Source organism: Enterococcus sp. AZ089, from assembly GCF_050547225.1.
Classification (GTDB): Bacteria; Bacillota; Bacilli; order Lactobacillales; family Enterococcaceae; genus Enterococcus_D; species Enterococcus_D entomosocium.
The window spans coordinates 2,390,544-2,448,214 of record NZ_CP172954.1 but is presented as its reverse complement, the minus strand read 5'-3'; the positions used below and the strand labels follow the sequence as shown (position 1 = coordinate 2,448,214).

Genomic DNA, 57,671 nt, shown 5'->3' with positions numbered 1-57,671 from the left:
CATCAAGTCGTCCCTTTTATCCATAAGGATAAAAGGGCGGCTTTTTTTGTTTTTCACAGCCGAAACTGTTCGCTTTCTCTTCAACAAGAAATTTATCTGTAAGGGGTTGAAGCAATGCCAATCATTATTCCCAAAGAATTACCCGCTGCAGCGGTCCTGCAAAAAGAAAATGTCTTTGCCTTACTGCAGCATAAAGCGGCGAAGCAAGAGATCCGTCCCTTGAAAATCGCGATCGTCAATTTGATGCCGAAAAAGATCGCTACAGAAAATCAGTTGTTGCGTTTACTTTCCCAAAGTCCACTGCAAATTGAGGTGACTTTACTAAAAATGAAATACCACGAAAGCAGAAACACCTCTGTCGATCACATGGAAAAGTTTTATCAAGAATTTTCAGTGATCCAGCCGCAACGATTCGATGGCTTGATCATCACCGGAGCCCCAGTTGAAAAAATGGCATTCGAAGCCATTGACTATTGGCAAGAACTACAAGAAATCATGGATTGGAGTCAGACGAATTGCACTTCAGTCCTACATATTTGCTGGGGGGCACAAGCGGGGCTTTATTACCATTACGGTATCGACAAAGTATTGTACCAAAGCAAATTGTTCGGTGTCTTCGAACAAACAGTCACGCATTTTCATCCACTGGTTCGGGGCTTTGACGACGTCTTTTATACACCGCATTCGCGCTATACTGGCATCGATGATGTCCAGCTGGCCCAAGCGCCTTTAGAAATATTGGCAGCGGGCGTTGAAACAGGGCCTTCCATCTTCGTATCAGAAGATCATAAAAATGCCTTCTTGCTAGGACATTTTGAATACCATTCAACGACCTTGAATGAAGAGTACTTGCGAGACATGGAACGGGGCTTAGATACCGCATTGCCCAAAAATTACTTTGCCTATGACCGCTTAGGCGGAAAAATCACCAACCGTTGGCGAGGACATGCCTCTTTGTTTTTCAGCAATTGGATCAATGAAACCTATTTGCGAACGCCGTATGACCTGTCCGTCACGCCCACGAAAGAAGGCTATCGGATCGGTAGTGAGCCAGAAGGTCGGGTGAGTATCAATGACGATTGAGCATTTTCTCTCCCACTATGCCAGGCAGCGAAAAGGCACCAATTCTTTAAAATGGGATCTTGTGGATCAACGGTTCCAAGGAGAAAAGCTTTTGCCTTTATGGGTAGCTGATATGGATTTTGCGGCGCCAAAGGCAGTGGAAGAAGCCTTGCAGCAACTGGTTGCTCAAGGAACCTTTGGCTATGCGATTCCCCCCTCAGGCTATTTTTTAGCCTATCAAGCTTGGCAAGATCGCCACTGGGGGACGAAATTCGAAGAAAAATGGCTCTCGTTTTCCACAGGGGTCGTCCAATCTTTGGTTGATTTGCTTCATTGTTTCACAGAACGAGACGATGGCATCTTGATCCAGCCGCCCGTCTATTATCCCTTTTTTGACAGCATCAAAGAGACGAAAAGGCGCTTGATAGAAGCACCCTTGCAAAAGGTGAAGAATTCCTATCAAATCGATTTTGCTGCTTTTGAAGCCAAAATTATTGAAGAAAAAGTGAAACTATTTATTCTCTGCTCCCCCCACAATCCAGTAGGACGGGTCTGGCAAGAGAAAGAACTGCATCAGTTATTGGCCATTTGCCAAAAACATGAGGTTGTCGTGATCGCCGACGAGATCCATCGTGAACTGATACTCGGTGAGCAGCAATTTGTTTCAGCCGTGACAGTGGCACAGGGGTTCGGCTTTGAGAAGCTGATCGTTCTGGATTCGCCCTCAAAAACCTTCAACTTAGCAGGATTATTACTCTCTCATGTTTGGATTCCTGATTTAGAGATGCGCAGAGCCTATCAGGCTTGGTGCCGACAATACAAGCAGACGGAAGTCAATCGTTTGGGATTGGTGGCTGCGAAAGCCGCGTATGAATCGGGGGATCAATGGCTAGATGACCTGCTTTTGGTGGTTGCTGCCAATGAACAAATGGTCCGCCAGCAACTGCAAGAAGCATTTCCCAAAATTGAGCTCCTGCCATTAGAAGGAACCTATCTTCTCTGGGTCGATCTGCGGCAAGTCATCGCCAAAGAACGAACCAAGCACGTGATCCAAGATACTGCCGGTCTGGCAGTCGACTATGGGGAATGGTTTTCACAAGACGGTCAGGGCTTGATTCGTCTGAATCTTGCGACAACACCAACGATCATTCAAAAAGCCCTTGATCGTTTGATTGAGGCAATCAAAAAGGAGGAACGACATGAACATTGATACAGCAACTTTTCTCGCCCAATTAGGCAATCATTCGGATCAGCAAACCGGGGCGATCAGTCCGCCAATTTATCTTTCCACGACCTTTGCACATCCTGAATTGGGGCAAAGTACCGGCTATGATTATACTAGGACCAAAAATCCGACCCGGGATATTTTAGAAGCAGGCCTTGCCGAATTAGAAAAAGGGGCTCGGGCAGTAGTGACCAGCTCTGGCATGAGTGCGATCGCTTTGATTTTTGATTTATTTGCCAGCGGCAGCCGCTTTTTGGTTTCTCGTGACTTGTACGGCGGTAGCTTTCGCTATTTTGCGGAACTGGAAAATAGCCAGCGGGCCTTTTTCGATACCTTCAGTACTTTAGCCGAATTAAGTGAAAAATTAACTGACGAGGTAACGGCTGTCTTCTTAGAGACCCCGACGAATCCTTTGATGACCGTGACGGATATTGCTGAAACCGCCAAGCTTGCTCACGAACAGGGGGCGCTATTGATCGTAGATAATACCTTTTTGACGCCCTTACGGCAGTTGCCCTTAGAAGATGGCGCGGATCTAGTGATCCATTCAGGCACCAAATTCTTATCTGGCCACAATGATATTTTGGCTGGTGTCGTGATCGCAAAAGATGCGCAGCTGGGGGAGCGTTTGAACTATTTAGCCAATACTTCTGGCCCTACCTTGAGCAGCTTTGATACGTGGTTATTTATTCGTAGTTTAAAGACGCTGCCATTGCGCTTTGAACGGCAGGAAGCCAACGCCAAGGAAGTCGGCCGCTTTTTACGAGCCCATCCGGCGATCAAAGAGGTGCTTTATCCGAACGCCGGCGCGATGATCAGTATTCGGGTGCTTGATGAAACCAAAATCAGCGGCTTTTTAGCAGCATTACAGGTCTTTACCTTTGCGGAAAGCCTAGGTGGTGTGGAAAGTCTCATCACGTATCCAACGACACAGACCCACGCGGATATTCCTCAAGAGGTACGAGAATCTTATGGGTTGACGCCGGATATTTTACGGATCTCCATTGGGATCGAAAGTAGTAAAGATTTGATCGATGACTTAGAAAATGCACTGAAGATATTCAAATAACCCGACCACAGATCAGCTAGTTAAAAACTTACTTTTGTAGAGTAATTTTATTGACAGTTTTAGTTGTATAGGATAAAGTTACACTACATATGAATAGTGAGTCCGATGTTTTCGGTTGACGGCAACAGGCATTTGCCATTTCTCCTTTGAAAAAACAATTTGTTTTGAGAAACAGAGGTGAAATTGGTCTAGTTGAGCAATACGTCAAGAAAACGGGACGACTGATCTGAGGAGGGAACAAAAGGGGAAAAAGGGATGAAAAGAAACGTAGTAAAGGGATTGGCAACAGGGGCTCTTGGATTGCTGGCATTGTTCAGCTTCGCCGCTTGCGGCAGCAGTCAAGCAGATGAGGAAGCCACCGTTGTCAAATTGGGTGTCGTGGGTGAGCAAAACGAAGCCTGGGAACATGTGCAGGAAGAATTGAAGGAAAACGAAAATATCGACTTGCAATTGGTGAAATTCACCGATTATCGTCAGCCAATCGTGGCGCTTGAGGATGGCTCAATTGACCTTCACGCAGCATTGACGGAGATTTTTATGGACAATGTCAACGAAGAAAGTGGTTATTCCAACACGACGATTGCCTATACGACATTAAACCCACTTGGTATTTATTCCGATAAAATCACCGATGTCAACGAATTGGCAGATGGTGCTACGGTGGCTTTACCCAATGATGTCTCAAATGAGAGCCGTGCACTATTACTCTTACAGACCGCCGGTTTGATCACTTTGGATGAATCAAAAGGTTTACTGCCAACAACCAGTGATGTCATTGACAATCCCAAAGCCCTGAAATTTGAGCTACTTGACTCCAATCAAACTGCTCGGGCAATGACCGATGTCGACATTTCTTTGATCAATAATGGCATGGCCGTCGATGCTGGTTTGGTTCCTACAGAAGATGCGATTTTCTTAGAACCTGTGGCTGATTCCTCCAAGCCTTATTATAATGTGATCGCTGCGCGAGCAGACGAAGCAGACAATGACGTTTACCAAACGGTCGTTCGATATTATCAGACCGATGAAGTAAAAGCAATCATCGAGGAAGTAACAAAGAAATCTAGTATACCTGTATGGGAATAGAAAGTTAAAAACGACTATTACTATATAGGAACAGGAAGTAGGATGGAAAAATGATAAATTGGAAAAAAGGTTTAGCAAGTGTTGCCGTCGTTGGACTAGGATTTGTTCTAGCAGCCTGCGGTGGATCAAATACAGAAGAAACGTCAACCAGTAGTGCAGCTGGAGCTGGGGATGATTCAACATTCACTTATGCGATCAGCGGGGACCCATCGTCCACTAACCCGATCAACACCAGTGATCGTTGGGGATTGACAGTGACAAACATGATCTATTCTCCACTAGTTACAGTGGAAGCAGACGGAACAACACAAAATGCGTTGGCAGAATCAGTGGAACCAGCTGAAGACGGCCTTTCATTGACAGTACATTTGAAACAAGATGTGAAATGGTCAGATGGCGAAGACTTTACCGCCGATGACGTTGTTTTCACATATGAACAAAAAGTCAAAAAAGAAAATGGCAATGCCGATTCCCTTTGGGTCGACGACCAACCAATCTCGATCGAAAAAGTGGATGAATACACCGTCAAATTCGTGTTGCCGACACCGAGTGCGGCAGCGATCAGCAATATTGCAACCGAAACATACATCATTCCTGAGCATATCTTTAAAGATGTTACCGACTTCTCTGTCAGTGAACTGCCTGAAAAACCAGTCGGCACTGGTCCGTATCAACTGAAAGAATACAAACGTGGTGAGTACTTTACTTTTGAAGCCAATGAAAACTATTATGGCGGCAAGCCTTCGATTCAAAATGTGACGTTGCGCATCATCGAAAGTACCGATACTGCGAAAGTCGCTTTGCAAAAAGGGGAAGTGGATGCAGCCGTTGTCTTGCCTTCAGATATTGAAGACTTAGATGATGAGCAGATCTCTGTTTATCCTTATACTGAAAACCGTGTTGGTTATCTAGGCTTGAACACTCACTCAGATGCTTTGCAAGATGTGAAAGTTCGACAAGCAGTTCTCTATGCGTTGAACAAAGATGAATTAAATCAAGCAGCATATTTAGATGAAGAGTATTATGCAACACCATATTCATTCTTGCCACCGAACAACCCATACGTCACTGATGATGTTGAAAAATATGAGACGAATGCTGAAAAAGCAAAAGAACTTTTACAAGAAGCTGGTGTGACTGATTTGTCATTGAATTTGGCTTTCAACTCAACCGATCCAGCCCAAACGATCCAAGCTACGTTGATCCAACAACAATTGCAACAAGCAGGCATAACGGTTACACTTGAAGGTGGCGATGGTACAGCGATCTTTACCGAGTTGAAGAAACCTGATTCAACGAAGTACAACTTATTCCTTGGCGGGTATATCATGGGAAATGACCCTGACTTATACGGCAGTCTATTTGAAACTGGCGGTAGTGCCAACTACTTCCAAAGCAATAGCGAAACCATTGACAATTTGTTTGCCCAAGCAGCAGTTGAATTAGACACGGACAAACGTGAAGCATTGTATGATGATTTGCAAAAGGCCATTGCTGACGAAGCGATCATTTACCCAATCGTTGACAACAAGAAAATCCTAGCGGTCAATAACCGAATTGGTAATGTAGAAGATGCAGGTTTGATCCCAATCTATACATTCGAAGATATGTCTAAATTGACAATCAAGTAAATCCATTGGCTGTGATAAAGAGGAATCTTTTTTATCACAGCTTTTTTCTATGAAAAAGAAAGTAGGTCAGTTATGTTTCGATACATTGCAAAACGAGTATTGCAAGCAATCCCTTTGCTGTTTGTGATCTCTTTTATCGTTTTTTCACTTATACATATCGCACCGTATGATGTGATCGACTCCATCACGACACCCAATATGTCGCAAGAGCAAATCGATCTTTTGCGGCAGCGCTATGGCTTGGATCAACCCTTTTTGGTTCAATATTTTCTTTGGATCAGAAATATTCTTACCGGTAATCTTGGCTTTTCTTTGGTGTCTCAAAGTAGTATTTCACAAGAACTTGCGACTCGGATTCCCAATACCATGCGCCTAGTGATCCCCGCTTATTTGACTGCCTTGTTGTTGGCCATCATTTTGGGCCTGTTGGCTGCTGCCAACAAAGGAAAGATTTGGGATCGGATCATTGACGCTGTGGCATCTCTAGGAATCGCTGTGCCGACCTTCTGGTTTGCGATGATCTTGATTTATGTGTTTGGTTACTTATTAAATATGTTTCCAATCATTGGCATGTATACGGTCGGTAAAGAAGGGGATTTTGGCGATTTTCTGCAGCATTTTATTTTGCCTTATACCACATTGACTGTCGCCTTCTTCCCAGATTTGACGCGGTATATTCGGGCATCAGCGACACAACAAGTTTCAGAAGACTACGTGATGGTGCAACGGGCATTTCATGCCAGCAAATGGCAGATTTTCAGCCGTCATATTAGTCGAAATATTTTGATTCCCGTTGTCACCCAAATCGGCTTGGCGTTGCCGATGTTAGTTACCGGTGCGATCATTACAGAAACGATCTACGGCTGGCCGGGCGTCGGCCCTTACTTGATGAGTGCGACGAAAAGCCTCGATTATCCTGTGATCATGGCCATCATGCTGTTGTCAGCAACACTGGTCATCTTAGGGAATTTGTTAGCGGATGTATTATACTCCGTGGTTGATCCACGTATCCGTAAAGGAGGGAGTAAGTAATGAAACGTTTCAAAAAAATCAGTGAAGTCATGCTTGCTTCGCCCATCTATACCTTTTCTGTCGTTTTCCTGACGTTATTGATTATTTTGTCGCTTGTTGCACCTTTGATCCCCATCGATCCTAATGCAACGGATGTCAGCAACATGTCACAGCCGCCGAGTTGGTCTCATTTATTTGGAACCGATGAAGTGGGGCGAGATTACTTTATTCGGGTCGTCTACGGCGGTCGGGTATCATTGTTTGTAGGTGTTTTGGCAATGATCACAGCGACGTTTATTGGGACTCTTGTCGGTCTTGTTTCTGGCTACTTTGGCGGTTGGATCGACAACCTGCTGATGCGGCTCGTCGATGTATTGTCATCGATTCCTTGGTTGGTGTTAGTGATCGTTTTGAGCGTCTTTTTACGTCCCGGACTAACCACGATTATTATTGTGATCGGCGGCTTCTCCTGGATGAACATCGCTCGTTTGATTCGTGGTGAAACGTTAGCGGCGAAAGAACGGGAATATGTCGCTTACGGGAAATTTATCGGACGTTCTTCATTTAGTATTATCGTGAAGCATGTTTTCCCAGCAGTGCTTCCTACCTTGATCGTTGCGGCATCTGCAAGTATTTCAGGAGCGATCATGACCGAATCGGCTTTGAGTTTTCTAGGCTTAGGAATACAGCAACCGATGGCTTCGTGGGGCAGTCTGTTGCAAAACGCGCAAAACAGCTTGCAGCGGGCACCATACATGGCGATTCTTCCAGGGCTCTTTGTTATTTTCACCATCTATTCCTTTAACAATATCGGCGACATGATCAAACATGTCTTGCAGAGAGAGGTGTGACCGATGAAGACAGAGTTATTAGCGATCGAAGCGTTGAATGTGACATTTCAAAGCAAAACCGGTCCGAAACCGTTAGTAAAAAATCTTGATCTGGTAATTCCTAAGGGCAAAGTCGTTGGGATCGTTGGCGAATCTGGCAGCGGCAAAAGTATGACCATGAAAAGCGTCATGGATCTTTTGCCTGATAAAGTGACCGATCACTATACCAGTTATACATTTGAAGGAGCAGCAGTGACCGATCGTCGAACATTACCGATCGCCATGATTTTTCAAGACCCGATGACTTCGTTAAATCCTTTGCGCACGATTGGCTATCATTTGATTGAAGTGATTCGCCGCTCACAAAAAGTATCGAAAAAAGCAGCACAAGAAATCGCCGTCAAAGAGTTAGAAAAAGTCGGCATACCTTTTCCAGCACAACGCATGAAACAATATCCTCATGAGCTATCTGGGGGGATGCGTCAGCGGGTGATGATTGCCATGGCTTTGTTGGCGCAACCGAAATTGCTGATCGCAGATGAACCGACAACGGCTTTAGATGTGACGATCCAAGCACAGATTTTGGCATTGATCAAAAACCTGCAAAGAGAGAACCAGCTTTCCGTCGTCCTTGTGACCCATGACTTTGGGGTCGTTGCAGGAATGTGCGACTTTATTAAAGTGATGTATCAAGGCCGAGTCGTGGAAGAAGGAACCACGGAAGAAATTTTTTATCAGCCGGAACATCCTTATACGAAACAATTATTGCAGGCGGCCCATTTAGGCGACAAGCATGCCGAATTAAAAGTCTTTGACTATCATGAGACATTGGCAGATGAACTGCAAGAAACGCAACTATCTAAGACACATCGCGTCTGGCGCAATCAGGAGGTGACAGAATAATGGAAGAACTGATTCGCGTAGAACATGCGACGAAAATCTTTCGCAGTAAAAACTGGCGCGGCACTGTCAGTGAAGTCCGAGCGGTCGAAGATGTCAGCCTAACGATCCATCGGGGCGAGACATTGGGGCTAGTGGGGGAATCTGGGAGTGGGAAAACCACTTTAGGACGCAGTATTTTAAATTTAGAGACCTTAACAAGCGGGGAGATTTTCTTTGAAGGCAAAGAGATAACAGCATTGACGGCAGAAGATCGCAAAGCAGCGTATCAGCAAATGCAGATCATTTTCCAAGATCCGTATTCATCATTGAATCCCCGTATGACAGCACTTGAACTGGTGATGGAGCCGTTGTATCATGAAACGAAAGATGCTGCTCGAGCGAAAGCCAAAGAAATCTTAGCGATCGTCGGGATCATCGGTGATGACGTCCATAAACTGCCTCGCAGTTTCAGCGGCGGACAACGGCAACGGATCGGTATCGCTCGTGCGGTGGTCAATCGCCCGGCGTTCGTCTTGTGTGACGAACCGACTTCGGCATTAGATGTCTCCATTCAGGCTCAGATTATCCAATTGCTACTGCGTCTACAAAAAGAGTTTTCATTGTCTTATTTATTCATTTCCCATGACTTGTCCGTGATTCGTCATATCAGTGATCGAACAGCCGTCATGTATCAAGGGAAATTAGTTGAATTGGCACCTACCGACCGTTTGTTTGAAAATCCGCTGCATCCTTACACGAAGAAATTATTAGCAGCAGCGCCGATCGCTGATCCTGTGTTAGCAAGAGGTGCGATGGAACAAACGGAAATTCAAAGCACGATTACTTTGACACCATTGTATGAATGGGTCGAAGTTGAACCAGATCATTTTGTGAGGAGAGAAAAACGATGACAGTAGAAACATTGACGATCCATCAAGGAAGCGACAAATTTGAAATGACGACCCCAACTGGCAATTGGGTGTTAGCACGGGAAAAAGGCTATTCGCCAGTCCAAATGCTTGTGAGTGCGGTAGCTGCTTGCGGCGGCTATGTATACGCATCTGTCTTAGAGAATTCAAAGGTTGAAGCAGAAATCGAAAAGATCGAAGTCAGCTATGACCGAGACGACAACAAAAAAGCCCAACCAGTCAGTGCTATCCACATTCAGTTTTATGCGAAAATCGCCGAAGCTGATCATGACAAAGCGACCCGTTGCCTAAAACTCGTTTCACCAAATTGCCCCGTGATCCAATCGTTAGATCCAACGATCGAAGTGACGGAAACGGTGACGTTTATTTAATCGAAAAAAAGACTTTGTGTGCCTGAAACCAAAAGGCGTACAAAGTCTTTTTTGATCAATAAATAATATTCTCCCGAATAAAGTCGATATCGGTCACTAATAGTTTGCGATCGACACTCTTTAGAGCACCAGATTCTCGTAATTTTTGCATCATTCGATTGACACTGCTGGCAGAGGTAATGCCGCAAAAGCGAGCGATCTCTTCATTGGTGACTTCAAAGTCGATCAAGACGCCCTCTGTTGTTTGAACCCCAAAAGTTTCATAGAGCTCATTGATTTGGGTACAGACAGCACCAAATTTGCCGTTCATCAGCATTTGCTGCATCTTTTTCATCGTATCCATCAAGTTTCTCCGATAATACTCTTTGACATAATCCTGTAGCAGACGGTCACGATTGACATCTGCCCAAAATTGATCCCGCACGATTTTGTATAATTCGGCTTCTTCTGATTCAACCCGCACATTAAAAGGGGCTTCGACTTCTTGAGAGGATTCGTCTTTAAACAAAGAGACGATCTCGAAATCCGTCAAATAGCGCAAGTTGAATTCGCGCCCTTCATGGGTCACTACGCTAGTTTTGATGATGCCTTTTTTTAAAATATAGACGTACCGATCCGGGATCCCCTCATACGTCAAGTAACTCTTTTTCTTACGGATAACGATCGGTATTGCTTGTTTTTCTAAATAATCACGTAATATCTGTTTTTCCACCCGCGTTACTCCTTCACTTGATGCCAACCCAACATTTTCTGAAAAAAAGATGAAATATCCTCTATTCAAGCTTCATTAAAAGACATTTCTAGTGAAAAAGCAATAACAAATGTTAATGTTTCTTGTTAATGCTCTTTTTTAACAGCAAAAGCGCATTTCAAGCAGAGGAAGTTTCGGTATAGTAAAACGCATCACAGCACAAACAGGAGGAATGGAAGAAACATGTCAGATAGGGAAACCAATCAAGAAGGAGTCGTCAGCTCGTTGCCGTCCACTAAAAATGAAAAACTATGGAACAAAGGGTTTATCACGATTACCTTGATCAATTTTATCGTCTTTCTCGTGTATTATTGTTTTGTCGTCATCACTGCGAAATTTGCCACTCAGGAGTTAGGGGCATCCACCGCACAAGCTGGCTTGGCAGCGGGGATCTACATCATCGGGACCTTGATCGCTCGCTTGTATGTTGGAAAAATTTTAGAATTAGTCGGTCGCAAAGCCGTTTTGCGCTGGGGGATTTTGTTTTATGTTATTACCACTGCTGCCTATTTAATCTCGGTCAACATCTACATTTTAGATACCGTGCGCTTTTTCAATGGCTTTGCTTACGGCGCCGTCTCAACTGCGGCTAATGCGATCGTCACAGCATATATCCCAGCTTCCAAACATGGCGAAGGGATCAATTACTATGGATTAAGTACCAGTTTAGCAGCAGCAGTCGGACCTTTTATTGGCATGCTATTATTACCGACCGTCGGCTTTGATTTCATTATTTGGTTAGCAACCATCTTATCAATCGCAACAGCCATCGCGTGTTTCTGGTTCCCAGTCAAAAACATCCCATTAACAGAAGAACACAGAGCACAACTAAAAAAATGGTCCATCAAAAGTTTTGTCGAACCAAAAGTCTTTTTCATTTCCGGGATTGCCTTTTTGATCGGTTTGGCTTATTCCAGTGTTCTCGGCTTCTTGTCGATCTACGCCAGTGACCTTGGGTTAGAAACGGCCGGTGCTTTTTTCTTCATCGTCTATGCACTTTCCGTGACCTTCACACGACCAATGACTGGCAAACTATTTGACCGCCATGGCGCAGATGCGGTCATGTATCCTAGCTTTCTTTTCTTGACCCTTGGTCTTTTCCTATTGAGTATTACCGGCAACAGCTGGATGTTGTTGCTTGCGGGTTGCTTTGTCGGCTTGGGCTATGGCACCTTCATGTCGAATGGCCAAGCCGTTTGTCTAAAAGAGGTCGATCCTCACCGTGTTGGCGTAGCGCTCTCCACCTATTTCATCGGGCTGGACCTCGGCTTAGGCGTAGGTCCCTATGCATTAGGAAGCTTGCACGGTCTGTTTGATTACTCGCAGATCTACATCTTATGCGGACTGATCCCAGTCGTTGTTCTTGTTTTATACAAATTGTTTTATAAAACGAAACGCGCAGTTGCCGCCGTTGGTACTTTGAAGCAGCCAATCAACGAAGAAGAATGACCTCAACCATTACAAAAAGGAGTGTTTCACCATGGATAACAATCAATTGATTATTGAAGCATTGAACAAATTAGTGACGAACATCAACGAATTAAATGAAGAAATGCACGCTATGAAAGAGGTCACCGCAACGATGACCCATGAACAACTTTCTATCGATCATCAATTACGCGACATCAAATCGGTATTGATCAATGACAATTTAATTGGATAAATTGTCATAAGGCATAAAATGAAACAATAAACAGGAATGAACGCTTTTTTTGAGAATGTTTGTTGCTCACTTACTGGTGGCAGAAAAATTCACATAAGAAAAGCGTTTTTTTGATGCGCAAAAAAGAAAAGCGAACATTGGCAGAGTTTGTACAAGAAAATAAGCAAGAAAAATTGTGGCAGTCCGCGCTTGTATGCTATAGTGTGTCTGGGTAGTAATACCTAATAAAAATCAGAGTAGGAAATAAAGCGTTAAGTGCTGAAAGGATGGGATGTTGCCTTTCGGACGAAGAACGGTCATTCGTTCGCGGTTTTATTTTCGCATTCGCTGCATGAATTTGTAGCAACTCTAAAAGGAGATGCTCGCTATGAAAAGAAAAGTCGATGCACACATGATTGCGGTCATGGGACTTTTGATTGCCTTAATGGTGGTCTTGTCGCAAATCTTGGGGTTTGAAACCTCCTATATCAAAATCACATTTTCCTTTGTACCACAGCTGATCATGGGTATGCTGTTTGGTCCGTTTTGGACCGCAGTTGGATCGTCATTAGCTGATATCGCAGGAATGGTGATTTTTCCAAAATCAGCCTACTTTTTCGGCTTTACCATCAATGCCTTTGTTGGTGGACTGATTTATGGCTACTTCTTCTATCGGAAAGAAGTCACATTAAAACGAGCGGCAACGGTCGTCTTGTTAAATACTATTTTGATAACCTTGATCTTAACTCCGATCTGGTTAGCTATGATGCTGAATATTCCTTTGACAAGCTGGGCCATCTGGTCGGTCCGCTTGCTAAAAGCAGTCATCATGTTCCCGATACAAACTGCGTTGATTTACATCGTAGGGCGTGCGGTACCATACAAACGGCTGATCCGACGGTTCGTTTAACGAGTAAAAAAGAACGATAACATCCATTGAAGTGAATCATCTGCGAATATTTCGTCAGTGGTTCACTTTTTTCTTTCTAAGGATGGGCTTAGTCATTCTCAATAACTTGTTTAGAGGGGAAGGTGAACCTATGAATAAAAAAGGACTCGCTATGGGACTGTTTCTTTTCTTAGTCTTAGCAGCAATGGGAGGGATGAAGTGGGTGATAGAACAGCAAAAACAGCAAACGGAGGAGTCATCCGTGATCCAGCAAAGCAGCTCGAGAGACGAAACAAAGGAAGAAAGCAGTGCAAGCCAAGAAACCACCTCAGTTTCCACGTCACCTTCTGTTTCCACTTCCACGCAAGAACAGTCAGAAGAGGCAATAGAAGAAAAAGTCGCCACGATGAGTTTGGAGGAGAAGGTCGGGCAATTGTTTTTTGTGCGTGTACCTGAAAGCAATCAAATCGAAGAACTTCAAAACTATCACTTTGGCGGCTATCTGTTATTCGGCCGTGATACCGAAAATGAGACGGCGGAGAGCTTGAAACAGAAAATTTCAGATTACCAAGCAGCCAGCGCCATTCCGCTGTTGATCGGTATGGATGAAGAAGGGGGCACGGTGACTCGCATCAGCCGCAATCCGAACCTTACGGATCAGCGTTTTCTCTCACCACAACAGCTATATGCCCAAGGTGGATGGTCGGCGATCGAAGAAGATACAGCAAAGAAAGCGGAAATTTTAAAAGCGTATGGCATCAATGCCGGGCTGTTTCCCGTTGCCGATGTTTCCACTGATCCGCAGTCCTTTATCTACGACCGAACCATTGGCATGGATGCGCAGGGCACGAGTGCGTTTGTAGAACGTGTGGTTCATGTTTTGCAGAAACACCACGTGGGGTCAACCTTGAAGCATTTTCCCGGCTATGGCAACAATCGTGACTCGCATGTCGCCATCGTCACCGATGACCGCCCGCTATCTGCACTGCGGGAAACGGATTTTCTGCCTTTTGCAGCAGGGATCAAGGCTGGTGCCGATAGTATTTTGGTGGCCCATACGATTGTCAATAGTATCGATAACACTGTACCCGCCTCTATTTCAAAACCCGTGCATGAGTTGCTCCGAAATGAATTGCATTTTGAAGGGGTCATCATGACGGATGACTTGGATATGGCAGGACTTTCTGAGTTCATTCCGCAAAATGAAGCCGCATTACAGGCGTTGCAGGCGGGAAATGATCTAGTGATCTCATCTACCTACCAAGAACAGATCCCCTTTGTCGTACAAGCGGTTGAAGATGGCCGCTATTTGGAAGCTGATTTGAATGCTTCCGTCAAACGAGTTTTGCTCTGGAAAGAAGCATTGCATTTACTTTAAGAAAAAATAAACCTGCTGTTTCCTCCGTGTAAGAGAGTCGTTCTCTTACTGAGAGGAAGCAGCAGGTTTTTTTAGATACTATGAGCCAGTACCTCTAATTCTTTGGCAAAAGCTTCTTGTCCAATAAATCGCAGATAGTCCAAGGCTTTTTCAATCGTGGCCATTCCCAGCGTACGATCTCCTTGGAACAAGGCGTAAATGCCTTCGAAATAACGAATCATCAGGCGGATACGATCATTGTCCGGCGGCAGGTGATCGGCTAGATACGTCAGCACATGCGCCAACTCGGCAGGTTTTTTGCGATCGATAAACAAGAAAGCCGCATTCGTCAGCAATTTTGTGTAGATTTGATAATTAATACTTAGCGTATTGCTGTAAAAAATTTTTTTATTCAGGTGTTTCATTTGATACAAGATGTACTCGTCAGAAAAAAGGAAAAGCAGATTGGTAAATAAGGAGATTTCAAACTTTCCCCACGTGTCGATTCGTTCCAAGTATTTCTTGATGGTCGCTTCGATGATGCAACGTTCTTCCTCGTCGGTAACTACGCCTTTTTTCTCTAAAATCAAAAAGAATTGACTATACAATACATAATAGAAAAAATCCTTCGTGGTTTTATACAGTGCTTGGGCTTTGTTGATCAAAGAGAGTACTTCAGAATAATTGCTTTCATAGTAAGCGGTGGTCAACTGTTTGGATAGCTGTTTTTTCTCGCTGACTTGATTGTCATCCAAGCGATACTCAAATTCCTCTAAGGTGACATTTAAGCGGTCCAAATATTGGTGCAAAATATCAAAGGCGATGCGATGCCCTTTTTGTTCAAAGGTTGCCAGTGTACTGCGTTCTGAAATGTTCTCAACCAATTTTCGCTGTGAGATATTTCGTTCCGTTCGTAACTCTTTTAACAAGTCATTGGCCTTCAAAAAATCCCTCCTAAAAAAAGTGGACGGAAAAATAGTCCAAATATGTTACAGCTTTATTTTGCGGGTAAACTTGAAGAAAGTCAATTAAAGGAGGAGAAATGGATGTTTGATTTTTTTAGTTTTCCCTGGGAAGTTGTAGAACTAATGGCTAACGTTTTTTCTTTCTTCAAATAATCGATCCTTTGTGATTGGTTAGCAATTGATTTTTTAACAGGAAAAAAGTATAAGTGGTTTCACGTAATAAGTTACTGTTCATTCGCGCATTCAAACGCCCTCTCCCCAAACAGCTTACCCTGTCAAGGTGCGTAGGTTTGCCGAATCCCTTTTAAAAAAGGAGCAAACACAACAGCGAGTGATTGCTCTTTTTTTGTTGGTCAAAAAACCTACATACGGCATCGCAACAGTCAGTTTTGCTTTTTCTTAAACATTGGTTCATTCGGATCAGAATAGTAATCAGGATTGAATTCATCATCGATCGATACCCCGAAAAGAGAAACGAGACTGGGAAGAAACCCAATCACGCCGAGGACGACGGCAACTGGAAGGTAGAATTTTTTACGCTTGTACCACGGAAGCTGCGATTTCTTTTCCATAGGAAATCCCCCTTTTCGCTTAGTGTAACATGTTCTGAGTTAGGTGTGTTAATAATTACCTTCAATACTTAAAAATATACTAAAGCGGTGTATTGGTACATCTGATGGTGCAAAAAGTTTCGCTAGGTAATTCTAGGAAAGGGTCGTTTTTTTTGTCATTGCTGCCAGAATCAAGTTTTTATATAAAAAGGAACCGAGTAAGAAAGCAATTCTTCTTACTCGGTTCCTTTTATTGAAAATAATCCTTGGCTTGGTCCATCAAGGTTTGAAAGTCTGATTCGTTTTTTCTTATTGCCTCTGTTAGGGTAAACAAATAACCGTTGGGGTCTTTGATGGTCATTTCAAGGGCATTCCAAGGCTTTTCCATCAAAGGTTCCACGATCCACTTTGAGGGAATTTTCTGAGCGATATTCTGAAGATCATTCATCGCTACATTCAAAATTGCCCCATCGCCAACAGTGAACGCTTCTGCTGCAATCAGCATCAAATCTTGGTAGTCAGCAAGACGCAGGTGGTCCATCATCACTTGATTTTCTTGATTGCGAAACTGATACAATGACTGGAAACCCAAGATTTCTGTGAACCATTTCGATGATTGCACAATATCTTTTGTCTTCATTTGGTAAAACATTGGCATAACATAAACTTTCATTTTGACACCTCCTCTTGATTAGAGGATACCGCTTGACGCAGCGTCAAAGTCAATAGACATTTTCGTATTGAAGCAAAGCTTGATAATGGCGTTTCTTTGGCACTTAAGTCAAGGAAAAATGGGCAATAATTTTTTGACTCACTTCATCAGGTGACAAGTGGGTATTGTTGATTTTCAGCGAAGGAATTGTTGGGAAAAGGGTAGTTAATTCCTGTGGCAGGCTTTCTAAGCGATAGTTTTCATACGAAGACAAAAGCTCATTTCTAGAAAAAGCCAGCGCTCTTTTTGACGGCTTTGCGGCTAAACGGTCCTCATGGCAATTGCGCTTTAAACGTTCCTCAATATCAGCCACTAATTCGATAAAATAGACCTCTTGTCGGGCATCGGTAAATAGTTGGGCGATCTCTTGTAAAAAAGCTAAGTCTCCCGCTTGATCGAAATCAATCAAGACCGTAAAGATGATTGATTTTGTCGTATTATTGGCTTCATTATGAACAAAGGCTTTGAAGAGTTCGATCCGCGTTTGATTAGACAAAGCAAATGCTGCTGGGCTATAGCCAAGAAAATTCGCAAAAAGATCAATGGTCTGGTGATTGAATAATAGTTTTGCATCCAATCGTTTTTCCAGTTCTTTCCCCACAGTCATTTTTCCTACCGCTTGCGCGCCAATCAAGACGATCAATGACATCACAACACATCCTTTTTATCAATCGTAACAAAGGTGGGCTATCGTGTAAATCCGTTCTTAGAAAGAAACGATTGAGAAGCTGGATTTTTTTATGTGGAAACCAAGGATGCTCTTTTTTAGGTAAAAAGGAATGAGCGAAATTTCTCTGAGACAGGAAAAAAGATCATACAGCATAGTAGCACGGTTTGGAACAACAAAATGACTAGTAGATTGATCGTTTCAAATCGTGAATAAAGATAGAAGTGGATCAGCCATTCGAAGACATTGACAAAAACTAAATAAAGGTAGTGCGCTTTTTTGACCTTGCAGTTTTTCAACCAATAATAGCTTAAGTAATAATCCAGCAAGATCATCAATAATAGAAAAAGTTTGCTAAAAGCCGTCAGATTGTCATGCTGCGAGGCAAGTTTTTGAAAAAATAGCAAAAGTGTGGGTGTCGGAATATAAATAATCAATAAGGATAGAAAAAAATAGACAATAAAGGGCATAGTCATTCCTCCAAAATATTGATAAAAAAAGCATAGATAAATTAGCAAATTTGACCGTGCACGTCAATTGGTTTTGTTATCGAAATTTTCGATAATGGATGTTTGGTATTGATTGAAGGAAAAAGGACCATAGGAAAGTCGATGGCTATTGATTCAGCAAAGCGCTGATAGCGAAGGAGTAATTAAGGGACAGGAAAAAAGAAATACTCCCTTTCTTTAATCGAGAAGGGAGTGCTTGATTGATCCGACGGAAACATCTAACCCCATGTCTCATTGAGTTTATCCGCATAAAACAAAAGTGCCTGTCGGTAAGACTGGATGTCTGGATCGCTAGAGGTTTCGGCAAGCAGGGTCAATAATCGTTCAGCGGCTTGCTCATACTCGGCTAGATTAAACAGTGTCATGGCATAGAAGGTTTGCAAAGCATGATTTTTTGGAAACAGCTGTATCGCGTGTAAAAACACTTCTTCGGCTTTTTGATACTTGCCGAGGGCACGATAGGTGCTGCCTAGACCTAGGTAGGCATCTGGCAAGTCGTTTTCTGATAAACCTAACGCGATTGCTTGTTCATAATAAGGAATTGCCTGTTGTTCTTCCCCTAAAAGATCATAACTCCAAGCCGTTTGGTAGTGGACAAAGGCATCTTGGGGATTTTCGGCAGCTAATTGAATCAATTGTTCATTTGATTGTTGCAGCTTTTTTTCAGCCCGCAGTTGGATCGCAGCAGCTAGTCGTTCATTCATTGGTTCGAAGCTCCTTTTCAAATAGTAGAAAATGACACGGATAACTTGCGAGCCTAGCTAAGGGGAAAGATCAGCCCAGCTTTCACCTGCAAAGGAAAAACCGCATGCTTCATACAGCTTGTAGGCTGGCTGATTTTCAACCGTCACTACCAGATAAAGGTGAGTGAGTCCCATGGCTTTTGCTCGTTGGATCACTTCATTCATCATTAGCTTGGATAAGCCTTTGCCTTTAAAGGCTGCGCTCATAACAACAAATAATAGCAGGGGAAGCTCTTGAAACGTGCTGGTTACTACGGCACCGATAGGATAATTATCCATTTGCAAACGAAAAGAAAGCTCTGGACTCAAGGGACCGTATTTTCCGTCAGCAGTCTCTCTCAGCTCTCTTTGCCAGTCAGCAATCGATTCCCCTTCGTCATCCGTCGTTTCATGATAGGCCGAATAAAAAAGTTCTGCGACACTTCGAGAATCCGGGATAAAGGGGTCAAAAGAAAGGGCGGATTCTTGTAAAGCTTTGGGGGTATGTTGTAAGTCACAAGCCATAATGATTCGTTTCATAGAAGCACTCCTCTCTGCTCGTTTCATTTATTATAGCAGAGCAAAGCTTTCTCAAGATCGTTTTTTTCTAATGAAAGCCCAGATACAACGAATTCCTTCGTAGATTGCAGTAAAGACAGCAACCAGAAATAAAAACGACATGTAATGGATCAAAAAAGCCAGTTGAAACCACAAGCCATAGACCATCGGCAGGACGACGAGCAAACAAATTCCTAATTCGATGTTTCGCTTTCTTCTTATTTGAAACCAACGTTCATCTGACATCCTTTTTTCCTCCTGTTCATTCTTTACACACGCTCTCGGATAAATATCCATCTTTTTATAAAATATTCAATATAGTTGCGATATTTTGATTAAAAACTAGAAAATTAGTTTATTTTTTGGTAATCTTGAAGATAAGATTAGAAATAGCTGTTGTTTTTTATTTTGACTTATTATCCCACGAAAGACAAGGTGAGCTCAATGGAAAGAAAACCGATGTATTTAAAAAATGGGCTTCCCCTAACAATGGAGCCCGGTAAGATTTATACATGCCTTTACCGAGGCGGTTATTTCATTTGTGAAGAAAAGGGCCAACCGCTGCCATCGATAAAAAGAGAAGCGAAATAAGCGAACTTCTCACTTAAGATTTGTCAGGGATCGAACGGGTTGTTGGAATTGTTATCTCCTTTTTGGTACCAATCAAATGATGTCTAGCATTTTCAAAAAATCTCAACGTTCTTCATTCAGACCATTCTAAGGCTTAAATTGATTTTGACCGATTTCAATTTAGTAAGAACAATCCGATCACTGACAAATGTTAGGTGAAAAGTCCCCAAGAGACTGAACGAATAGTAATGGTTATTCGGACAGCCAAGAGCAGTGGAATTACGAGCGAACATACAATAGTAGAAATCGTCTTTTTCTCATAAAAAACGATTCTACTTGAAGGAAACATTTTTTTTTGCTATAATAGTTCAGGAATTGAAAAATAAAATAGACAAAGGTTGAGCATTTTTTATGCTTCAAGGATCAGGTTTGCCAAGGGGTGAGGCAAACATTCTTGGAGGAATGCTGGCCTTTTTTTTGTTATCAGCATACTTCTTCGTGAGGTATGCTTTTTTTGTTTATTTTTCAGTTGAGAATATAAATCACTATGGGAGGGAAATCGATGAGAGAAGCTTTGACTCGTTTACGAGAAGCAGAAGAAGCCAATGAACAGCAATTGCTCGCTTTGAAAAAAGAACTGCAGTCGGAAGAAGCGCAGCAGCAACAAGCATTGCAAGAGCGGGCTTCCGCTTTGGAAGAAGCCCTTGCTCAGGAACAAGCAACAGTCGAAGACCAGTTGCAACAGTCACTAGAAGCACAAAAGCAGCAGCTGGCAAAAGAGACCCAGCAAGTGTTAGATCGTTACCAAAAAAATATGCAAAGCTTCCAAGAGCAAGCGGTTCAACAGATCGTTGAAGGAGTGATCGGAACTTATGGCAGTAACCAAACTAAATAAACTAACGTTGATCACCCCGAAGCACTACCAAGAAAGGGTATTGACGAAGCTGCAAACGATGCAGTTTGTTGAAATCGAGAACGTATTTGAGCAGGAAGCGAACGAAACTTGGCTACGGGAATTTTTTGCAGGAGCCACCCCAGAAGGTGCTTCTCACCAACCAATGATTCGTCGACTGCAAGAAGCAATCCGCTTTATTCGCCAAAATGGTGATGCGAAAAAAGGCATAGAATGGCAACGAGATGCCTTGCGGCTGTCGGACTTTGAAACAAGCTTCGATGAAGCAGCAGCATTGACGGAGCTGGTTGAAGTCGAGAATTTGCAAGAGCGCTGGGTAGAGACGATCGAAGCGATCGAAGCAGCGACGCAGACGGAAGAATGGGCGACACAGTGGCAAAATCTTGACGTGCCGTTGGAGATCGAAGCACCTGCTCATACAAGTTTTTTTGCTGGGCGTGTCGAAGGCCCACGCTGGGAAGATCTAGCTGAAGCCTTGCGACAATTGGAAGAGGTTCATATCGAAGTGATCTATTCTGAGCCAAAAAAAGTCAATTTCAGCTGCCTATTTTTAGCAGCGATCGAAGAGCAAGTGTTCCAATTGTTTCACCGATATGGGGTGAAGAAAGAAACCGGTCTAACATCCGAATCACCAAAAGTGGTTTTGCAAAACGCGAAACAAGCGTTGACTTCCTTGACCCAGCAGCGCAAAGAACTGATTACAGAAATCAGTCAGCACAAACAACGGCTGATCCTGTTACAGCAAGCGGAAGAACTGTTTTTGACTCGTGAGAATCGGGCAATGATGCAACAGCGCTTAGCAGCTGGTCAGACCTTTGCCCTCTTGCGCGGCTGGATCGCAGAAAAGGATCAACCGTTAGTGGCGGAAATGGTCCAAGAATCCTTTGCCAACGAGATTTACTATTCGTTTGAAGAACCCACTGCAGAGGAGATTGCTGCCAATCAAGTGCCAACGAAGCTAAAAAACGCCTCGTTTATTCAACCCTTTGAAATGTTGACGGAGATGTATAGCCTGCCAAAATACGATGAGATCGATCCAACCCCATGGATGACGCCCTTTTACTATGTTTTCTTTGGTATGATGGTGGCTGACTTAGGTTATGGTGCATTAATGGCTGTAGCGACCACGATCGGGCTGCACGCCATGCGTTTGCCCAAAGGGACCAAACGGTTTCTGAAATTGTTCCAGATTTTGTCCGTGCCAACTATGATTTGGGGCGCAGTCTACGGCTCTTTCTTTGGCGCTACATTGCCCTTCCAACTTTTATCACCTTCCGAAGATTTTATGGCGATCTTTGGTCTATCCATGATTTTTGGTGGGATCCAACTGTTTACAGGCCTTTATTTAGCAGCCAAAGAACATATCCGCAAAAAGGATCTTTTAGGTGCAGTCAACGATGGCTTTGCGTGGCTAGGACTTTTGAGTGGTCTTTTAGTGGCAGCCGCAGGCAATCTTTTGATCGATGTCCCAGCACTAACAACCGTCGGCTTGATTTTAGCAGGCTTTAGTGCCTTATTGATCATCGTGGTACCGATTCTGAAAGGGAAAACCAAAGTGGGCGGCTTCTTTTTTGGGTTGTATGACTTGTACGGTGTGACCAGTTACATCGGCGACTTTGTCAGCTACAGCCGCTTGATGGCATTAGGGATCTCCGGTGGGAGTATCGCAGCAGCTTTCAACTTATTGGTGGGCTACTTGACGCCAGCCGCTCGTTTTTCTGTAGGCATTCTCTTATTGGTTGTTCTACAAGCTTTAAACATCTTTTTATCGTTACTGAGTGCATATGTGCATGCCGCACGTTTACAATATGTAGAGTTTTTCGGAAAATTTTTCACTGGTGGGGGGCGCCAATTTGAAACCTTCAAGCCAAGTGAGAAATACGTTGATTTTGATAAAGAAAATGGAGGAGACAATAAATGATTGATTACTTAATTAATAATAATGGTGGTATGGTGTTTGCAATTATCGGAATGGGGATCGCTACGATCTTTTCTGGGATCGGTTCAGCCAAAGGGGTGGGCCAAACTGGTGAAGCAGCGGCAGCCTTAACGACGAATCAGCCGGAGAAGTTTGGACAAGCCTTGATTTTACAATTACTTCCCGGAACGCAAGGGCTATACGGATTCGTTATTGCGTTTATGATCTATGGTAGCTTAAGTGGTGAAATGTCGACAGTGACTGGTATGGCGTATTTGATGGCCTCGCTGCCAGTTGCCTTTACTGGCTTATTCTCAGGAATGGCCCAAGGGAAGGTCGCTGCAGCTGGGATTCAAATTTTAGCGAAGAAACCAGAGCATTTCTTTAAAGGGGTCATGTTCTCAGTAATGGTTGAGATGTATGCCATCTTAGGCTTTGTTATTTCTTTCTTACTTTTAGGAACGATTTAAAGGGGGCGAAGGTATGGACGCAATCGACAAAATGATTGCTGAACTAGACCAAGAAGCGCAGACAAAACGGGAACGTTTGGCTGCCGCTGAACGTGCTAGGATCAGTGAAACGATGGCACGTGACTGGGCGAAAAAAGAGTCGGACTTGCAGCTTCGTGCCCAGCAAGCAAAAAAGCAAGCCGAAAAACATTATCAGCAAGCCCTGAATCGCCAAGCAAGTGCCGCTAAGCAGCAGCAAATGGTGAAACAAAACGAATACCTGACACAACTTTTTGAGCAAGCGTATCAAAAAATGGTTGCCTGGACGCCAGAAGAGCTGCAGTCATTTGCTGAAAATGTGCTGCAGCAGTTGCCGATCAGTGGGACGGTGACCTTCCACGCTGGTCCTGAGCAAGCAGCCCATCTAGATGCCGCTTGGCTTACGTCTTGTCAATCAAAACTACCGTATCAAATCAAAGCAGGCGCACCATTGACAGAAGCGGGCTTTTTGGTAGATGACAACGGCATTCAATACAATTTTACCTATCAGGTACTGCTTGATGAATACAAGAAAGAAACCCGAGAACGGTGGTTGCAGATCATACAACAAGGAGGTTGATCCATGAGGAACTATCATCAATTGAATCCAATCATTCGGCTTAAAGAGATGACGTTGTTAAAGTCGCAAGAAGTCGAGCAAATGATTGCGGCAAAAGGGTTTGCTGAAGTCGAAGCTGTCTTGCAGCAGACCCATTATCAACGCTATTTGAAGCCGGATTTTCATGAACGATTCGAAACCTATCTCGATGAAGAATTGTTAAAGACGATCAAAGAATTGGCCGAGCTGGTTCCTGATCAAGAGATCCTCCGACTGTATATGATGCCTTTTACTTTCCATAATCTAAAAGTCTTGACCAAAGAGTCAGTCACTAAAAAAGATTATAATCATCTACTGATCGAAGATGGTTTTTACACGATCGATGAGTGTCGGACCGCCATCAAAACGGGAACCTCAGAGGTATTGCCTGAGAAAATCGTGACTACGATCCAAGAGGTGCGGGAGTACTTAGAAGGCGGCGCCGTGCTGCAAGGCATCGATATCATTTACGATCGCCGGTATTTACATGAACAACGGCGACTGGCAGATGAAATCAAGATCCCTGAGCTACAAGAAGCTGTAATCAAGATGATCGATCTGACCAATCTAACGATCGCCGCTCGTTGTGTACTTCAAAAACGATCGCGCAGTTTTATGGAGGCAGTCCTAGTGAGTGTCGGCAGTATCCCGAAAGAAGAATTTTTAGCGTTTGCGGATGCGTCCTATAGCGACTTTTTAGCCTTCTTATTAGAAAGTGATTATCAGGAAGTGTTGCGACCTTTGATTCATGAACAGGTGATCGACTTTGCTGGCTTGGCACTTTTACAAGACAATTTGATCACAGAAAGCTATGGTCAAGCTCAAACGGATGCTTTAGGACCACTGCCTTTACTCGCATTTTTGAATGCTAAGGTTTTGGAACTGCAAAATCTGCGTATCTTGCTGGTAGGCAAACGCAGCGGCTTTACGGAAGAACAAATCAGAGAAAGGATGCGGCACTATGACTCATAAAATCGGCGTGATCGGCGAGAAAGAATCCGTCATTCCTTTTCAACTATTTGGCTTTCAGGTCTGCTATGCCTCGGAAGAAAAAGAAGTGAAGCAGGCGCTGGCAAAATTAATGAAGAACAGTACGATCATCTACCTGACTGAAAAATGTGCAGAGCTGATTCCCGATGAATTAGCAAAAGTCCAACAAAAAATGACACCTGCAGTCATCTTGATCCCTGATTACGATGGTTCCCGAGGAATCGGCAAACGAATGATTCAAGAAAATGTCGAAAAAGCAGTTGGGCAAAACATACTATAGAGAGGAGCCGATGTTGTGGAAAAAGGAACAATTATTAAAGTATCCGGTCCATTGGTGTTAGCCAAAAATATGGGCCATGCAAGTTTAGAAGATATCTGTTATGTAGGAGATTTAGGCGTGGTCGGTGAGATCATCGAAATGCGCGGCGACGTCGCTTCGATCCAAGTCTATGAAGAAACGTCCGGGATCGGACCTGGTGAACCAGTCGAAACCACCGGTGAACCGCTATCCGTAGAATTGGCGCCTGGGATCATGTCACAAATGTTTGATGGCATCCAACGTCCCTTAGAAACCTTCATGTCTGTCACCCAAAGCAACTTCTTGACGCGTGGGGTGCAATTGCCTGCGTTGGATCATGAGAAAAAGTGGCCTTTTGTACCGACTGTGGAAGTCGGCGCGGCAGTCAGTACCGGGATGGTCATCGGCACCGTGCAAGAAACACCATTGATCAATCACAAGATCATGGTTCCTCATGGCGTTTCAGGAACAGTCAAGGCTGTTTATGCGGGGGAATTTACGATCGATGAAACGATTTATGTTTTAGATACACCCAAAGGAGAACGGTCTTTCACGATGCTGCAAAAATGGCCCGTTCGTCATAGTCGTCCTGTAAAGCAAAAACTGAATCCAGTCGAACCAATGATTACTGGCCAGCGAGTGATCGACACCTTCTTTCCAATCGCTAAAGGCGGGGCGTCAGCCGTTCCAGGACCTTTTGGTGCAGGGAAGACTGTCGTTCAGCACCAAATCGCCAAATGGGCGGATGTCGACCTAGTCGTCTATGTCGGCTGCGGCGAACGCGGCAATGAAATGACCGATGTAATGAACGAGTTCCCAGAGTTGATCGACCCTCGTAGTGGTGAATCTTTAATGGCGAGAACCGTGTTGATCGCTAACACCTCCAATATGCCGGTAGCCGCTCGGGAAGCGTCGATTTATACTGGGATCACGATTGCGGAATACTTCCGAGACATGGGGTATTCCGTGGCGATCATGGCGGATTCCACCTCACGTTGGGCAGAAGCACTGCGGGAAATGTCTGGTCGTCTGGAAGAAATGCCCGGGGATGAAGGGTATCCGGCTTACTTAGGCAGCCGCTTGGCAGAGTATTATGAGCGTTCTGGAAAAGCGATTTGCTTAGGTTCTGATCAAGAAGGCAGCATCACTGCCATCAGCGCTGTTTCACCATCAGGCGGTGATATTTCAGAACCAGTTACCCAAAATACGTTGCGGGTCGTTAAAGTCTTTTGGGGCTTAGATGCCACCTTAGCGCAAAAGCGTCATTTTCCATCGATCAATTGGTTGAAGAGCTATTCTTTATACGAAAACGAATTGGGTGCCTTTTTGGACCAACAAATGCAAGTAGATTGGTCCAAACAAGTAACAGAAGCCATGCGGATGCTGCAAAAAGAATCTGAGTTGTCAGAGATCGTTCGACTTGTCGGCATCGACGCTTTATCCGAAAAAGATCAGTTATTGCTAGAAACCACCAAGTCTTTGCGAGAAGATTTCTTGCAGCAAAACGCTTTTGACGACGTTGATACGTTTACCTCTCGTGAAAAGCAGTTCAAAATGCTGGAAACGATCTTGCTGCTCCACAAAGAAGCGGAAGATGCGTTGACACTAGGTGCGTATCTTTCAGAAATCTATGCAGGGACCGAAGAATTGCGAGACAAAGTGGCACGTATGAAGTACCTGCCTGAAGCAGAATTAGCAAAAATTCCTGCTTTGCATCAAGAGATCAAAGCAACGATGAAAGAAATTTTACAGAAAGGAGACCGCACTGATGATCAAGGAATATAAAACGATTGGAGAAGTCGTCGGACCATTGATGGCCGTCGATCGCGTCTCCGGTGTCAAATACGAAGAGTTGATCGAAGTCCGCATGCAAAACGGAGAAACGCGGCAAGGACAAGTACTTGAGATCCAAGAAGACAAAGCGTTGGTCCAAATTTTTGAAGGAACCGGCGGGATCAATTTGCGGGAATCTGCGGTCCGCTTTTTAGGACATCCTTTGGAATTAGGCGTTTCCGAGCAAATGATCGGGCGAGTCTTTGACGGCTTAGGTCGGGGCAAAGATGGCGGAGTAGAGATCGTCCCAGAAAAATTTATGGACATCAACGGCGAAGTGATCAATCCAGCAGCGCGGGATTATCCTGATGAGTTTATTCAAACGGGGATCTCATCGATCGACCACTTGAATACGCTCGTTCGGGGACAAAAGCTACCGATTTTTTCTGGATCTGGTCTGCCTCATAAAGAATTGGCTTCGCAAATTGCGCGTCAAGCACAAGTGTTGAATTCAGAAGATGATTTCGCTGTTGTGTTTGCTGGCATCGGGATCACCTTTGAAGAAGCTGAATATTTCATGGAAGATTTTCGTCAAACGGGTGCCATCGACCATTCTGTCGTCTTTATGAATCTAGCCAATGACCCAGCGATCGAGCGGATCGCTACTCCCCGAATGGCACTGACGGCGGCCGAATACTTGGCTTATGAAAAGGGCATGCATGTCTTGGTGATCATGACGGATATGACCAACTACTGTGAAGCTTTGCGGGAGATCTCCTCTGCTCGTCGTGAAGTGCCAGGACGTCGCGGCTATCCTGGGTATCTATATACCAATCTATCCACGTTATATGAACGTGCTGGACGGATTCGCGGCTTGAAAGGTTCAGTGACCCAGCTGCCGATTTTGACCATGCCAGAAGATGACAAAACCCATCCGATTCCCGATTTGACCGGCTATATCACCGAAGGACAAATCATCTTGTCTCGTGATTTGTATAAAAACGGCATCCAGCCGCCCATCGATGTCTTGCCGTCATTGTCACGGTTAAAAGATAAAGGGACCGGCGAAGGCAAGACACGTAAAGACCATGCCGCAACGATGAACCAGTTGTTTTCTGCGTATGCTCAAGGAAAGCAAGCCAAGGAATTGGCAGTCGTTTTAGGAGAATCGGCATTGTCGGAAGTAGATAAAACCTATGCCAAATTTGCGGAACGCTTCGAAAATGAATACTTGAACCAAGGGTACCGCACTAACCGTTCGATTATCGAAACCTTGGAATTAGGGTGGGACTTGTTGGCGATGCTGCCAAAAGTCGAACTGAAGCGGATCAGCGATGCCTTACTGGCGGAATACTTACCGGGAGAGGAGAACAATGGCGCAAAAAACCGTTAATCCAACCCGCATGGAGCTGTCGCGCCTCAGCAAACAATTGGCGACAGCCAAACGCGGACATAAATTATTAAAAGACAAACAAGACGAACTCATGCGTCAATTTATTGAATTGATCAAAAAGAATGACCACTTGCGTAAAGAAGTAGAAGAACAATTGCAGCGTGCCATGAAGGCATTTCGCTTAGCCAATGCCACGATCAATGAAAAATACATTGAAGAAATGTTTATTTTACCAGCAACTGAGGTCTCCCTTGAGTTATCCACGAAAAATATCATGAGTGTGGAAGTGCCAGTGATGCATTTTGATTATGACGATACGGTGATGCAAGCGCCGATCGAATATGGCTTTTTGAATTCCAATGTTCCGTTAGATAATGCGGTCGCCCGTTTTACCGACGCCATGCCGAAGCTGTTGGAGCTAACGGAAATCGAAAAGACCTGTCAATTGATGGCAGGGGAAATCGAACGTACTCGCCGACGCGTCAATGCCCTAGAATATTTGACGATTCCCGAGCTGGAAGAAGCCATTTATGGAATCAAAATGCGGCTGGAAGAAAATGAACGAGCAAACGTAACAAGAATGATCAAAGTGAAGAATAAATCAAAATAAAATGGTATGATAAGTGAAAAACAACTGCAATAAACTAGGATTACCAAGCCATTGGTTTTTGCAAAAGGTCAAAGGAAATGAAAATGAAAAAAAGAAATCGTTTGAAAAAAAAGCTGGCATCGCAACGCTTTTTGATTCCGCAGATCGTCACACTGGTCTTCGTTTTGTTGATATTGGCAGGAACTGGCTTACTGATGCTGCCGGCTGTCACCCAAAGTGGTGAAGGTACCAACTTTTTAGATGCACTGTTTACTGCCACATCGGCTGTTTGCGTGACGGGTCTTTCGACCTTGACAGTAGCCGACCATTACAATCTCTGGGGCCAAGGGATCTTGCTGATGTTGATTGAGATCGGTGGGATCGGCTTCATGTCGATTCCCGTCTTCTTTTACATCTTGGCGAGAAAAAGAGTCCATCTTAGTACCAGGATGATTTTGCGGGAATCATTGAATCTGGATCGGATGTCTGGAGAGATCCATTTGGCATGGTACCTGATTCGGATCGCCTTTTTGATCCAAGTCAGCGGGATTATCTTGCTGGCTTTTGCATTCGTGCCCCGTTTTGGTTGGGAGCAAGGCCTTTGGTACAGTGTTTTTCATGCGATCTCGGCCTTTTGTAATGCTGGGTTTGATTTGTTCGGAAACAGCATGGTAGGGTTTCAAAATGACCCGTTTGTGCTGGGGATTATCAGTTTCTTGATCATTGCCGGCGGTCTTGGGTTTCTCGTTTGGTTCGATCTCCTGCATACGGCGTCCAAAAAACGGTCCCTGCATAGTCGCTTGGCATGGATCGCTATGATCGTTTTGGTGGTTTTTGGAACGGCAGGGTTCTTTTTGACCGAAGCCAATTCACAGTTGATCACGGGTGACTCGGTCATCGAACGTTTTTTCCAATACCTCTTCTTAGCGGTCACCCCAAGAACCGCGGGATTTTTCAGTATTGATTACGGACAAATGAGTCAAGCAGGCTTGATGCTGACGATGATTTTAATGTATATCGGCGGGACCTCTGGATCAACGGCTGGGGGATTGAAGACAACGACGTTTGCAGTCTTGATCATCAAGATCCGCAGTTTATTGAAAGGGCGCAGTCGAGCGGAAGTGTTCGGTCGCACGATCAAAGAATCTGCTGTATCGCGTGCCTTTACGTTGTTCTTTCTTACCTTGACGTTATGCTTCGTAGCGATTTTCTTATTGTCGATCACTGAGCGTATGCCGCAAACCCCAAACTTTGGGTTGCCAACCATTGCCTTTGAAGTTTTTTCCGCTTTTGGAACCGTGGGGTTGACCATGGGGTTGACGCCTTACTTGTCGGTTTTTGGCAAACTACTGATCATTTTTTTGATGTTCATTGGTCGAGTCGGCATCATGACCGTTGCTTTTTCATTGATGAAAAAAGCCAACAAACAAGAAGCTGGCTACAAATATCCTGATGAAACCGTGATGATCGGGTAACGAAACAGGGAAACGAAGCACGCTTCGTTTCCCTGTTTTTCGTTTATTGAAGTACTTCTAACATCACATCTCGTTGGTCATCGCTGACATTCCCCGCATAATTTGGTGTGATTAAAGATAGACCACCCTCTTTATTTGTAAATAGGTACAGGTTTTGGTTAAAATCAGGATTTCCATTGGAAGTGATCCCTTTCGAAAAGGTCAACTGAGTGTTCACTTTTACTGTGCGAATCTCATTGTTTTTCGCAGAAAACACGCGAATCTCTTTTGTTGCGATCGTATCGACTTGTGCTTCATAGCTTGCGCTGTCGCCGATCGAAATGATCAATGGGCTCGTATTTTGAATCGTGACAGCATCTGGTACATTGACGCCATGGAAATAAAAAGTCAGTGAAGGGCCATATTGGGAAAGATCAACGGCATATGGAAACTCATTGGTGGATACTGAGCTTGCTGTTGTTTGCGTTGCGTCAGAGTGATCCGTCGATTGCTGGCTTGTGGTTGAAGTTTTTGAAGTAGAGGTTGAATCTAATGAACTACTTTCAGTCGTTTGCGCCGTCGTGCTTTTTTTGCTTTCAGTAGACACACGACTCTGACTTAGCTCGCTTGTTGATTGCGCGGTATCTTTTTCGTTGTTACAGCCTGTCAAAAGCCCCAGACTGACGAGCGTCAGTGTGCCAATCAAAGAAAATGTTTTTTTCATTGTTTACTTCATCCTTTCCTTAGAATACTAAAGCATCTAAAACAAGCAAACTATTGTAGCGAAATGCACAATTTTGCTGACATAGCGTTTAAATATTCTTTAATGTTAAAGATATTTTAATCCAGAACACTGAAAAAGAATAGGAAGTTTTTGCTGAATTTTTCGTCAATTCTATCATAAAATATTCATTAACGTCCGCAGCAGCTGGCTAGTTTTGTATAATAAAGTTTCAGCCATAGTGGCGAAGCTTTCTGGCGGCTTGCGTAACGCAGGGATCTAGATTAAAATACCTTGGTATAGGAGAATGGGGTGGTGAAGAGGATGGAAAAAGAACGGATGGGCCAATGGTTAGCCTTCACGAATCAGCATCAAGCGATCGAAGCTCGCTTGGAACAAGCCCTCAAAGCAGAAAGCAATCTGTCTTTGAATGAGTATTACGTGCTTTATTACTTAGAAAAGACCCCCAATCATAGCATGCGCCTCAACGATTTGATCGCCCATTTTGATTTAAGTCAAAGTGCGATGTCACGCATGATCATGCGCATGGAAGACAACCTGTGTGGTGTGATCGAACGGCATTCTTGTCAAGAGGATAAGCGGGGGATCTATATTGATTTGACCCAATCAGGGGAAAAGAAACTGCAGCGCTCAAAAGTCGTTTTTGAAAAAGTCTTGGAGGAAATGCTAGACTAAAGATGTTTTCACTTGTTTTCTCCTTGATTCTTTTGTAATATAGATGCATGTGCATGTATATTTTGGCAAAAGAGAAAAAAATGCACCGATTTGCTTTAAGGATCTCCTTAGGTAACCAAGCCAGTCAGATTTACAAAGCGAAATGAATCCAATGGAAAAGGTGGGAAACCCATGCGAAATGTAACAGACAAAGCAACATTTAAGCGCGGATTACAGTTGAAAAATCGAATCATTATGGCACCAATGACGACCAAGATGTCCTTCTTTGATGGGGTGATTACGAAAGATGAGTTGGCTTACTATGGCTTACGCTCTGGGGAAGTCGGAGCAGTCATCACAGCGGCAGCCAATGTCCAAGAAGATGGCAAGGGCTGGGAAGGGGAATTAGGCGCTTATGACGATGCCTTTTTACCTGGATTAAGCAAATTAGCCAGCACCATCAAAACAAATGGGACCAAAGCCATTTTACAGATTTTTCATGCCGGTCGGATGACGGATGACTCAGTTCTACGAGGCACACAACCCATATCCGCCAGCGCGGTTGCAGCTGAACGACCAAATGCCCAAGTTCCCCAGGAAGTTACGGTGGATGAGATATTAGCGATTATTGAAAACTTTAAAAAAGCTACCGAACGGGCGATCAAGGCGGGGTTTGATGGTGTAGAACTCCACGGAGCCAATACGTATTTGATCCAACAATTCTTTTCTCCTCACTCAAATCGTCGGTCCGATGAATGGGGTGGCTCACTAGAGAACCGTTATCGTTTTATTGAGAAGCTCGTCGATGAAGTATTGGAAACAGTAGACCAATCAGGTGTGAAGGAGTTTATCGTCGGTTATCGGTTTTCACCGGAAGAATTCGAAGAACCAGGGATTCGCTTTGAAGATACGTTGTTCTTAGTGGACCAACTGGCAGAAAAAGGATTAGACTATCTGCACATTTCTCTTGCGGATTATACCCGTAAATCGATTTCAAAAGCGTATCAAGAAAAATCGATGTTGGCGTATGTCTATGAAAAAATCGCTCAGCGGGTTCCTTTGATTGGTGTAGGGGATGTCCGAACGTCGAAAGATGCCGCGGGCTTGCTAGAACATGCAGATTTTGTTGCAGTGGGGCGGGCATTGTTGATCGATCCTCATTGGGGACAAAAAGTCTTAGACGGTCAAGATGAGTTGATCCGCACCACGGTTTCTACTTACGAACGTGAGGAACTCGTATTACAAAACGGCGTTTGGGGTTTTATGGAAAACATGATGCCAGATCGACTAAATGAAGAAAAATAAGTAGACAACCACCTTTGCCTTGGGCAAAGGTGGTTTTTCGCGATTGCCACTCATTTGGGTCACGTTGAGAAAAGCTGTTTTTTTCTCTAATGAAACCTTGTTAGCTTCAAAATAGCGAATCAAGAGAAGAATGTGAGAAACAAGCCTGTAATCGAAAGAAAGAGCGTGGAAAGATTTTTTTAGTTAAAATACACGAATGAATTTTTGTTTTATTTTAATAAATAGTCAAACAATTCAGAATCATTCATTTTTCTTACAAAAAGATAGCGCAAGTCGAGTTGATTGATAAAAAAACAATCAGTTGTTAGACTGAATACAGGTTAAAAAAACAAAAAGGGGATGTAATGATGAAAAAAGGATTCAGAAATTATTTAGGTTCAGATGAGCGGGAGGCAGGCTATAATTTGTCTTGGGGTTCTATCTTTGCAGGGGTCGTAACATTTATCGCATTGTTCATGACACTGTCAATGATCGGCTCAGCAATCGGTTTTGGTTTGGTGGAACCAACATCAAATAATCCATTAGATGGTGTGGGTACAGGATTATTGATTTGGACAGTCATTACCTTTGTCTTGGCATTATTCGGTGCAGGTTTTGTTTCAGGTGTGGCGGCTCGACGTGTTGGATTGGTTCATGGTTTCTTAACATGGGCAACTAGTATGATCGTGATGATGGTTATGCTCTCTTACTTAACGATCGGTGCATTTTCTGTAGTCGGTTCACTTTTAGGAAACGTTGCTTCTGCTGTTGGCAGTGGCGTTGAAACAGTTGCCTCAGGTGCTGGCGATGTCGCTTCAAAAGCCTTCGATGAAATAACAGGAAACATGGAAGACGTCAATACAGATGAATTACAAGCGAATGTCAATGATGTTTTACAAGATACCGATGTTCCTGAATTGCAACCAGACTACTTGCAAAATCAATTGTCTGATGCGACGAACGACATCAAAGATGCCGGCAAAGACATTGCAACCAATCCAAATGATGCTGATAAAATCATTGATGATTTAGCAAGCAAATTACAAGATCGTGCTACAACGATCGGTGATTCAGTCGATAAAGAAGCAATCTCAAATGCAGTGGCTCAAAACACAGATCTAAGCCAACAAGAAGCGGAAGAAGCAACGAACAATATCGTGAACGGCTTACAAGATGCTTCTGATGAAGCACAAAAACAAATCGAAAATGCACAACAAAATCTTGAACAAGCCAAACAAGACATTGACCAAGCAGTGGAAGACGCTCGTCAAAAAGCGGAAGAAGCAAGTGATGCAACAGCCAAAGCGTCTATTTGGGGCTTTGTGGCAATGGTCTTAGGACTCGCTCTTACGTCAATCGGTGGTATGGTGGGAGCAAACTTAGTTAAAACTGCTGACCACGAAAACCGTATCTAATTTTACCTCTCATCAAGAGAGCTAGTGATTTATAAACCAGTGAACAGCGTTCTGCCAAAGAGTCAAATGGCAGCAGCGCTGTTTTCTGCTTTTAAACAAGCGGTTGAAAATCCCCATTGACGAGTGATTTTTCTCATGCTACACTGGCTCTGAGGATTGTTACCGCTTTAGGCGGGCTATACCTATTTTTTTGTGTGAAGAAATCTAAAGAAGAATAGGGTCGTTAAAATGAACGTAACAAAAGTGATCAATAACAACATTGTGATTTCTGAGAATGAGGAAAAACAAGAATTGGTCGTCATGGGCAAAGGCTTAGGCTTTAAGAAAAAGCCGGGCGATGCGATCGACGATACCAAGATTGAAAAAGTCTATCTCAGTACACAAGAGTGGAATGTCACAAAACTAACCCAATTACTTTCTTCTATCCCTATCGAACATATTCAAGCAGCGAATGAGATCATCAGTTTTGCAAAAGTTTCCCTTGGGAAAAAGTTGAGCGAAAAATTGTTTCTGACGCTGACCGATCATATCAATTATGCTATCGAGCGCTATCAAAACGGCATGGAAATCAAAAATGCCTTGCTATGGGAGATCAAGCGGTTTTATAACCATGAATACCTCATTGGCAAAGAAGCGTTATCGATCATTAAAAATCGCTTGGCGATCGAGCTGCCGGAAGATGAAGCCGGCTTCATTGCTCTGCACATTGTCAATGCTGAGTTGGATATGGCGCAGGTCAGTCAAGTATCGGAAATGGCGAAGATCATTCAGCATATCCTAAACATCGTCAAATATCATTTTTCAATGGAGCTTGATGAGTATTCATTGAACTACGAACGCTTTGTGACCCATTTGAAATTTTTTGTCCAGCGCTTATTCAGCGGTACAAAGCTCGATGATGCAGGAACCGGCAGTTTTATTTTTATGTTGAAAGACCGATACATGAAGGAATATGCGTGTGCGTTGAAAATCAGTGACTACATCAACAAAGAATTCGGTAGACCGTTAGAAGAAGACGAATTGATCTATTTAACTATACACATCAAACGAATAACAAGTGCTTAGGATTGTTACTGGATTGGCAGGCTATACCTAAATGAACTCCCAAGGGGTTTGTTTAGGTATTTTTTTATGGTTTGACACACAAAAAACAAGCGAAAGACCAAAATAGGAGGAACGACATGAATTACAAAGAGTTAGCAAAAACGATCATCACCAATGTTGGTGGGGAAGAAAATATCCAAAGCTTGACCCATTGTGCGACACGCTTGCGCTTCAACTTGAAAGATGATAGCAAACCCCAAGAAAGTACTTTAAAACATACACCAGGGATCATGGGTGTGGTCAATAAAGGTGGGCAATACCAAGTAATCATCGGTAGTGATGTTGGCAATGTCTACAACGAAATCACTGCCCAAACCAATTTGACTAGTGACCAAGAAACAGTAGAAGACGATCGTGGACGTGTTGCGAAAGTCATCGATACGATCACCGGGATCTTCACTCCAATATTACCAGCCATCACGGCAGCTGGGATGCTAAAAGCGGTTCTTTCATTGCTAGTGGTCTTCAATGTCTTGACGGCAGAGAGTCAAAGTTACCAAATATTAAACTTTATGGCGGATGCGGCGTTCTACTTCTTGCCAATTTTGCTGGCTGCTTCTTCTGCACAAAAATTCAAAGCCAATATGTACTTAGCTATGATGGTGGGGGGGATTTTACTCCATCCGAACTTTATCGCGATGGTGACAGCAGTCAATGAGGTAGGCGGCGGCATCCATTTATTCGGCTTGCCGATTTCACCAGTGAGTTATTCATCATCGGTTATCCCAATCATTTTGAGTGTTTGGTTCATGTCTTACGTTGAACCGATCGCCGATAAAGTCTCGCCAAAAGCAATCAAATTCTTCAGCAAACCGTTGCTAACGATCTTCGTCGTAGGGACAGTAGCATTAGTTGCTTTAGGCCCTCTAGGCTACATGATCAGTGAAGCGATCTCTACAGGGATCCAAGCCTTAGAAACGATCAGCCCATGGATCGTTCCATTACTGATTGGTGCCTTCACGCCATTGTTCGTGGCAACTGGTACCCACTATGGATTGGTTCCTATCGGTATCAACAACCGGATGACCACAGGTTATGACACAGTGATCTACCCTGGCATGCTGGCTTCAAACGTCAGTCAGGGAGCTGCAGCTATCGGCGTTGGTTTTAAATCAAAAGATTCTACGATCAAACAACTGGCATTTTCTGCTGGTCTGACTGGGCTATTCGGCATTACTGAACCGGCGTTGTATGGGGTCAATTTGCGGTTTAAAACACCCTTGTATGCAGCAATGATCGGTGGCGGATTTGGTGGTCTATTTATGGGGATCATGCGTGTCCGCAATTTCTCAGGCGGATCACCAGGCCTGTTGACTTTGCCAAGCTATATCGGCGATGACACCTTACGTCATTTGACCAATGCTTGTATCGGTGCGGCAATCAGTATCGTGATCACATTTATTGCGACATTATTCTTATACAAAGACCCTGTCACAGAAGAAGCACCTGAAGCAACACCGGCAGACAAAGAGCAAGAACCCGCACATCAAATCAGCGGCGCAGAGATCAAAGCACCTTTAAAAGGGGAACTAAAAAGCTTGCAAGCAGTCAATGACGGCATGTTTTCGGAAGAGATTCTTGGACAAGGGGTAGCGATTGAGCCAACCGTCGGAGAAGTGCTAGCTCCAGTAAACGGGACTGTCACAGCAGTCTTTGATTCAAAACATGCCATTGGCTTGACTAGTGAGGAAGGCATTGAGCTGTTGATCCACGTGGGGATCGATACGGTGCAATTGAATGGCGAAGGCTATGCCTATCAAGCAGAAAAAGGGCAAAAAGTATCAGTCGGGGATCCATTGATTACGTTTGATATTGAATTTATCAAAGAAAAAGGCTATCCAGTAATCACGCCGATTGTTATCACCAACAGTACTGAAGTGGGGGACATTTTGACGGCTAACAGTGGCCCGATTACGTTTGGCGATCAAATCATCAAAGTGATCGGCTAAAAAAGGAGAATAAGACATGGGATTTCCAAAAAACTTTTTATGGGGCGGTGCAACAGCCGCCAATCAATGTGAAGGCGGGTTTGATCAAGGCGGGCGTGGGCTTGCCAATGTCGATGTAATTCCGACTGGCAAGGACCGCCGAGCAGTCATTACCGGCAAGCGTGAGATGCTTGCCTTTGAAGAAGGGTATTTCTATCCAGCCAAAGAAGCGATCGATATGTACCATCATTTCAAAGAAGATATCGCCTTGTTTGCGGAGATGGGCTTTAAAACCTATCGTTTATCGATTGCTTGGTCAAGAATTTTTCCGAAGGGGGACGAAGAAATCCCTAATGAAGAAGGCTTGCGCTTTTATGAAGAACTATTTTTAGAGTGCCGGAAATACCAAATCGAACCCTTGGTGACGATCACTCATTTTGACTGTCCGATCCATTTGATCAAAGAATATGGCGGCTGGCGCAACCGCAAGATGATCAGCTTTTATGAAAATCTTTGTCAGGCAATCTTTACTCGATACAAAGGATTGGTGAAGTACTGGCTGACCTTTAACGAAATCAATATGATCTTGCATGCCCCGTTTCTCGGTGCAGGGCTGACCTTTGCTGAAGGCGAAAATGAAGAACAAGTCAAATACCAAGCTGCTCATCATGAGTTAGTCGCAAGTGCGTTGGCAACAAAAATCGCCCACGAGATCGATCCAGAAAATAAAGTTGGCTGTATGCTGGCTGCGGCTAGTTATTATCCTTACAGCTGCAATCCGAAAGATGTCTGGGAAAGCAAAAAAAGCGATCGCGGCAACTATTTCTTTATCGATGTGCAATCGCGAGGAGAATATCCAAATTATGGTTTGAAGATGCTAGCTGATAAAGGAATCACTTTGGAACGAACCGCCGAAGATGCGGCTTTATTAAAAGCCCATACCGTCGATTTTATTTCCTTTTCATACTATGCCTCTCGGGTTGCTGCTTCAGAAGATTCCGGTGTTGAGAAAACGGAAGGCAACTTGTTCCCGACCATTAAAAACCCGTATTTAGAAGCGTCAGAATGGGGCTGGCAGATTGATCCGCTTGGTTTGCGAATCACGATGAATGATCTCTATGATCGTTACCAAAAGCCGCTTTTCATCGTCGAAAACGGTCTAGGAGCGGTGGATACGCCAAACGAAGATGGAAAAATCAATGATGTGTATCGCATCGACTATCTACGTGCGCATATCGCTGCGATGAAAGAAGCGATTGACCAAGACGGTGTGGAACTGTTGGGCTATACTTCATGGGGCTGTATCGATTTGGTCTCTGCAGGAACCGGAGAAATGAAGAAACGCTATGGCTATATCTATGTCGATCGCGACGATGAAGGCAATGGTACATTAGTCCGCAGCAAGAAGCAATCTTTTTATTGGTACAAAAAAGTGATTGCCACAAATGGGGAAGATTTGGCTTAAGCCAGTTAACTTATAAAAAATAAAACAAGGGTGTTCCGCTTTTTCAACTAGCGGAATACCCTTGTTTTATTGATTTTCAGAGTTATAAACTCGTGGTATTGCTCGGTCGTTTGCGATAGTTGGAAGGGGTCAAAGCAGTCTCCCTTTTGAAAAGTGTCGTAAAGTAATTCGGATCATCAAACCCAGTTTCCAATGCGATTTCGATGATTTTTAAATCCGTATGGAGTAAGAGATACTCCGCTTTTTTGATGCGAAACTTATTTAGATAAGTAAAAAAGCTCATCTGGAAATTTCTTTTGAAAAAACGGCAGAAATGCTCTTTGCTATAGCCAATATACTGACTGACTTCCTCAAGTGTCACTGGACGTTGATAATTTTCTTCAATAAAAAGTAGGATTTTCTTGCATTTGTACGTATTGAGTTTGCTTTTACTGTCGATTGGTTTCTTATTGCGGTTAATGTATTGGGTGTTTTGACAAAGATATTTTATAAATAAAAAGAGTTCCGCTTTGATCGCCAGCTCATACAATGGTTCCTTTAATGCAAATAAATCTATAATATGAGTCAATGCCTGTTGAATTCTCATATGAGAAACGAAATCACTTGTGATGTGAATCGCTTGCTGATCCGCGGAATGGAGCAACGGGTCCAGATAGGACTGCTGGATCAAATCAGAGACGCGGCTCTCAATAAAGGTCGCGTCAAAGACGATAGCAAAGAAGGTACAAGCTGTTTGTTGATAATTTAATGCCTCATGTAGCTGATTGGCAGGGATAAATACAAGCTCGCCTTCTTTAGCGATATAAGAAACACCTTCGACCTTTATTTCCATCTTTCCTCGAAAAATATATAGGATCTCAAGCTCGCGATGCCAATGGGTGTGGATCATATTTGCTTGATCAGCAGGATGATTTGTCAAATAAACACTGACTGGAAACAAGCTATCACCATGTTCTGTGATCTCTTTTAAAGAAGTATCAATATCATATTCACTAGGGTTTGGCGTAAAAATATAGGGTTGGGTTACCATCTGTCTCCTCCATTTTCATCAATATTACAAGGTATTTCGGTTAAGATAACGATTACAGAAGGGCCGAAATATCAATATAATCAATTTGTGATCGAATTGATTGAGGAGGGAACAATGATGAAAAAGAGAATTTTGTTGACGGCTGCTACTATGTTAAGTGTGATCGGAATTGCTGGTTGCGGAAATTCTGGAAGCGGTACCTCAGATGATGGTAGTGTAACACTAGAAGTTTTTAACATCAAGACAGAGACTGCAGAACAGATGGATCGATTGGTTGCGGCTTTTGAAGAAAGCCATGAGGACATAAAAATCAATATGACTACTGTAGGTGGAGGAACGGACGCCACAGCGGCTCTCCAATCAAAATTTTCATCTGGTGATGAACCGGACATTTTTATGCTGGGGGGACTAGCAGATACGCAAACATGGGAACACAAGTTATATGACCTTGGGGAAACAGAATTAGCCCAAAAAGCAATTGAGGGAACGTTGGAAGGGGCAACACTGAATGAGACAGTCTATGGCTTGCCGATGAATATCGAAGGCTACGGTTGGCTGATCAATAAAGAGCTGTTTCAGCAAGCGGGAATCGATAGTGAAGCGATTGAAACATTTGCCGATTTTAAGGAGGCAGTAGAAACGTTAGATAGTAAGAAAGAAGAGTTAGGATTAGACGGTGTATTCGGCTTCAGCGGCGGTGAAACATGGGTTTCCAGTCAATTCAGTTCGAACTTTTTTGCACCTGAATTTAATGATAGCTTGAAGGAAACACTGGAAGCCAAAGAGCTTCATTTAACTTATGAGGCACAACTGAAAGACTACGCTGATCTGGCGATCCAATACAATGCTCAACCGTTGGAATCAATGGATTACAGCACGTCAGTCGAAGAATTATTTGCTAGTGAGAAGGTTGCCATCATTCATCAAGGCAATTGGATCGTTCCTACATTAAACAGCTTGGATGATACATTTGCAAAAGAAAAATTAGCGATCGTCCCAATGCAAGTGGGAGACGGCAGCAAAATTGTAGCCGGACCAGCTTGGTATTGGGGTGTCAACAAAGATAAGGAACAAGAAGTGATCGATGCCTCCATACAATTTTTGACATGGATGTATACCGATGAAGAGGCGATGACCGCGATCATCGATGATTTTGAGTTTATTCCAGCTTATACGAACTTCTCCAGTGACGATATTTCTGATCCGTTGTCCAATGACATTTATACGTATTTAACGAATGGCCAAACGGTTCCTTGGGTCCATAACTCTTATCCAGATGGATACGGACAAAATATTTTTGGGGTTCAGTTCCAGGCTTATGCAGCCGATCAAATCTCATGGACTGAGTTTACTGATCAGCTGAAAAGCAGCTGGGCGCAAGAACGTCAATAACCAAAGTGATGCCTATCCTGCAGTGATGCGCGCAGGATAGGCAAAATCAAGGAAATCATAGGAGGAGCTGTATGTTAACAAATCGTTCAAAATCATTTTGGCTGCTGCTAGCACCGGCATTCGTCGCATTATTGGTCGTTCTGTTTATTCCTTTATTTACAGGGGGATATTACTCACTGACCAACTGGAACGGCAATACGATCAGCGACTTTATCGGATTGGAAAACTACTTGCGCGCTTTTAAAGATCAGGCGTTCATTAACAGCTTGTTGTTCACGGCGAAATTTTCTGTTTACAGTGTGATCTTGATCAATGTCATCGCGCTGTTGTTAGCAACTTTAGTCACGCAAAAACTGGGACGCTGGACCACTCTATTTCGGACCGTCTTTTTCATGCCGAACTTAATTGGTGGGATCATACTAGGATTTATATGGCAATTTATTTTTAACAAAGCATTCGAGAGTATCGCCGATTTGACTGGGATCAATTTTTTTAATGGCTGGTTGAATACACCAGAAACAGGTTTTTGGGGTTTGGTTATCTTGTTCGTCTGGCAGATGAGCGGGTATATGATGTTGATCTATATTTCGTTTCTAAATAATATTCCAGAAGAAATTTTAGAAGCAGCAGATATGGACGGCGCCAATCCGCTACAAGTCTTTTTCCGAATCAAACTACCCATGCTGATGCCCGCGTTTACCGTAACATTGTTTTTGACGCTGTCAAATGCCTTTAAAATCTATGATCAAAACTTGGCGTTGACACAGGGCGGACCGTTCAATTCGACTCAGATGGCAGCCATGAATATTTACAATGAAGCTTTTTCAATGAGAAAAATGGGCTTTGCTCAGTCAAAAGCGATGATATTTCTGGTGATCATTGTCATTATTTCCATTATTCAAATCTCAATTACCCGCAGAAAGGAGATCAGCGCATGATCGAGACTCGTCACTCCTCTACTAAAAAGGGGAATACAAAAAGTAGACGGCAGAAGAAAAAAAAGCTGCAGCACAGTCTGCTGATCGTAAGTGGTCTTTTACTTGCGTGCTTATGGTTTTATCCGTTTTTCTTGATCGTGATCAATTCATTTAAAACAAAAGCAGAGATCTTTCAGAGTACGTTGTCGCTGCCTGGCGGATTGTCCTTTGAGAATTATCAAGAGGCGTTAGAAAAACTGGATTTCATCAGAAGTTTAATGAATTCATTGTTGATTACTGTCGGTTCTTTGATCTTGGTGGTCTTTGTTTCTTCAATGGCAGCATACGCTTTATCGAGAAATACCAGCCGCTTAAGTTCAGTCCTCTATTTTGTTGTTGCCATCGGCTTGCTGATTCCTTTTCAAGGGATCATGATTCCACTGATTTCTCTTTTTGGACGAATGAATTTGTTAAATCGGCCGGGTCTAATGATAATGTACTTGGGATTGGCTGTCAGTATGTCGACTTTTTTGTATTATGGTGCGTTAAGAGGCATTCCACGTTCGCTGGATGAAGCAGCGATCATTGATGGGGCGAATACCTTTCAGATTTATTGGAAAGTAATATTGCCTTTGTTGAAACCAACGACGGTAACGGTGATTGTTTTGAATACATTGTGGTTTTGGAATGACTATTTATTGCCTTCATTAAGTATTAATAAAGCCGGAATGTATACGATTCCCTTGCGGATGTTTTATTTCTTCGGCGAATTTAACAAGCAATGGCATTTAGCGCTAGCCGCTCTGGTGATCGTTGTTCTGCCAATCATTCTCTTGTTTATTGCCTTGCAAAAACATGTAGTGAAAGGCATCTCAGATGGTGCAGTAAAGTAGGAGGAAAAGAAGATGAAATTTACAAATGGCTATTGGCTGGCAAAAGAAGGCGTCCAACTCGAACATCCCCGAATTGCTTATGATCATAAGGTAGAAAAGGAGCAATTGACCCTTTATCTGCCCTATCAAGAGATTCAGCGGCGTGGCGATACCTTAAACCTTGGTTTAACCACACTCACGTTCTCGACTCCGCAAAACGATGTGATCAAAGTCAGTTTGGTGCATCATGACAAGACAATGCACGCCCCGTCGTTTACAGTGGATACCCAACCAGCAGACGTGAAGATCGATACCGATAAAGAAGACATGTATATCTTCAAATCTGGATCACTGGAAGCGAAAGTCCCTAAACAAGCGGCTTTTAAAATCGACTTTTTTGGAGAAGACAGATTGTTGACTTCTTCCATGCCTAAAGCACAGGCAAAAATTTCGGGAAATGACGGCAAACAGTATATGCGAGAACAGCTTTCGCTAGATCCTTATGAACTTGTTTACGGATTAGGGGAACGGTTCACCCCTTTTATCAAGAACGGTCAAACCGTTGATATTTGGAATCAAGACGGTGGTACGGGTAGCGAGCAGGCATACAAAAATATTCCGTTTTATCTGACGAATAAAGGCTACGGTATTTTTGTTGATCATCCCGAAGCGGTTTCCTTTGAAGTGGCTTCTGAGAACGTTTCCCGCACGCAATTCAGTGTCGAGGGGCAGCGTCTAGACTATTACATCATCTATGGACCAGATATGAAAGCCATTCTAGAAAAATACACCGACTTGACAGGAAAACCCGCCTTACCGCCAGCATGGTCTTTTGGCTTATGGCTATCCACTTCGTTTACGACTGATTATAGTGAAGAAACAGTGATGCACTTTATCGATGAAATGCAAGCTCGTGATATTCCTTTTGATGTCTTTCATTTTGATTGTTTCTGGATGAAGGAATTTGAATGGTGTGGGTTTGAATGGAATGATGAGTTGTTTCCTGATCCGAAAGGATTACTAAAGAAAATCCATGATAAAGGATTAAAAGTCAGTCTATGGATCAATCCTTACATTGGGCAAAAAGCCTCTGTATATCAAGAATGCAAAGAGAAAGGGTACTTTATTAAGAACCAAGCAGGTGAAGTCTGGCAGTGGGATCTTTGGCAAGCTGGACAAGGGATCATTGATTTTACCAACCCAGAGGCTCGTCAATGGTATAAAGATCGCTTAAAGGAATTGATTGAATTAGGTGTTGATTCCTTTAAGACGGATTTCGGTGAGCGGATTCCTGAAGATGCTGTCTATTATGACGGATCAGATCCGAAAAAAATGCACAATTATTATGCCTATCTATACAATGAAACCGTTTTTGAACTGCTGGCGGAAATGCGGGAAAATCAAGCCGTTCTTTTTGCCCGTTCTGCTTCTGTCGGTTCCCAAAAATTTCCAGTCCATTGGGGAGGCGACAATTTATCTGAATATTCTTCGATGGCAGAGTCTCTGCGTGGTGGCTTATCCTTTGTCTTATCTGGTTTCGGATTTTGGAGCCATGATATTGGCGGGTTTGAAGAACAAGCGACCCCCGACCTGTATAAACGTTGGACGCAATTTGGTTTATTGTCGACCCACAGTCGATACCATGGCAATGTTGAATATCGGGTACCATGGAATTTTGGCGAAGAAGCAGCAAAAGTCAGTCAAGCTTTTTCAAAATTGAAAAATCGCCTGATGCCTTATATTTATCGTCAAGCAGCAGCCACTGCAAAAACGGGCATTCCCCTGATGCGTCCATTGATGCTAGAGTTTCCAGAGGATCCGACGGTTTATGCCATTGATAAGCAGTATATGCTAGGGGATCGCCTATTGGCTGCACCGATTTTTAATGAGCAAGGAAAGGTTCCGTTCTATTTGCCAGCGGGTACTTGGACAAATTATTTAGACAACAAACGCTATGAAGGCCAAAAATGGTGGGAAGAAAGCTATGACTATTTCCATCTTCCGTTGATGGTACGACCGAATTCACTGATCATTGAAGGAAGCGTTGAACAGACCGCCGCCTATGACTACACCGAAAACCTCACCGTCCATGCCTTTGAAATAACGGAAGCAGTTTCTGCTGAAGTCTGTGATCAGCAGGGCGTGCCAGCTGGAAAAATTTCTATTGAACCAGAGGAACGCGGTTATCGAGTTTGTATGGAAGGGATGGAAAACGTTCAGGTACTGTTTCGCAATCGAAGCTTTGCAAACGCCCAACGACATCCTTTTGGCAGCTTGATCACCATGGACGGACAAGAAATGACCGTCTTTGAATAAGGAAACAAAACCTACCGTTCTTGATGGGTATTTATCAAGGACGGTAGGTTTTTTGTAGTGAATGAAGCATTGAAAAGCTAACGGCAAAGTGCAGACGCAGTTCTTTGCTTCAGTTTTTTTCCTCCCGCTGGATCGGCAGCAGCAAGCGAACGGTGGTTCCTTCGTTGATGCGTGATTCTACAGTCAATCCATATTTCTCCCCATAGAGCAGCTTGATACGCTGATCAATATTGTCTAAGCCAATACCCGAATAGTGTTCAAAGTGGTTCGCGGAGCTGGTTGGGTGCTCTTCATTGAACCCGATGCCCGTATCGATGATCTCAATTTTCAGGCCTTCCTTACTGACACGAGAAAAAATCTGGATCAATCCTGAATCCTCTTCGGGAAAGGCATGCAGGTAGGCATTTTCGATAATCGGTTGCAAAATCATCTTCGGTACGAGAATATCTTCGCAGCCATCTTCTGAAAAAATCGTTGACTGGATGCGATTGCCGTAACGTACGTTCATTAAAACGAGGTATTCTTCCACGATCGCTAGCTCATCCTTTAAGGGGACGATCTCTTTGCGGTTAAAGGTGTGCCGCAACAATTGGACAAAGCTTTCAATCGCTTGGGTGGCGGCTTCTTGTTCGTTTTGCCAGATCAAAAACTTGATGGCAGTCAATGTGTTGTAGACAAAATGCGGTTGGATCTGCATTTGCAACGAGCGGATCTCGAACTTGCGTTTTTCGGCTTCTGTAACCATTAAATGATCGACATAAGATTCCAAGTCCTCTAGCATCAAGTTATACGCACGCCCCAATTCTCGCGTTTCGTATGTCCCGTTGATGGTAACCTTGTCGCTGAAATCGCCTTGTGTGACCGCAGGCAGCTTGGCAATCAGCTGATAAATCGGTTGGGTGATGTTGCGGATGATCCAAAATGCCAGCAGACTAAAGAGTAAAATACTGACGACAGAAATCAAAAGAGCTGGCTTGATCAGATTCATATTGCGTACTAGATGCGATTCATCCAAAACATCGTAAAAAGTAAAATGATACGAATAAAGGGGCAGCTGATTGATGCTAGTATCTCTTTTGACCGTGACGAGGCGATCTTCAAACGGCTGGCCTAAAAGGCTCGGATCAGAAGTGGAAAGAATTTGATTTTGTTCATTGACGATATAGATCGAGTGGAGACTGGTATCTAAGAGTTGACGATAGATCGAAGAAAAATCGGATTCTTTTAAGAAAATCAGGGCATAGCCGAAAATCGTTTCTTCTTTCATTAATTTGCGCACGTACATCAAGCCAGGGGAGTCGCTGGTGGAGGTACTTAAGCCTTGGTCCAAGAAATAATATTGACTGATGGCGTCATTGTCATTGATCTGCTGGATAAAGGCACTGGCGAGAAAATCATCTACTGATTGATTGCGAACCGCATCGTTTTGAAAGAAAGTGCCCCCGTTGACCCCAATCAACACCAAATTCGAGGGGATGTCTTGAAACAAAGAGCGCGTGTCTTTTAATTGCTCGTTTAATTCTAAAATCGTACGGCCTTGATTCATGTCGCCTTCTAAGTATGTTTCAACGGCTTTGCTTTCATCGACGATATCAAAAATTCGATGGATATTCTCGTTCAGACGCTCATAATCTTCTTGGATTTTTTCCAGTAGCAGCTGATTGGAACTCTGGTACGAAGCAACATAGGCATCTTTCGAGCGACCATAGATCACGACGACGGTTAGCAGACAAACACTAATGACCCCGACGACAACAAAGAGGAAGATCCGACTGAATAATTCATTTTTCTGAATCCATTGGTTGATTTTCATAATTGATTCAACCGCCGATACTTCGATGGGGTGACTTGGCATTCTTTCTTAAAGATGCGAGAAAAATAGCTGATATCCGAATACCCGACCGCTTCACTGATTTCAGATAGATTCAGATCAGATTGTGTCAGTAGTTCTTTGGCTTTATCCAAGCGGGTTTTCTTTACATACTCAGAAAAGCTCATTTTCAGTTTCGCAGAAAGAAAAGCCGAAAGATAGGTGTAACTAAAATGAAAGGTTTCAGCCAGTTCAGACAAAGACAGACTTTTAGTGTAGTTGTCTTGAATGAAGCGCTGGATCGCAACGAGTAGATCATCTTCATCCAGCGGTGATAAGGTCGTCAGCTGTTGACGAATATCATCAATGGTCGCCAACAACAAATCAGAAAAATCTTCCAAATACTGCACGTGACCGATGGCATGCAAAAATTCGGCTTTTAAGCGGCTAAAGCGTGGAGCAGTGGGAAATTCTTCTTCCAAGCGGGACAGTAACGTGTAAAAAATACTGCTGGCCTGCTGTTTTAAAAATGTCGGATCGACATTGGATAAGATCATGTCATTAAAATATTCCTCAATTCTGGTGATTCCTAATAAAAAGTTGTTGTCTAACAAAGCCCGTAAGAACTTCTTCGTATCAAAGCGATCACTTTCAATGTACAAAAAGAGTTCGTGTTCTGGCACCAACCGTTGACGTTTATAAAAAAACGATTGTCCTTGGCTTTTGGCTTTGAGGGTCACAAAATGGTCCCGCAACTGTTCAATCTTTTGAAAGGGCACACTGAGAGTAAAGAAGGCGTCTGGCTCGGTAAAACGCAATTGTTCCAACGTTTCTTTCAAAGAGGAATAAACATCCGTTCCTTCTGGATAACTGATCACTAAGCCGGCATCTTTGTTACTGGTTTGAAAAAAGAGCGTCTTTACCTGCGGTTGTGATTGAGTAAATTCCGTTAATGCATGCAGCAGCTGATCATTGGCACGAAAGCCGCTAAAATTGGTGGTCAAAATTTGGGCTTGCTGTTGCGACTGATCTAATGCAAGGTAGTCCGCCAAAGGAGCCAACGGTTCTTCATACCCTGCTAAATAGCGATTCAACGATTCTTGCAGCTGCGTCTCCTCAGTCACGGAGCCTTTTGTATGTGACAGCTTTTGTGTGATGTTGTGTAGCGTCTTCAACAAGAGTGTCGGTGTCAGTGTCGGTTTTAAAAGATAATCTACGGCACCATTTCTAAAAGATTGACTGACGTATTGGAAATCATCGTAGCTGCTCAAGACCAAAAAATGGACTTCTGGATATTGTTGTTGAATGATCGTTGTGAGTTGAAGGCCGTCCATTTGTGGCATTTTCAAATCCGTAATCACGATGTCGGGATTCAGCTCATGGATCAGCGCCAATGCTTCTTGCCCGTTCGCTGCATCGCCTAAGAGACGGAACCCTTCTTGCTCCCAACGTATCATATGTTTCAATCCATCTCGGATCGTTGCCTCATCATCAACGACTAAGACCGTGCGTAAAATAGTCATGGTATCCCCCCTATATCTCTTCTTTATTATAAACGCTTTCAAAAAAGAAAGGTATTGTAACTTTTTTCTATTTTTGGACAAATTTAGTAAGCTCTTTCATAATCATTGAATACGGTTACAAAATCAGTGTATAGTTAGCCTTGTAAATAAAAGGAAAGAGGGATAAAAATGAAAAAACTACTTGCATCGATGGTAACGGCGGCTGCAGTGCTGACTTTGGCGGCTTGCGGAAACAGCAACACAAGCTCTGGTGATTCCGGCGAGTCCTCAAACAAAGTCACGGTCTGGGCATGGGATGAGACCTTCAACATCAAGGCAGTCAATGAAGCCAAAAAAGTGTATGAAAATCAAGATGTCGATGTGGAAGTCGTGACGATGTCGCAAGATGATATCGTCCAAAAATTAAATACTAGTCTGGCATCAGGAAATACGGACGGACTGCCAAATATTGTCTTGATCGAAGACTACCGCATCCAAGGGTACCTTTCTTCTTATCCAGATGCGTTTAGTGATCTAACGGATATCGTGAATGAGGAGGATTTCTCCAGCTATAAATTTGCGGTTAATAAAGTCGACGATGTCATTTATGGGGTGCCATTTGACAGTGGCGTCGCAGGACTATTTTACCGCACAGATTATTTGACCGATGCAGGCTATGAGCAAGCGGATCTCCAAGATATTACCTGGGATGATTTTATCAGCATTGCCAAAGATGTCAAAGAAAAAACGGGTCACGCTATGATGTCGTTAGACCCAAGCGATCTTGGCTTGGCACGAATCATTATGCAATCGGCAGGCGAATGGTATACCGGTGAAGATGGCTCCACCGTGACCATCAAAGACAATGAATCCTTCAAAGCCGGTCTAACTGTCTTGGCAACATTGTTGAATGAAGGCTTAGTTGAACAAGTTTCCGATTGGGATGGCGGGGTCAATGCTGTTCAATCGGGGAATGTTGCGTCTGCACCAACCGGTGCGTGGTATTCTAGCACAATTCAAGGCGCTGAAGATCAAAGCGGCAAATGGGCGATCGCTCCGATCCCATCCATCGCTGGCGATAGCAATTCAGTCAATGCTTCCAGCATCGGCGGAGCAGGCTGGTACGTGATCAAAGGGGTTGACGGCGAAGAAAATGCTAAAGACTTTTTAGCCAATACCTTTGCTTCAAACAAAGAATTGATGGGTACACTAGCTACCGAGATCGGTTTGGTTTCAACCATGAATGCTGCAGAAGAAACGGAAGAATATACGTCGGGGCTTGATTTCTATGGCGGTCAAAAAGTCTTCCAAGATTTCTCTCAATGGTCACAAGAAATTCCAGCCGTGAACTACGGCAATCACACCTATGCCATTGAATCTGTCTTGACTGAAAGCTTGCAACGAGTGATCAACGGCGAAGACATCGATAAAGTATTAGAAGAAGCACAATCACAAGTGGAAGCACAAATTGCAAACTAATCGAACAACTTTGCAGAAACTCGTGAGCGATCGCGAGTTTCTGTGTTAAGGGGGAATTACAATGAAGAACAAAACAAAAAATTGGTTTGCAAACGGCAATGCCTTTATTACCTTACCCGTCATTTTGATCACGATGCTGGTCTTTATTCCGATGGTCTCGGCATTGTTCACGTCATTCCAATCAGGACCACCGACAGCGATGACCTTTAACGGTCTTGGCAACTATCAGCGGATGTTGAGCGACTCAACCTTTAAAAAATCCTTTGGCAATACGTTTTTATACTTATTAGTCCAAGTTCCGATCATGCTCTTTTTGGCGCTGATCGTATCGAACATATTGAATGACAAAAAATTGAAATTTAAAGGGCTGTTCCGCACCGCCTTATTTTTACCCTGTATCACATCCTTGGTTTCTTATTCCTTGATCATGAAAAGTCTCTTTTCGGCAAATGGGTTAGTCAATAACTTTTTGACGCAACTACACCTGATTGATGCACCGATCCAATGGTTGACGGATCCCTTCTGGGCAAAAGTACTGATCATTTTTGCCATCACGTGGCGTTGGACTGGCTACAATATGATCTTTTTCATCTCAGGCATGCAAAATATCGATCCAAGTATTTACGAAGCGGCAGAGATCGATGGTGCCACGAAATGGGATCAATTCTTCAAAATCACGATTCCCAACTTGCGTCCAATCATCTTATTTACCACGATCACCTCAACGATCGGTACGCTGCAATTATTCGATGAAGTTCAAAATATCACTGGCGGTGGACCAGCCAATGCCACGACGACCTTGTCGCAATATATCTACAATTTGAGTTACAAATTCACGCCAAACTTTGGGTACGCCGCTGCGGTCTCCTTTGTTATCGTGATTGCGATCGTGATCTTATCGATCATCCAAACGAAAATAGGAGGAAAAGAAAATTGAAAACAATCTCACTTACTTTAAAATACGTCTTTCTGGCGATTTTGGCTTTCATCTCTATTTTTCCATTTGTTTGGATGATTCTAGGGATGACCAATCAAACCTTTGATATCGTTGCTGGAAAAATCATGATTGGCGATCAATTGGTGATCAACTTCCAAAATCTCTTTTCTTCCGACTTGAATTTTACTCGGGCATTAGGCAATTCCGCAGTGATTGCCGTGATTACGACCGTCTTTGCGCTGTTGTTCTCCTCCATGGCAGGGTATGGCTTTGAGATCTATCGGACGAAAACCAAAGACCGCATCTTTAATATTCTCCTGCTGTCGATGATGGTGCCTTTTGCCGCGCTAATGATCCCGCTCTATCGAATGTTCAGCAAACTTAGCGGCACACCGATCGGAATCAATACCTTCGCTGTCGTGATTTTGCCCTCAGTCTGTACCGCCTTTTTGATTTTCTTTTTCCGCCAAAACATCAAGGCATTCCCTAGAGAATTAGTCGAAGCTGCTCGGATCGATGGCTTGAATGAACTGAGTATTTTCTTTAGAGTCTACATGCCTACGGCTAAAAATACCTACGCAGCTGCCGCGATCATTACGTTTATGGGCAGCTGGAACAATTATTTATGGCCATTAGTTGCCCTGCAATCACCAGACAAACGGACCGTTCCACTGGTTCTTTCAGCAATGGGTGCTTCTTATACACCTGATTATGGCATGATGATGTGCGGCATCGTGATCGCCACACTGCCGACGGCCATCATTTTCTTCGTTTTACAAAAACAATTTGTCCAAGGGATGCTGGGATCCGTGAAATAAGCGGTGCATCAGCAAACAAATACAAAGTAGAGGGTACGATATGATTCTTTTTGACAAACAACTAAACGTCTTTCATTTAAGCAACGATCAAATCAGCTATCTCTTACAGATAGAGGAAGGGGGCAATGTGGCGCACCTTTATTTTGGAAAAAAAATCGCCCATTATTCTGGTGGCTATCGCTACCCACGCCTTGATCGGTCCTTTTCACCTAATCCCCCAGACAGTAGCGATCGGCTTTTCTCATTAGACACCTTGATGCTAGAGTTTCCTGGTAATGGCTTCGGGGACTTTCGAGAAGCTGCCTATACGATTCGCCAGTCTGACGGCAGCCGAGTCAGCCATTTTGTCTTTAGTGATTACCAGATTCAACAAGGCAAACCCGCCCTAGCAGGATTGCCTCAGACCCATGGTGCCGACGACGGGATCGAAACACTGATTCTGTCCTTAAAAGATGATGTAGCGGGACTCGAACTACAGCTGTTTTACACGATTTTTGAGGAGGCGGCAGTGATCGTCCGCTCAAGTAAAGTAATCAACCACGGAAACCAGCCTGTTACGATCGAGCAGTTGGCGAGTCAATCCCTGGATTTTCCTAACCGTCCCTTTGATTTGATCCACTTGCCGGGGGCATGGGCGAAAGAACGCCAAGTCACCCGAGAACCAATCAATCGCGGCATCAAGCGTTTGGACAGCAAGCGTGGTTCCAGTAGCCATCAGCAAAATCCCTTTGCCGTCATACTGGAACCTAATGCTACGGAGTTTGCTGGGGAATGTTTTGGTTTTAGTTTGCTGTATAGTGGCAACCATGAAATTATCATCGAAAAAGATCCTTACCATCAGACTCGTGTGATAATGGGGATCAACAGCCATCAATTTGCCTGGCAATTGCCGCCAACTGAAAGCTTTCAAGCCCCAGAAGCCATGATTGCTTATAGTGAGGCTGGCTTGAACCAGCTGTCAGCCACCTATCATGACTTTTATGATGAGCATTTGATTCGGGGCAAATACAAAAAGCAAGAACGGCCGATCCTGATCAATAACTGGGAAGCAACGTACTTTGATTTCAATGAAGAAAAACTGGATGCCCTCGTTGATGAAGCGAAGGAGCTGGGAATCGAACTGTTTGTTTTGGATGACGGCTGGTTTGGTCAGCGAGAAGATGACCAAACCTCATTAGGCGATTGGTTTGAAAACGAAGGCAAGCTAGCTTCTGGCTTGGCAGGATTTGCCCAAAAAGTCCATGACAAAGGGCTGCAATTCGGGCTTTGGCTGGAACCAGAAATGGTTTCGGGTGACAGTGAACTGAACCGACAACACCCCGATTGGCTGTTACAAGTACCAAATCGCAAGCCAGCGCTTAGCCGCAGTCAGTATGTGTTGGACTTTTCTCGACAAGATGTCAGAGACCATCTCTATCAGCAGTTAACCCAACTGTTTGATACGGTTGCCATCGACTATATCAAATGGGACATGAACCGCAGTCTGTCGGATGTCTATTCCTTGCTCCTCGATCCTGCCCAGCAAGGGGAGGTCGCACATCGCTATCTGCTGGGCTTGTACGAGTTCCTCGAGAAACTGACCACTGCCTATCCGACGATCCTGTTTGAAGGCTGTTCTGGCGGCGGCGGGCGCTTTGATGCCGGTTTCTTGTATTATATGCCGCAGATTTGGACCAGCGACAACACCGACGCCATCGCCCGCTTGAAGATCCAGTACGGTACCAGTCTGGTCTATCCGCCATCCACCATGGGTGCGCATGTCTCAGCGATCCCGAACCATCAGACCCAACGGGCAACGGATCTAGCGATTCGCGGCAATGCTGCGATGTCTGGCTTGCTGGGCTATGAGCTTGACTTAACACAGCTGACAGAAGAAGAAAAAGCGCAAATCAAAGAACAAATCACTTTTTATAAAAAACATCGGCGCCTGCTGCAGTTGGGCCGCTTTGTTCGACTGCTCAGCCCTTATGAAGGCAATGACGCCGCCTGGCTGTATGTTTCTCCAGATAAAAAAGAAGCGATCGTCTTTTACTTCCGAGTCTTAGCCGAAGCCTCTGCACCATTGGTTACTTTAAAGCTGGCTGGTCTTGATCCTGACCTCACCTATCAAAGCGGGGGAGAGAGCTTCGGTGGCGATGAATTGATGCAACTAGGGTTGTATATAGATCCTCATTTAGCCGGGGATTACGCCACGCAGCGGTTTCATTTTGTTGCAAAAGTGCCCCACAAATGAAAAAAGCGTCCCGTCAAAACATGCTGCTTTGACGGGACGCTTTATTGTGCTGCCGTAAGCTTTTGGCTAATGATCGGCAACTGAGAGGCTATTTTAGAACAAATGATTTATTTTTTTCTCGAGAAGTCGTATGATGAAGGAGGAGGCAGGCAGTTTGCTTCTGACAATCAGTAAGAGGAGGGTGTTCAACATGGACGAACAGCCACTAGCGAATGAAACAGAAGAAGGGTTGATTGCTGCAGGATATCGGAAGTATCGTGGTGAAGCGATCGATATTTATTACAACAAAGAGATCTGCACCCACAGCGGTAATTGTGTGCGGGGCAATCCCGCCATTTTTGAAGTTGGACGGCGTCCCTGGGTGATTCCTGATAATGGGGAAGCAGCCCAAGCGGCACAAGTGATCCATACCTGTCCAAGCGGTGCATTAAAGTATGTGTTAAAGGAGGAACAATCATGGAAATCTTAGAAGAAAATGCTCGATTTGTGTTAAAAGACGGTGACAAAGAAATTGGTGAAATGACGTGGTCAAAAGCCGGTGAAACGCGTATGATCATTGATCATACCTTTGTCGATCCTGCTTATCGGGGACAAGGACTCGCCGAAAAATTAGTGGCAAAAGGGGTGGAAAAAGCCCGCAAAGAACAAAAGAAAATCATTCCTTTGTGTCCCTTTGCCAAAAAAGAATTTGAACGCAAACCAGAATATGCCGATGTTTGGAACCAATAAATCAACCAAAACAACCCCCGCCACCTCAAGAGTCTCTCTTTGAGGTGGTGGGGGTTGTTGTATGACTGATCAATGTTGGAATTGAGCATGGTACAGGCGATAGTAATAGCCTTGTTCTGCCAGTAATTCTTCATGGGTTCCTTGCTCCACGATTTGACCGGCATCCATTACAAGGATCTTGTCTGCTGCTCGAATCGTTGATAACCGATGGGCGATCACAAAGCTGGTTTTGCCTTCCATCATTTTCAAAAAGGCATCTTGGATTTTTTTCTCAGTCAGAGTATCAACCGAACTGGTTGCTTCATCCAAAATCAGCATGGGTGGGTTACTGATCATCGTGCGGGCAATCGTCAATAGCTGTCGTTGTCCGTCAGAGATCTTGATGCCTTGATGACCGATCGGTGTATCTAGTGTTTCTGGTAAGCGCATCACATATTCATACATATAGGCATGCTTTAGGGCATCATAGATTTCTTCATCTGTGGCAGTGTCATTTCCGTATTGCAAGTTTTCTCGTAAAGAGGCATCAAAGAGCCATGTATCTTGCAAGACCATTCCGAAGCTTTGCCGTAATTCTTCTCGTTTCAACTGACGAATATCGGTGCCATCGATCTTGATCGCGCCTTTATCGACATCATAGAAACGCATCAACAAATTGACCAACGTCGATTTACCGGCACCGGTTTTTCCGACGATCGCGACGGTTTCTCCAGGTTTTGCAGTAAAAGTGAAATCTTCGATCAATTTTTGACCAGGATCATAAGCAAAAGACACCTCCTCAAAGGCAATCTCGCCTTTGATCTCACCCAGTGATTGAGATTCTTGGTCATCGGCTGTTTCTGGTTCTTGATCCAACAGCTCAAAGGTTCTTGAAAGTCCAGCCAATGCCGTTTGGATCTGGGTCGTAATTCCTGACAATTCAATGAATGGTTTCGAAAACTGACTGGAGTAGATCGTAAAGCTGGAAATCATCCCAACCGTGACAGCACCTGAACCAGAAAAGTAAAGCAGACCGCCGACAAAGCCGACTGACAGATACGCCAAATGATCGACGAATCGTGAAAGGGGATTGGTCAAAGAAGAAGAAAACTGTGCCTTTTGCCCCCGGACATTCAATTCTTGGTTGATCGTTTCAAAACGGTTTTGGTTGATGGTTTCTCGATCAAAGGCTTTGACGATTTTTTGATTGCCAATCATTTCCGTAACAAAGCCAGAAATTTCGCCGACGATTTCTTGTTGGCGAGCAAAATGCGATTGTGACGTTCGTGCCACGATCCAGTTGACCAAAAAGATGATCGGGGTCGAAACCAATACGACCAACGTTAAGGGCACACTCATTTGCAGCATGACGACTAAGGCGATCAAGACGACCGAAATACCAGAAAACAGCTGGTTAAAGACTGCAGCGACGGCAATGGAAATATTATCCATGTCATTGGTAAAACGACTGACGATGTTGCCGTGGGAGTTTTGGTCATAATAGCGCAAAGGCAATGTATTGAGATGCGCAAAACCTTTTTTGCGCAAATCGGCGACAGATAAATACGCCACGCGGTTGCCCAGTCGCTGGATCAACCATTGACTGACCACAGTCACTAAAACCACTCCGGCAAACAGAAGCAAAATACGATAGAGAGTGCTAAATTGCACTTGATCAGCACCTATCAGCTGATCGACGGCTTGACCAATCTGATACGTCATATAAACCGAGGAGACGCCAGCAGCGATCCCGAGGACAACTGCTGCCCAAGTTTCCTTCGCATAGGCAGTTAAATAAGGGAGGTAGCGACGAAAGGCCGACCAATCGAATGATTTCTTTTTCATGCTTCTTCCTCCTCTGCCTGTGATGCGACGATTTCTTGGTATTCTTTTGAAGATGCCAACAGCTCTTCATGGGTCCCTTTGCCTACCAAATTCCCTTGGTCTAAGACTAAGATCTGCTGCGCGTCTTGAATGGAGCGAACCCGTTGAGAGATAATGATGACCGTGCCACGAATGCTTTCTTTTAAAGCCATCCGCAAATCAAGATCGGTTTGATAGTCAAGGGCGCTCAGAGAATCATCCAAAATCAAGATATCTGGTTTAGCAATCAACGCTCTGGCGATCGTTAACCGTTGTTTTTGTCCCCCAGAAAAGTTCTTGCCACCTTCAAAAATCGGGGTATCCAGTTGCTGCGGCAAGGCTTCAACGAAGTCACGGCTTTGAGCGATCTCTAAGGCGCGCCAGCATTCTTCATCGGTGGCCTCTTTTTTGCCCCATTGCAAGTTTTCCCGAATCGTCCCCGTAAACAGCACGGCGGTTTGAGGCACCATAGCGATTTTTTGGCGTAATTGCTGTAAAGGCCATTTCCGCACATCGTGACCGTCAACGATCACTTTGCCATCTGCTACATCGTAGAAGCGGGGAATCAATTGGGTCAAGGCAGATTTCCCACTACCGGTTGGTCCAGTGATACCTAAAATAGACCCTGGCGCGACTTGGAAATCAATGTTTTTCAAAGCTAATCCGTATTCTTTTGAAAAGCGGAAATCAACATGTTCAAAGCGAATCGCTCCGACGTTGTTTTTCGGCTGATCCATAAAGACTTCTGAAAGTTCATCGCCGATCGACGGCTCAGTGGTTAAAACTTCGTTGATCCGTG

Annotated in this window: 54 protein-coding genes, 1 pseudogene, 1 riboswitch and 1 other annotated feature (1 of these 57 only partly in view); of the genes and pseudogenes, 40 read left to right on the top strand and 15 right to left on the bottom strand. The window is 43.8% G+C overall.

The window, feature by feature from the left end; translation table 11 throughout:
• The first annotated feature begins 114 nt into the window (after positions 1-114).
• From IGJ01_RS11340 to IGJ01_RS11295, 10 genes are all read left to right on the top strand, one after another.
• Positions 115-1,083 (top strand): homoserine O-succinyltransferase, encoded by a 969-nt coding sequence (locus IGJ01_RS11340; RefSeq protein ID WP_430601090.1) that lies wholly within the window; start codon positions 115-117, stop codon positions 1,081-1,083.
• On the top strand, positions 1,073-2,272 hold the full coding sequence (locus tag IGJ01_RS11335; RefSeq protein ID WP_430601089.1) for a MalY/PatB family protein: 1,200 nt from the start codon (positions 1,073-1,075) through the stop codon (positions 2,270-2,272). Before IGJ01_RS11340 ends, IGJ01_RS11335 begins: the two co-directional genes overlap by 11 nt.
• A complete protein-coding gene (locus tag IGJ01_RS11330) occupies positions 2,262-3,356 on the top strand; it encodes an aminotransferase class I/II-fold pyridoxal phosphate-dependent enzyme (protein WP_430601088.1) in 1,095 nt (364 codons plus the stop codon). Before IGJ01_RS11335 ends, IGJ01_RS11330 begins: the two co-directional genes overlap by 11 nt.
• Positions 3,357-3,611: 255 nt before the next feature.
• Complete coding sequence (locus IGJ01_RS11325; RefSeq protein ID WP_005234826.1) at positions 3,612-4,442, top strand: MetQ/NlpA family ABC transporter substrate-binding protein; 831 nt, start codon at positions 3,612-3,614, stop codon at positions 4,440-4,442.
• 50 nt (positions 4,443-4,492) lie between these two features.
• Positions 4,493-6,073 carry an ABC transporter substrate-binding protein gene (locus tag IGJ01_RS11320; RefSeq protein WP_430601087.1) on the top strand — a complete coding sequence of 527 codons (1,581 nt, stop codon included), beginning with the start codon at positions 4,493-4,495 and terminating at the stop codon, positions 6,071-6,073.
• A 72-nt stretch (positions 6,074-6,145) separates the two neighbouring features.
• Positions 6,146-7,105 (top strand): ABC transporter permease, encoded by a 960-nt coding sequence (locus IGJ01_RS11315; protein WP_005234830.1) that lies wholly within the window; start codon positions 6,146-6,148, stop codon positions 7,103-7,105.
• Positions 7,105-7,935 carry an ABC transporter permease gene (locus IGJ01_RS11310; RefSeq protein ID WP_005234832.1) on the top strand — a complete coding sequence of 277 codons (831 nt, stop codon included), beginning with the start codon at positions 7,105-7,107 and terminating at the stop codon, positions 7,933-7,935. Before IGJ01_RS11315 ends, IGJ01_RS11310 begins: the two co-directional genes overlap by 1 nt.
• Before the next feature lie 3 nt (positions 7,936-7,938).
• Positions 7,939-8,817, top strand: a complete 879-nt coding sequence (locus tag IGJ01_RS11305) for an ABC transporter ATP-binding protein (protein ID WP_005234835.1) — start codon at positions 7,939-7,941, stop codon at positions 8,815-8,817.
• Positions 8,817-9,707, top strand: a complete 891-nt coding sequence (locus IGJ01_RS11300) for an ATP-binding cassette domain-containing protein (protein ID WP_016613553.1) — start codon at positions 8,817-8,819, stop codon at positions 9,705-9,707. Before IGJ01_RS11305 ends, IGJ01_RS11300 begins: the two co-directional genes overlap by 1 nt.
• Positions 9,704-10,096 (top strand): OsmC family protein, encoded by a 393-nt coding sequence (locus tag IGJ01_RS11295; protein ID WP_194199514.1) that lies wholly within the window; start codon positions 9,704-9,706, stop codon positions 10,094-10,096. The genes IGJ01_RS11300 and IGJ01_RS11295 overlap by 4 nt, the downstream gene beginning before the upstream one ends.
• A gap of 55 nt (positions 10,097-10,151) precedes the next feature.
• On the opposite strand, the gene IGJ01_RS11290 is transcribed toward IGJ01_RS11295, so the two are convergent.
• Complete coding sequence (locus IGJ01_RS11290; protein WP_034872302.1) at positions 10,152-10,808, bottom strand: Crp/Fnr family transcriptional regulator; 657 nt, start codon at positions 10,806-10,808, stop codon at positions 10,152-10,154.
• A gap of 222 nt (positions 10,809-11,030) precedes the next feature.
• On the opposite strand from IGJ01_RS11290, the gene IGJ01_RS11285 reads away from it, so the two are divergent.
• The 4 genes from IGJ01_RS11285 (at position 11,031) to IGJ01_RS11270 (ending at position 14,756) form a co-directional block, all read left to right on the top strand.
• A complete protein-coding gene (locus IGJ01_RS11285; protein ID WP_430601086.1) occupies positions 11,031-12,296 on the top strand; it encodes an MFS transporter in 1,266 nt (421 codons plus the stop codon).
• Positions 12,297-12,327: 31 nt separating this feature from the next.
• Complete coding sequence (locus tag IGJ01_RS11280; protein WP_142423653.1) at positions 12,328-12,510, top strand: hypothetical protein; 183 nt, start codon at positions 12,328-12,330, stop codon at positions 12,508-12,510.
• 230 nt (positions 12,511-12,740) lie between these two features.
• Positions 12,741-12,842: riboswitch (THF riboswitch) on the top strand.
• Between the two features lie 26 nt (positions 12,843-12,868).
• Positions 12,869-13,399 (top strand): folate family ECF transporter S component, encoded by a 531-nt coding sequence (locus IGJ01_RS11275; RefSeq protein WP_005234846.1) that lies wholly within the window; start codon positions 12,869-12,871, stop codon positions 13,397-13,399.
• A 130-nt stretch (positions 13,400-13,529) separates the two neighbouring features.
• Positions 13,530-14,756 carry a glycoside hydrolase family 3 protein gene (locus IGJ01_RS11270; protein ID WP_430601085.1) on the top strand — a complete coding sequence of 409 codons (1,227 nt, stop codon included), beginning with the start codon at positions 13,530-13,532 and terminating at the stop codon, positions 14,754-14,756.
• A gap of 71 nt (positions 14,757-14,827) precedes the next feature.
• Here IGJ01_RS11270 and IGJ01_RS11265 read toward each other — a convergent pair whose 3' ends face one another.
• The 8 genes from IGJ01_RS11265 to IGJ01_RS11230 all read right to left on the bottom strand — a co-directional run bounded on the left by IGJ01_RS11265 (position 14,828) and on the right by IGJ01_RS11230 (position 19,665).
• Positions 14,828-15,679 carry an Rgg/GadR/MutR family transcriptional regulator gene (locus tag IGJ01_RS11265; protein ID WP_008378897.1) on the bottom strand — a complete coding sequence of 284 codons (852 nt, stop codon included), beginning with the start codon at positions 15,677-15,679 and terminating at the stop codon, positions 14,828-14,830.
• Between the two features lie 404 nt (positions 15,680-16,083).
• Complete coding sequence (locus IGJ01_RS11260; RefSeq protein ID WP_005234854.1) at positions 16,084-16,272, bottom strand: hypothetical protein; 189 nt, start codon at positions 16,270-16,272, stop codon at positions 16,084-16,086.
• A gap of 229 nt (positions 16,273-16,501) precedes the next feature.
• Positions 16,502-16,924: a glyoxalase gene (locus IGJ01_RS11255; RefSeq protein ID WP_005234855.1), complete on the bottom strand. Its 423-nt coding sequence runs from the start codon at positions 16,922-16,924 to the stop codon at positions 16,502-16,504.
• Positions 16,925-17,027: 103 nt separating this feature from the next.
• Positions 17,028-17,612, bottom strand: coding sequence for an AAA family ATPase (locus IGJ01_RS11250; RefSeq protein ID WP_008378893.1), 585 nt, complete (start codon positions 17,610-17,612; stop codon positions 17,028-17,030).
• Between the two features lie 116 nt (positions 17,613-17,728).
• The gene (locus IGJ01_RS11245; RefSeq protein ID WP_008378891.1) at positions 17,729-18,100 is read right to left on the bottom strand and encodes a hypothetical protein; all 372 of its coding nucleotides are present in this window, start codon (positions 18,098-18,100) and stop codon (positions 17,729-17,731) included.
• Between the two features lie 257 nt (positions 18,101-18,357).
• On the bottom strand, positions 18,358-18,843 hold the full coding sequence (locus IGJ01_RS11240; protein ID WP_008378889.1) for a tetratricopeptide repeat protein: 486 nt from the start codon (positions 18,841-18,843) through the stop codon (positions 18,358-18,360).
• A gap of 57 nt (positions 18,844-18,900) precedes the next feature.
• Positions 18,901-19,428 (bottom strand): GNAT family N-acetyltransferase, encoded by a 528-nt coding sequence (locus IGJ01_RS11235; protein WP_016613544.1) that lies wholly within the window; start codon positions 19,426-19,428, stop codon positions 18,901-18,903.
• Positions 19,429-19,452: 24 nt separating this feature from the next.
• The gene (locus tag IGJ01_RS11230; RefSeq protein ID WP_008378885.1) at positions 19,453-19,665 is read right to left on the bottom strand and encodes a hypothetical protein; all 213 of its coding nucleotides are present in this window, start codon (positions 19,663-19,665) and stop codon (positions 19,453-19,455) included.
• A gap of 720 nt (positions 19,666-20,385) precedes the next feature.
• Positions 20,386-20,439, top strand: a sequence feature (sodium ion sensor (DUF1646 type); this cis-regulatory element may regulate processes involved in with the transportation of sodium ions).
• Positions 20,440-20,551: 112 nt separating this feature from the next.
• Here IGJ01_RS11230 and IGJ01_RS11225 point away from each other — a divergent pair.
• The 10 genes from IGJ01_RS11225 (at position 20,552) to IGJ01_RS11180 (ending at position 30,424) form a co-directional block, all read left to right on the top strand.
• A complete protein-coding gene (locus tag IGJ01_RS11225) occupies positions 20,552-20,884 on the top strand; it encodes a hypothetical protein (RefSeq protein ID WP_008378883.1) in 333 nt (110 codons plus the stop codon).
• A complete protein-coding gene (locus IGJ01_RS11220; RefSeq protein ID WP_008378881.1) occupies positions 20,862-22,823 on the top strand; it encodes a V-type ATP synthase subunit I in 1,962 nt (653 codons plus the stop codon). The genes IGJ01_RS11225 and IGJ01_RS11220 overlap by 23 nt, the downstream gene beginning before the upstream one ends.
• Entirely contained in the window at positions 22,820-23,290 is a 471-nt protein-coding gene (locus IGJ01_RS11215; protein ID WP_005225567.1) for a V-type ATP synthase subunit K, read from the top strand. Before IGJ01_RS11220 ends, IGJ01_RS11215 begins: the two co-directional genes overlap by 4 nt.
• 13 nt (positions 23,291-23,303) lie before the next feature.
• Complete coding sequence (locus IGJ01_RS11210) at positions 23,304-23,888, top strand: hypothetical protein (RefSeq protein ID WP_008378878.1); 585 nt, start codon at positions 23,304-23,306, stop codon at positions 23,886-23,888.
• 3 nt (positions 23,889-23,891) lie between these two features.
• Positions 23,892-24,878 (top strand): V-type ATPase subunit, encoded by a 987-nt coding sequence (locus IGJ01_RS11205; RefSeq protein ID WP_008378876.1) that lies wholly within the window; start codon positions 23,892-23,894, stop codon positions 24,876-24,878.
• A complete protein-coding gene (locus IGJ01_RS11200; protein WP_005225570.1) occupies positions 24,868-25,176 on the top strand; it encodes a V-type ATP synthase subunit F in 309 nt (102 codons plus the stop codon). Before IGJ01_RS11205 ends, IGJ01_RS11200 begins: the two co-directional genes overlap by 11 nt.
• A gap of 15 nt (positions 25,177-25,191) precedes the next feature.
• Complete coding sequence (locus IGJ01_RS11195; RefSeq protein ID WP_008378873.1) at positions 25,192-26,979, top strand: V-type ATP synthase subunit A; 1,788 nt, start codon at positions 25,192-25,194, stop codon at positions 26,977-26,979.
• Positions 26,963-28,360 carry a V-type ATP synthase subunit B gene (locus tag IGJ01_RS11190; protein ID WP_008378870.1) on the top strand — a complete coding sequence of 466 codons (1,398 nt, stop codon included), beginning with the start codon at positions 26,963-26,965 and terminating at the stop codon, positions 28,358-28,360. The genes IGJ01_RS11195 and IGJ01_RS11190 overlap by 17 nt, the downstream gene beginning before the upstream one ends.
• Entirely contained in the window at positions 28,341-28,970 is a 630-nt protein-coding gene (locus IGJ01_RS11185; RefSeq protein ID WP_008378868.1) for a V-type ATP synthase subunit D, read from the top strand. The genes IGJ01_RS11190 and IGJ01_RS11185 overlap by 20 nt, the downstream gene beginning before the upstream one ends.
• Positions 28,971-29,047: 77 nt before the next feature.
• Positions 29,048-30,424: a TrkH family potassium uptake protein gene (locus IGJ01_RS11180; RefSeq protein ID WP_086296973.1), complete on the top strand. Its 1,377-nt coding sequence runs from the start codon at positions 29,048-29,050 to the stop codon at positions 30,422-30,424.
• Positions 30,425-30,467: 43 nt separating this feature from the next.
• Here IGJ01_RS11180 and IGJ01_RS11175 read toward each other — a convergent pair whose 3' ends face one another.
• Positions 30,468-31,127 (bottom strand): hypothetical protein, encoded by a 660-nt coding sequence (locus IGJ01_RS11175; RefSeq protein ID WP_144330511.1) that lies wholly within the window; start codon positions 31,125-31,127, stop codon positions 30,468-30,470.
• 321 nt (positions 31,128-31,448) lie between these two features.
• On the opposite strand from IGJ01_RS11175, the gene IGJ01_RS11170 reads away from it, so the two are divergent.
• The 6 genes from IGJ01_RS11170 (at position 31,449) to IGJ01_RS11145 (ending at position 38,995) form a co-directional block, all read left to right on the top strand.
• Positions 31,449-31,820 (top strand): MarR family winged helix-turn-helix transcriptional regulator, encoded by a 372-nt coding sequence (locus tag IGJ01_RS11170; RefSeq protein WP_016613534.1) that lies wholly within the window; start codon positions 31,449-31,451, stop codon positions 31,818-31,820.
• A gap of 171 nt (positions 31,821-31,991) precedes the next feature.
• On the top strand, positions 31,992-33,104 hold the full coding sequence (locus tag IGJ01_RS11165) for an NADH-dependent flavin oxidoreductase (RefSeq protein ID WP_194188381.1): 1,113 nt from the start codon (positions 31,992-31,994) through the stop codon (positions 33,102-33,104).
• 347 nt (positions 33,105-33,451) lie between these two features.
• Positions 33,452-34,498: a hypothetical protein gene (locus tag IGJ01_RS11160; protein WP_008378859.1), complete on the top strand. Its 1,047-nt coding sequence runs from the start codon at positions 33,452-33,454 to the stop codon at positions 34,496-34,498.
• Between the two features lie 228 nt (positions 34,499-34,726).
• Entirely contained in the window at positions 34,727-35,563 is an 837-nt protein-coding gene (licT, locus tag IGJ01_RS11155; protein ID WP_005234912.1) for a BglG family transcription antiterminator LicT, read from the top strand.
• Between the two features lie 116 nt (positions 35,564-35,679).
• Positions 35,680-37,551, top strand: a complete 1,872-nt coding sequence (locus IGJ01_RS11150) for a beta-glucoside-specific PTS transporter subunit IIABC (protein WP_244732122.1) — start codon at positions 35,680-35,682, stop codon at positions 37,549-37,551.
• Positions 37,552-37,567: 16 nt separating this feature from the next.
• Positions 37,568-38,995 carry a 6-phospho-beta-glucosidase gene (locus IGJ01_RS11145; protein ID WP_244732120.1) on the top strand — a complete coding sequence of 476 codons (1,428 nt, stop codon included), beginning with the start codon at positions 37,568-37,570 and terminating at the stop codon, positions 38,993-38,995.
• A gap of 82 nt (positions 38,996-39,077) precedes the next feature.
• Here the strand turns inward: IGJ01_RS11145 and IGJ01_RS11140 are convergent, their stop codons facing one another.
• The gene (locus tag IGJ01_RS11140; RefSeq protein WP_016613530.1) at positions 39,078-40,025 is read right to left on the bottom strand and encodes an AraC family transcriptional regulator; all 948 of its coding nucleotides are present in this window, start codon (positions 40,023-40,025) and stop codon (positions 39,078-39,080) included.
• A 117-nt stretch (positions 40,026-40,142) separates the two neighbouring features.
• On the opposite strand from IGJ01_RS11140, the gene IGJ01_RS11135 reads away from it, so the two are divergent.
• The 4 genes from IGJ01_RS11135 to yicI all read left to right on the top strand — a co-directional run bounded on the left by IGJ01_RS11135 (position 40,143) and on the right by yicI (position 45,522).
• On the top strand, positions 40,143-41,417 hold the full coding sequence (locus tag IGJ01_RS11135) for an ABC transporter substrate-binding protein (protein WP_035006650.1): 1,275 nt from the start codon (positions 40,143-40,145) through the stop codon (positions 41,415-41,417).
• A 71-nt stretch (positions 41,418-41,488) separates the two neighbouring features.
• Positions 41,489-42,355 carry a carbohydrate ABC transporter permease gene (locus IGJ01_RS11130; protein WP_008378847.1) on the top strand — a complete coding sequence of 289 codons (867 nt, stop codon included), beginning with the start codon at positions 41,489-41,491 and terminating at the stop codon, positions 42,353-42,355.
• Positions 42,352-43,227 (top strand): carbohydrate ABC transporter permease, encoded by an 876-nt coding sequence (locus IGJ01_RS11125; protein WP_244732116.1) that lies wholly within the window; start codon positions 42,352-42,354, stop codon positions 43,225-43,227. The genes IGJ01_RS11130 and IGJ01_RS11125 overlap by 4 nt, the downstream gene beginning before the upstream one ends.
• 12 nt (positions 43,228-43,239) lie before the next feature.
• Entirely contained in the window at positions 43,240-45,522 is a 2,283-nt protein-coding gene (gene yicI / locus IGJ01_RS11120) for an alpha-xylosidase (protein WP_430601084.1), read from the top strand.
• Positions 45,523-45,631: 109 nt separating this feature from the next.
• On the opposite strand, the gene IGJ01_RS11115 is transcribed toward yicI, so the two are convergent.
• Together IGJ01_RS11115 and IGJ01_RS11110 are read right to left on the bottom strand one after the other, a co-directional pair.
• Positions 45,632-47,335 carry a sensor histidine kinase gene (locus IGJ01_RS11115; RefSeq protein WP_430601083.1) on the bottom strand — a complete coding sequence of 568 codons (1,704 nt, stop codon included), beginning with the start codon at positions 47,333-47,335 and terminating at the stop codon, positions 45,632-45,634.
• The gene (locus IGJ01_RS11110; RefSeq protein WP_429966620.1) at positions 47,332-48,855 is read right to left on the bottom strand and encodes a response regulator transcription factor; all 1,524 of its coding nucleotides are present in this window, start codon (positions 48,853-48,855) and stop codon (positions 47,332-47,334) included. Before IGJ01_RS11110 ends, IGJ01_RS11115 begins: the two co-directional genes overlap by 4 nt.
• Positions 48,856-49,023: 168 nt before the next feature.
• Here IGJ01_RS11110 and IGJ01_RS11105 point away from each other — a divergent pair, with 168 nt between their 5' ends.
• From IGJ01_RS11105 to IGJ01_RS11080, 6 genes and pseudogenes are all read left to right on the top strand, one after another.
• The gene (locus IGJ01_RS11105) at positions 49,024-50,313 is read left to right on the top strand and encodes an ABC transporter substrate-binding protein (protein WP_005234924.1); all 1,290 of its coding nucleotides are present in this window, start codon (positions 49,024-49,026) and stop codon (positions 50,311-50,313) included.
• A 61-nt stretch (positions 50,314-50,374) separates the two neighbouring features.
• Positions 50,375-51,250, top strand: a complete 876-nt coding sequence (locus IGJ01_RS11100; protein ID WP_430601082.1) for a carbohydrate ABC transporter permease — start codon at positions 50,375-50,377, stop codon at positions 51,248-51,250.
• A 2-nt stretch (positions 51,251-51,252) separates the two neighbouring features.
• A pseudogene (locus IGJ01_RS11095) lies at positions 51,253-52,068 on the top strand (carbohydrate ABC transporter permease); the annotation flags it as partial.
• 40 nt (positions 52,069-52,108) lie between these two features.
• Complete coding sequence (locus IGJ01_RS11090; RefSeq protein ID WP_430601081.1) at positions 52,109-54,301, top strand: alpha-galactosidase; 2,193 nt, start codon at positions 52,109-52,111, stop codon at positions 54,299-54,301.
• Positions 54,302-54,491: 190 nt separating this feature from the next.
• On the top strand, positions 54,492-54,770 hold the full coding sequence (locus tag IGJ01_RS11085) for a (4Fe-4S)-binding protein (RefSeq protein WP_008378829.1): 279 nt from the start codon (positions 54,492-54,494) through the stop codon (positions 54,768-54,770).
• The gene (locus IGJ01_RS11080) at positions 54,758-55,030 is read left to right on the top strand and encodes a GNAT family N-acetyltransferase (RefSeq protein ID WP_005234932.1); all 273 of its coding nucleotides are present in this window, start codon (positions 54,758-54,760) and stop codon (positions 55,028-55,030) included. Before IGJ01_RS11085 ends, IGJ01_RS11080 begins: the two co-directional genes overlap by 13 nt.
• A 69-nt stretch (positions 55,031-55,099) precedes the next feature.
• Here IGJ01_RS11080 and IGJ01_RS11075 read toward each other — a convergent pair whose 3' ends face one another.
• Positions 55,100-56,854: an ABC transporter ATP-binding protein gene (locus IGJ01_RS11075; RefSeq protein WP_061054371.1), complete on the bottom strand. Its 1,755-nt coding sequence runs from the start codon at positions 56,852-56,854 to the stop codon at positions 55,100-55,102.
• A protein-coding gene (locus IGJ01_RS11070; protein ID WP_086373144.1) for an ABC transporter ATP-binding protein crosses the window boundary here: on the bottom strand, positions 56,851-57,671 show its final stretch. 910 nt of this gene lie beyond the right edge of the window; only the last 821 of its 1,731 coding nucleotides appear in the window; the start codon falls outside the window, past its right edge — the gene reads right to left on this strand; its stop codon occupies positions 56,851-56,853. Before IGJ01_RS11070 ends, IGJ01_RS11075 begins: the two co-directional genes overlap by 4 nt.

Coding starts and splice junctions, on each gene's coding strand:
- IGJ01_RS11340 (WP_430601090.1), top strand. CDS start 115: ATGCCAATCATTATTCCCAAAGAATTACCCGCTGCAGCGGTCCTGCAA.
- IGJ01_RS11335 (WP_430601089.1), top strand. CDS start 1,073: ATGACGATTGAGCATTTTCTCTCCCACTATGCCAGGCAGCGAAAAGGC.
- IGJ01_RS11330 (WP_430601088.1), top strand. CDS start 2,262: ATGAACATTGATACAGCAACTTTTCTCGCCCAATTAGGCAATCATTCG.
- IGJ01_RS11325 (WP_005234826.1), top strand. CDS start 3,612: ATGAAAAGAAACGTAGTAAAGGGATTGGCAACAGGGGCTCTTGGATTG.
- IGJ01_RS11320 (WP_430601087.1), top strand. CDS start 4,493: ATGATAAATTGGAAAAAAGGTTTAGCAAGTGTTGCCGTCGTTGGACTA.
- IGJ01_RS11315 (WP_005234830.1), top strand. CDS start 6,146: ATGTTTCGATACATTGCAAAACGAGTATTGCAAGCAATCCCTTTGCTG.
- IGJ01_RS11310 (WP_005234832.1), top strand. CDS start 7,105: ATGAAACGTTTCAAAAAAATCAGTGAAGTCATGCTTGCTTCGCCCATC.
- IGJ01_RS11305 (WP_005234835.1), top strand. CDS start 7,939: ATGAAGACAGAGTTATTAGCGATCGAAGCGTTGAATGTGACATTTCAA.
- IGJ01_RS11300 (WP_016613553.1), top strand. CDS start 8,817: ATGGAAGAACTGATTCGCGTAGAACATGCGACGAAAATCTTTCGCAGT.
- IGJ01_RS11295 (WP_194199514.1), top strand. CDS start 9,704: ATGACAGTAGAAACATTGACGATCCATCAAGGAAGCGACAAATTTGAA.
- IGJ01_RS11285 (WP_430601086.1), top strand. CDS start 11,031: ATGTCAGATAGGGAAACCAATCAAGAAGGAGTCGTCAGCTCGTTGCCG.
- IGJ01_RS11280 (WP_142423653.1), top strand. CDS start 12,328: ATGGATAACAATCAATTGATTATTGAAGCATTGAACAAATTAGTGACG.
- IGJ01_RS11275 (WP_005234846.1), top strand. CDS start 12,869: ATGCTCGCTATGAAAAGAAAAGTCGATGCACACATGATTGCGGTCATG.
- IGJ01_RS11270 (WP_430601085.1), top strand. CDS start 13,530: ATGAATAAAAAAGGACTCGCTATGGGACTGTTTCTTTTCTTAGTCTTA.
- IGJ01_RS11260 (WP_005234854.1), bottom strand. CDS start 16,272: ATGGAAAAGAAATCGCAGCTTCCGTGGTACAAGCGTAAAAAATTCTAC.
- IGJ01_RS11255 (WP_005234855.1), bottom strand. CDS start 16,924: ATGAAAGTTTATGTTATGCCAATGTTTTACCAAATGAAGACAAAAGAT.
- IGJ01_RS11250 (WP_008378893.1), bottom strand. CDS start 17,612: ATGTCATTGATCGTCTTGATTGGCGCGCAAGCGGTAGGAAAAATGACT.
- IGJ01_RS11245 (WP_008378891.1), bottom strand. CDS start 18,100: ATGCCCTTTATTGTCTATTTTTTTCTATCCTTATTGATTATTTATATT.
- IGJ01_RS11240 (WP_008378889.1), bottom strand. CDS start 18,843: ATGAATGAACGACTAGCTGCTGCGATCCAACTGCGGGCTGAAAAAAAG.
- IGJ01_RS11235 (WP_016613544.1), bottom strand. CDS start 19,428: ATGAAACGAGCAGAGAGGAGTGCTTCTATGAAACGAATCATTATGGCT.
- IGJ01_RS11230 (WP_008378885.1), bottom strand. CDS start 19,665: ATGTCAGATGAACGTTGGTTTCAAATAAGAAGAAAGCGAAACATCGAA.
- IGJ01_RS11225 (WP_008378883.1), top strand. CDS start 20,552: ATGAGAGAAGCTTTGACTCGTTTACGAGAAGCAGAAGAAGCCAATGAA.
- IGJ01_RS11220 (WP_008378881.1), top strand. CDS start 20,862: ATGGCAGTAACCAAACTAAATAAACTAACGTTGATCACCCCGAAGCAC.
- IGJ01_RS11215 (WP_005225567.1), top strand. CDS start 22,820: ATGATTGATTACTTAATTAATAATAATGGTGGTATGGTGTTTGCAATT.
- IGJ01_RS11210 (WP_008378878.1), top strand. CDS start 23,304: ATGGACGCAATCGACAAAATGATTGCTGAACTAGACCAAGAAGCGCAG.
- IGJ01_RS11205 (WP_008378876.1), top strand. CDS start 23,892: ATGAGGAACTATCATCAATTGAATCCAATCATTCGGCTTAAAGAGATG.
- IGJ01_RS11200 (WP_005225570.1), top strand. CDS start 24,868: ATGACTCATAAAATCGGCGTGATCGGCGAGAAAGAATCCGTCATTCCT.
- IGJ01_RS11190 (WP_008378870.1), top strand. CDS start 26,963: ATGATCAAGGAATATAAAACGATTGGAGAAGTCGTCGGACCATTGATG.
- IGJ01_RS11185 (WP_008378868.1), top strand. CDS start 28,341: ATGGCGCAAAAAACCGTTAATCCAACCCGCATGGAGCTGTCGCGCCTC.
- IGJ01_RS11180 (WP_086296973.1), top strand. CDS start 29,048: ATGAAAATGAAAAAAAGAAATCGTTTGAAAAAAAAGCTGGCATCGCAA.
- IGJ01_RS11175 (WP_144330511.1), bottom strand. CDS start 31,127: ATGAAAAAAACATTTTCTTTGATTGGCACACTGACGCTCGTCAGTCTG.
- IGJ01_RS11170 (WP_016613534.1), top strand. CDS start 31,449: ATGGAAAAAGAACGGATGGGCCAATGGTTAGCCTTCACGAATCAGCAT.
- IGJ01_RS11165 (WP_194188381.1), top strand. CDS start 31,992: ATGCGAAATGTAACAGACAAAGCAACATTTAAGCGCGGATTACAGTTG.
- IGJ01_RS11160 (WP_008378859.1), top strand. CDS start 33,452: ATGAAAAAAGGATTCAGAAATTATTTAGGTTCAGATGAGCGGGAGGCA.
- licT (WP_005234912.1), top strand. CDS start 34,727: ATGAACGTAACAAAAGTGATCAATAACAACATTGTGATTTCTGAGAAT.
- IGJ01_RS11150 (WP_244732122.1), top strand. CDS start 35,680: ATGAATTACAAAGAGTTAGCAAAAACGATCATCACCAATGTTGGTGGG.
- IGJ01_RS11145 (WP_244732120.1), top strand. CDS start 37,568: ATGGGATTTCCAAAAAACTTTTTATGGGGCGGTGCAACAGCCGCCAAT.
- IGJ01_RS11140 (WP_016613530.1), bottom strand. CDS start 40,025: ATGGTAACCCAACCCTATATTTTTACGCCAAACCCTAGTGAATATGAT.
- IGJ01_RS11135 (WP_035006650.1), top strand. CDS start 40,143: ATGAAAAAGAGAATTTTGTTGACGGCTGCTACTATGTTAAGTGTGATC.
- IGJ01_RS11130 (WP_008378847.1), top strand. CDS start 41,489: ATGTTAACAAATCGTTCAAAATCATTTTGGCTGCTGCTAGCACCGGCA.
- IGJ01_RS11125 (WP_244732116.1), top strand. CDS start 42,352: ATGATCGAGACTCGTCACTCCTCTACTAAAAAGGGGAATACAAAAAGT.
- yicI (WP_430601084.1), top strand. CDS start 43,240: ATGAAATTTACAAATGGCTATTGGCTGGCAAAAGAAGGCGTCCAACTC.
- IGJ01_RS11115 (WP_430601083.1), bottom strand. CDS start 47,335: ATGAAAATCAACCAATGGATTCAGAAAAATGAATTATTCAGTCGGATC.
- IGJ01_RS11110 (WP_429966620.1), bottom strand. CDS start 48,855: ATGACTATTTTACGCACGGTCTTAGTCGTTGATGATGAGGCAACGATC.
- IGJ01_RS11105 (WP_005234924.1), top strand. CDS start 49,024: ATGAAAAAACTACTTGCATCGATGGTAACGGCGGCTGCAGTGCTGACT.
- IGJ01_RS11100 (WP_430601082.1), top strand. CDS start 50,375: ATGAAGAACAAAACAAAAAATTGGTTTGCAAACGGCAATGCCTTTATT.
- IGJ01_RS11090 (WP_430601081.1), top strand. CDS start 52,109: ATGATTCTTTTTGACAAACAACTAAACGTCTTTCATTTAAGCAACGAT.
- IGJ01_RS11085 (WP_008378829.1), top strand. CDS start 54,492: ATGGACGAACAGCCACTAGCGAATGAAACAGAAGAAGGGTTGATTGCT.
- IGJ01_RS11080 (WP_005234932.1), top strand. CDS start 54,758: ATGGAAATCTTAGAAGAAAATGCTCGATTTGTGTTAAAAGACGGTGAC.
- IGJ01_RS11075 (WP_061054371.1), bottom strand. CDS start 56,854: ATGAAAAAGAAATCATTCGATTGGTCGGCCTTTCGTCGCTACCTCCCT.